Consider the following 57,671-nt stretch of genomic DNA (forward strand, 5'->3'; position numbering starts at 1 on the left):
TCCGCCTCTCCGACATGATCTCCCTGGCGCGACGCTGGTCATGCCTGATGAGCGTCTTGCGGGTCTTTCGGCCAAGGGCGAAGAGCGAAGAGCGAAGAGCGAAGAGCGAAGAGCGAAGAGCGAAGAGGGATCCGATTTGACCGAGGGGATCAAGTCAGCCCTGAGCGGGGCCTTGTCGCCCTGTCTTTCAGGGTTTCCCCGAACCGGGCGGCGCCATAGCGGCGAACCCCGGGGAGCCAGCCACCGACCAAGGCCAGAGCGCCGGCGTCGTTGCTCTTGGGTCTGGACCTGTCCGGCGGTCATGAAGACACGGATCGGCTTCGCCTGTGCTTTCGTCCACGGCATGCTGCTCGTTGGCCACGCCGCCTTCCTCCGGCCGATCGCGCCCCCTTCTCAACCGCCGGCTGGATGACGTGCGATGCGCTTGCAGAGGGGCCGCCCCATCACGATTGGCGCCTGTCCTGGAGCTTCGGAGAGCCAGCCCCTCCCTCATCCGGGCAAAGACCAGCCGCCGCCCCCGCGTCCGATGGTTGTAGAGGCCGCTCGCCGGGCCGCATTCCCTCGGCGCAGCACTAGGATCACCCGGTGGGATTTACGAAGGCTACTCCACACCCGACAAAGGGGATCATCGACAGGCGAACGACCACCGCGCTTGTGAAAGAACGCCCCAAAGGCGGACCAGCCGCGCTTCAGACAGCCAGGAAAGGGCGCGCCATAGCTCTCCTTGCAGATCCTGACCTTAGGACGCGCCGGTGAAAGCAATGCGTCATGGACCGGGGACATCAAACTCTTCCCAACGGCTTTCGTCTGCTTACGCTGCTCACCAACCCAACCGATAGGATCGGGCAGAAACGATGAATCATGGCACCATTTAGGGACAGATGCCTGCGAATGAGCGTCAATCGCGCGAAATTCGGCGTGACGCATGCGCTCCTCGCTCGTTCCCGGCAGTGTGCTATCTCTCTCGAACCTTTTGGATTTGCTGCGACGCCGCATTCAGTTTCGCGACTTGACGTCACGGAATGAGTCATCCAAAAATCCTGACAAGCCTTTGTTTTTCAAAGATATGCGCCTACCGCAACACGGCGTTGCGAAAAGATACCAGCGAAACCGCTTGCGAATCTCATGCTGCAGTGCGATAAGAAACTCACAGGCGCCACGATGCGCCCATGGGTTTCCCAAGGCTCACTCCTCCTCCCCGAGCCTCGGAAAATGGCGGCGACCCCTCCTCCTCCCTGGGGTCGCCGCTTCCATCCCTCCAAGACACTGGTGCCGGTGATCTTTCCTTGGTCCGAGGTATGAATCGGACGTAAGGGGTGTAATGCGATCCGGTGCAGTTCTGGCTTATTGGAACTGCGGAACAGGCATCTTGCTCGAGGGTCGGGACTCACCGATCTTGCTTGCTCGACATGATTCAGGCCTCCTTGAGGAAACCTGAATCATGAACTTTGCTGGATGACATAATCCAGATGGCGCAGCTTCAGCCCTTCATCCCGCAGAGCCATAGCCGCTCTCGCATGGATGACCGCCGCGTTCTCAGCGGCATATTAATTCCGGCTACGACCGCTCCGCCCGCCAGGCCGCGAGAGAAGGCGTTGCAAGGTCGAAAGTTTCACCCGACCGGCAGTAGCCATGTCCGCCCATCCGGCCAAGCGCATCCAGCCCCACCGGGTCGACATGCAGCCGCTCATTCACGAGTGAAGACCGGATATGCAGCGCCACGACCTCGCCCAGCACGATGGCACGCGAGGGCCCGATCTCCAGCGTGATATGGCGGCGGCATTCCAGCGCGGCCGGGGCCTCGGCGATGAACGGACTTTTGACATGCTTGCCCGGAAGCACGGTCAGCCCTGCTGCGGCCACCTCATCCTCTCCCGCGGGAAAGGCGACTGCGGTGGTGTTCATTGTCTCCAGATTGGCGAAATCCACGATGTTCACCGTGAACTCCCCGGTCAGCCGGATATTGCGGGCCGTATCCTTCTGGCTCAGGTCATCATGGTTCTCCACCCCGATAGCCAGGATGGCAGGATCGGCGGAGAGCACGTTGAAGAAACTGAAGGGCGCGGCATTCACCCGGCCCTCCGGATCGACGGTCGTCACCCAGGCGATGGGACGCGGGACCACCGTGCCGATCAGCAGCTTGTAACGGTCCTTCGGAGAAAGCGCGGCAAAGTCGAAGCGCGTGAAAGCGTCCGCAGCGCCAGTTGTGTCGGGCGACATGTCGGGGGTCATACAGTCCATTTCCTACTCCGGGTCTTCGGCATAGCGGCTCAGGATCGCCGCGACATCGGCGACCTCATCGGTATCGACGCGGGCACGATCCTCAACTGCATGCAGATGAGCATCCATGATCGCCATTGCAGTCTCCCGATCCTGCAGCCGCAGGGCATCGATAAGACGAACATGTTCCTCCATGCCGCATTCCGCCGAATGGGGCCTGCCAAAGCGCGCGAGGATCAGTGAAGAGCGGGACACCACGGTATTGACGAACTCAATGAGCAGGCGTGATCCGGTCAGCTCAGCAAGAAGGATGTGAAACTCTCCCGACAGCCGGATGGAGCGGGGGGAGGAGGCGCGAAGCGCGCGCGCCTCCTCCCGCACATGGCTGGTCAGCGCGTCGATCGCATCCTTCGACATGCGCGTGCAAAGGCGGTCGATTACCTCCCGCTCCAGGCAGCGGCGGAGGGCAAAGACCTCCTCTGCTTCCTCATACGTCGGCATGGCGACGGAAGCGCCGCGATTGGGCTTCATCTCCACGATCCCCTCGGCCGCGAGCCGCATGAGTGCATTTCGCGCCGAGGTTCGACTTACCCCGAAGGTCTCTCCGATCTGATCTTCCGGCAGCTTCACACCGGGCTTCAACGCCTGCTCAAGGATAGCCCGCCGCAGGGAGGCGTAGATTGCATCGCTGCGGCTGTGGCTGGTGGACATTTTGAATCCGGTATCTGTTTGTATCCAGACGGTACGGCGCATGAAGTGTCATGTCAATTATGGATACATAAACTTCTTGCTAATGCATGCAATCTGTCAAATCATCGTCGCATACACAAGAAGCGTAGAATCGCTCGGTTCAAACAGGGAGCTCGTCGCGAGATGTCCAGAATAACCCGCCTTCTTCTTGCCAGCGCCGTTCTTGCTGGTCTTGCCCTGCCGGCAGCGGCAGAGAATACCCTCCGTTGGGGGGCAAGCCGCGACATCGGCTCGCTCGACCCCTATTCCTATGGCGACAGCTTCACGCTCGGCGTGCTGAACCACGTCTATGAGGGGCTCGTCCGCTATAACCGCGATCTGAAGATCGAGCCGGCACTCGCCACCTCATGGGAGATCGTCTCGTCCACCACATGGCGTTTCTCCCTTCGGCAAGGCGTGAAGTTCCACGACGGGCAGGATTTCACCGCCGAAGACGTACAGGCCTCGCTGGTCCGCGCCACGGATCCGAAATCGCCCCTCCGCGGAAACATTCCGGCCTACAAGGCGTCCCGCGTGATCGACGATCATACGATCGAGATCGACGTATCGGACAACTACCCGCTCCTGCTGAATGACCTGACGACCATCACGATCTTCGACGCGGGCTGGCTGAAGGAAAATAACGCGGAAGCCCCAACCGATGTCGGCTCGGGGACCGAGGGTTATGCCACCTATCACACCAATGGCACCGGCCCGTTCAAGGTGGAAAGCCGCCAGCCCGACGCCAAGACCGTCTTTGTGAAATACGATGGCTGGTGGGATAAGGTGAGCCACAACCTTGACCGGATTGAATTCGCTCCCATCGCATCGGACGCGACGCGCGTGGCGGCCCTCCTGTCAGGCGATATCGACTTCACCGACAAGGCGCCCGTGCAGGACATTCCCCGGCTGGAAGCCTCGCCTTCCGTCAAGCTGCTGGAAGGCACGGATCTGCGCACGGTGATGATCGGCTTCTCCCAACGGGATGCGCTGCTCTCGGGCGCGCCGAACCCGATGAAGGATGTCCGCGTGCGCGAGGCGATGCAGATCGCCATCGACCTCGACCTGATCCAGAAACGCGTGATGCGGGGCAAGAGCCGCACTGCAGGCGCGCTGGTCGCCCCGCAGATCCCCGGATACGACGCCGCACTCGACACCCCCGCCGCCTATGACCCGGACCGGGCCAAGGCCCTTCTGAAGGAAGCGGGTGCCGAAGGGTTCGAATTCGACTTCAACTGCGCCGACAGCCTCGTGAACGAGGAGCAGATCTGTCAGGCCATCGCCTCCATGTGGTCGCGCGTCGGCCTGAAACCGAAGCTCGATCAGGGGCCGCGCGCCGTGCAGACGCCGAAACGGTCGGCAGGCAAGGTCGATGTCTATACGCTCGGCTGGGCCACGCTTCCCATGCTCGATGCATACAGCATGACGAGCCAGGTTCTGCATACGAAAGAGGGGTCTTTCGGCATATTCAACTGGGGCGGCTGGTCGGACAAGGAGCTTGATCGCGTGACGGAGGCCTCTGCCATCGAACTCGACCAGTCGAAGCGTCTGGCAATGAGCACGGAGGCCCTGGGGATCGCCAGGAAGAACGTGCTGATGATCCCGATCCACCAGCAGCCGCTGACCTGGGCGACCGGGGCCGATGTGGCGGAGCTGCCGCTCTTTGCGGACAACCTGCCGCGCCTCTGGCTGACCCGCAAGTAATCCATCCGCCAGTCACCTCTGCACCTCATACCATCGGCAGGACACGGCCATGCTCGTCTTTCTCGTCAAGCGTCTGGGCAATGCGATCCTCGTGATGCTGGCCGTCGCCTTCTGCGCCTTCATGATCTTCCGCTTCCTCGGCGATCCGGTGGAGATGATGGTCAACGAAAGCGCCACACAGGTCGAGCGGGACGAACTCCGCCAGCGGCTCGGCCTGGAGGATGACGTTCTCACCCAATACGTCCGCTTCGTCGTGAATGCGGCGCAGGGGGAGTTCGGCATGTCCTGGCGCAACCAGCAGGAGGTGATCTCCCTCATCGGCGAACGCTTCCCCGCGACGTTCGAGCTTGTGCTGATGGCCACGATCCTGTCACTGGTCATCGGCATCCCGCTCGGCGTCTTTACCGCCATCGGGCGGGGGCGCTGGTGGGCGGAGGGGTTGCAGTTCACCTCCATCATCGGGGTGTCGCTGCCCTCCTTCATCGTGGGGATCCTGCTGATCCTGATCTTCTCGGTCACCCTCGGCTGGCTGCCGGGTTACGGGCGGGGAGACGTGGTGCAGCTCGGCTGGTGGTCCACCGGGTTTCTCACCCCCTCGGGCCGCGCGGCTCTGGTGCTGCCCGCACTGTCCCTCTCGCTCTTTCAGATCACGCTGGTCATGCGGCTCGTCCGTGCGGAGATGCTGGAGGTTCTGCGCACCGACTTCATCAAGTTCGCGCGCGCCCGCGGCGTGCCGAAGTGGTCGCTGTGGTTCCGCCACGCGCTGAAGAACTGCCTGATGCCCGTCATCACGCTGACCGCCATGCAGATCGGCAACCTCATCGCCTTCGCGCTGGTGACGGAGACGGTGTTCCAGTGGCCCGGCATGGGAATGCTGTTCATGCAGGCCGTGACCTTCGTCGATATCCCGGTGATGGCGGCGTATCTGTGCATCGTCTCCTTCATCTTCGTCGCGCTGAACACGGTGGTGGACATCGCCTATGCCCTGATCGACCCCCGCCTGCGGTCCGCCTGATCTCCTTGCCCGCGCCCTGCCCCGCCAGCCCCCCCGGAGCCTGCCCATGACGGACACCCCTCTCCCGCCACAACGCCGCAGCCGGTTGCAGAAGTTCCGAGACAGCGACCTGTGGTGGAGCTTCTGGCATCACCCTTCCGCAGTGATCGCGGCGGCGCTGCTCCTCCTGCTCATCGCGGCGGCCTTCCTCGCGCCGTGGATCACGCCTCAGAACCCCTACGATCTGGCGGCGCTGGAGCTGTGGAATGCGGAGCTGCCGCCGATCTGGCAGGAGGGTGGACAGTGGCCCTATATCCTCGGCACCGATCTTCAGGGGCGGGACATGCTCTCTGCCATCCTCTATGGCTCCCGCGCCTCCATCGTCATCGGCGCGGCCTCCGTCGCCGTGTCTCTGGCGGTCGGGGCAACGCTCGGGCTGATCGCCGGGTATTACGGCAAATGGGCGGATACGGTGCTGATGCGGGTCGGCGACGTGCTGCTTTCCATGCCGACCATGCTGATCGCCATCCTCGTCTCCGCCGTCGCGCGGCAGATGCTGCCCCCCGGCTGGCGGGAGGCGGGGGCCTCCGGGGTCATCGTACTTGCCATCTCCCTTTCCGCTTGGGTGCAATATGCCCGCACGGTGCGCGCCCAGACCATGGTGGAGCGCGGCAAGGAATATGTGCAGGCCGCCCGCCTGATCCGCGTGCCGCCCCGCCGCATCCTGCTCCGTCACATCCTGCCCAACACCACCACGCCGCTTCTGGTCGCCGCCACGCTGAACTTCGGCCTCGGCATCCTGATCGAGGCGACGTTGTCCTTCCTCGGCGTCGGCATGCCGCCGGAACAGCCCTCGCTGGGCACGCTGATCCGCATCGGCAATCAGTATCTGTTCTCCGGCCTGTGGTGGATCGTGCTCTTCCCGGCCCTGCAGCTGTGCCTGCTCGTGGTCTCCATCAACGTGCTCGGCGACTGGCTGCGCGATGCTCTCAACCCGAAACTGCGGTGACTGACATGACCTCTCTCCTCATCCGTAACGCACGCCCCATGGGCGGCGAAACCGCCGACATTCTGATCCGCGATGGCCGCGTCGCCGCCATCGGCCCCGATCTTCAGGCGGAGGGCGTGCCCGAGGAACAGGCGGGCGGGCGTATCGCCATTCCCGGCCTCGTCGATACCCATACCCATGTCGACAAGGGTCTCATCGGCTATCCCTGGTACGTGAACGAGGTCGGCCCCCGGCTCATCGACAAGATCGACAACGAGCGCCGGGTGAAGCGGGAGCTGGCGCTGGATCCGCATATCCAGTCCATGCGTCACGTCCTGCAATGTCTGGGCTATGGGACGACGCTGGTGCGGACCCATGTCGATATCGACACCGAACAGGGCCTCGCCGCGCTGGAGGGTGTGGTGGAGACGCGCCGCGCGCTTGCCGGGCAGGTGGAGATCGAGATCGTGGCCTTCCCCCAATCGGGCCTGCTGCGGCGGCCAGGGACGGTGGAGCTGATCGACGCCGCGATGTCGGCGGGCGCCGATCTGGTCGGCGGGCTCGACCCCTGCGGCATGGACCGCGATCCGAAGGGCCATCTGGATGCCATCTTCGCCATCGCGGAGAAGCACGGCAAGGGCATCGACATCCACCTGCACGAAGGCGGAGAGATGGGTGCCTTCTCCATGGACCTGATCTTCGAACGGATCCGGGCGCATGACATGCGCGGCAAGGTCGCCGTCAGCCACGCCTTCTGCCTCGGCATGCCGGACTGGAACGCGAGCCAGGCGCTGATCGACCAATGCGCCGAACTGGACGTGCCGATCCTGACCACCGCGCCACCCTCGCGCGAGGTCCCTGCGCTGAAGCGGCTTCTTGCGGCGGGCGTGCGGTTCGGCGCGGGTGTGGACGGCTTTCGCGACACCTGGGGGCCCTATGGCAACGGCGACATGCTCGAACGTGCGATGCTGCTGGGCATGAGGAACAACCTGCGCCGCGACGATGAGGTTGCCATGGCGCTCGATGTCTGCACCACGGGCGGCGCTCTGGCGATGGACCGCGCGGATCACGCGCTCGTTGTCGGCGGGCGGGGTGACGTCGTGCTGGCAGAGGGTGAGAGCCTTGCCGATGCGGTGGTGAGCCATGCGCCGCGGGCGCTCGTCGTCACGGCGGGGCGGGTCGTGGCCCGGAACGGCGCCAGCCTCACGGTCGCACCGTGACCGCGGCCCCGGGACAGGCGCCCTCCACAAACGGGGCGGCAGCGGGGGGCTGGTCCACCCTGCCCCTCGGCGCTCGGCCTGCCGGGCGGTGGGCGCTCGCCGCGCGCTGGATCGTGGCCGACCTGCCTGAAGGGCGACGGCTCATCGAGAACGGCGAAGTGGTGATCGAGAACGACCGCGTCCTCTGGGTCGGTCAGCGTTTCGCGGGCGAGGTTTCTTGTCGCTACGATATGGGAGAGGCACTGGTCGGTCCGGGTTTCGTGGATCTGGATGCGCTCTCCGATCTCGACACGACGATCCTCGGCATGGACAATCAGCCCGCGTGGCGGAAGGGCCGCGTCTGGCCTGCGGATTACGCGGCACGGGCGCGGGAGATGTATTCGCCCGACGAGCTGGCGTTCCAGAAGCGCTATGCCTTTGCGCAGCTCCTGCTGAACGGCATTACCTCCGCCCTTCCGATCGCGTCGCTCTTCTACCGGGAATGGGGCGAGACGGTGGCGGAGTTCGAAGCGGCGGCAGAGGCCGCGGGGGATCTCGGCCTCCGCGTCTGGCTGGGGCCGGCCTATCGTTCGGGTGGCGTCATTCTCGACGGGGCGGGGCGGATGCAACCGGTCTTCGATGAGGCGCGGGGGCTGGCCGGGCTGGCGGAGGCCGCCGCCTTCTCCGAGCGTGTGCATGGGAGCCACGGCGGCCTCGTCTCCGGGATGTTGGCGCCCGACCGGGTGGAGACCTGCACCGAAGCGCTGCTGCGCGAGACCTTCGCCCGGGCAGAGGCGCTGGACATGCCCGTCCGCCTGCACATGGCCCAGGGCGCGATGGAGTTGGAAACCGTCCGCCGCCTGCACGGCATGACCGCGCCCGCCTGGCTGGACGGGATGGGCCTCCTCTCCCCGCGTCTCATCGCGCCCCATGCCACCGTGGCGACGGAGGACGACCTCGCCCGTTATGCCGCGAACGGGGTGACGGTCGCGCATTGCCCGCTGGTTTCGGGGCGGCACGGCTCTCTCCTGCGCTCCTTCTCTGCGCTGAAGGCGCGGGGGGTGCGGGTCGGCATGGGCACAGATACGGCCCCGCCCGACATGGTGCTGAACATGGCCGTCGGCCTGATCGCCAACCGCGTGGCTGAGGGCCGGGGCGACGCCGGATCCGCGGCGGAGTTCTATGACGCCGCGACGCTTGCGGGCGCGGATGCGCTGCGGCGCCCCGATCTCGGCCGTCTCGCGCCGGGGTCCAAGGCGGATATCGCCGTCTTCGACATGGCGGATGCCCTGATCGCACCGCGGATAGACCCGGTACAGACCCTGATCCTCGGGGCCACCGGGCGCGTCACCCGTGCGACGATCGTGGATGGCCGCATCGCCATGCGCGGGGGAGAGGTGGCGGGGCTGGACCTTTCCCGCGCCCGGATGCAGGCGCAGGAGCAGTTCGACCGGCTGGTCGCGCAATATCCCGACCGGACATGGCAGCACCCCCCCGTCACGGAAATCTTCCCGCCCAGCTATCCGCTAGCCGATCCGGGGAACGCAACCGCCGAGATGAGCCGCAAAGCGGCGCGTCCCGCGCGGATGACCGGAACACCCGCCCTTCGTCCCGAAATGCCCACGGAGCAGCCATGACAGCCGCCGCCCTGCAGGTCACCGATCTTACCGTCGAATTCCCCACCCGCCGGGGCAAGCTGACCGCGCTTTCCGATGTCACGCTCGACATCCAGCCGGGGGAGATCCTCGGCGTGGTGGGCGAGTCGGGCGCCGGAAAATCCATGACAGGCATGGCGGTTCTGGGCCTGCTGGAGCCGCCAGGCCGTATCACGGCGGGGGAGATCCGCATCGATGGCCAGCGTACCGACCGGCTGTCGGAGGCGGATATGGCGAAGGTGCGCGGCCGCGTCGTAGGCGCGATATTTCAGGATCCGCTCACCTCGCTGAACCCCCTCTTCAGCGTGGGCCGGCAGCTTGAAGAGACCATCCGCCTGCATTCCGACCTCGACAGAAAGGGTGCCCGCGAGCGCGCCGTGGCGCTGCTGAAACAGGTGGGCATCCCCGGCGCGGAAGAGCGGCTCGACCACTATCCGCACCAGTTCTCGGGCGGCATGCGGCAACGGGTCGTGATCGCGCTCGCACTGGCAGGGGAGCCGCGGCTCGTGATCGCGGATGAGCCGACGACAGCGCTCGATGTTTCCATCCAGGCGCAGATCACCGCGCTCCTGCGCCGGCTCTGCAAGGAAAAGGGCGCGGGCGTCATGCTCGTCACCCATGACATGGGCGTGATCGCGGAGACGGCTGACCGGGTCGCGGTCATGTATGCGGGCCGCGTGGTGGAGATCGGCACGGTGGCAGAGGTTCTGACCCGCCCCCGCCATCCCTATACCCGCGGCCTCATGGGGTCTATCCCGGCCCTCGGCGCACGGGTGGAGCGGCTTCAGCAGATCGACGGCGCCATGCCGCGCCTGAACGCCATCCCGCAGGGCTGCGCGTTCAACCCGCGCTGCCCCGACGCCGGACCGCGTTGCCGAAGGGAACGTCCTCCGCTGCTATCGTCGGCACCGGAAGCCCGGGCGGGGAATACCGGCGCAGACGAGCCTGCCGGTCAGGGTCCGGTCGAACGCCCGCCGATGAACGACGGAGGAAAAGACACGCGTCCGGGCAGCGCCGCCTGCTGGCTCATGACGGGAGATATGGCATGAGAAGCCTCGAAAATGCCGTTGAAGTCGACCAGCTCACCCGGGTGTTCGACGTCTCCGCCCCCTGGCTGAACCGCGTGCTGGAGCGCAAGCCCCGCCGCTGGCTTCGCGCCGTGCAGGATGTGAGCTTCACCGTGGCGAAGGGCCGCTGTCTGGCGCTCGTGGGGGAGTCGGGCTGCGGCAAATCGACAGTGGCCCGCCTCGTCACCGGCCTGTACCAGCCCAGCGAAGGCGCGATCGTCTTTGCCCCGGCGCAGGACGGACGGCCCATGGAGGCGCAGATGATCTTTCAGGATCCGCATGCGAGCCTCAACCCCCGCTGGCGCGTGGGCGACATCATCGCCGAACCGATCCGCGAATTCCGCCTGCGCGCGACGGAAGCGGAAACGGCGGCGCGGGTGGCCGACCTTCTCCGCACCGTGGGCCTTTCGCCGGACGACGCGCGCCGCTTTCCGCATGAGTTCTCGGGCGGCCAGCGGCAGCGGATCTCCATCGCGCGGGCGCTCGCCTCGGAACCGGAGTTCCTCGTCTGCGACGAGCCGACCTCCGCCCTCGATGTAAGCGTTCAGGCCCAGATCCTGAACCTCATGCGGCGCCTGCAGGACGAGCTGGGCCTGACCTACCTGTTCATCAGCCACGACCTCTCCGTCGTGCGGCACATGGCCGACCGGATCGCGGTGATGTATCTGGGCCGCATCGTTGAGGAGGCGGCGACCGAGGATCTGTTCCGCGATCCGCAGCACCCCTACACGCGCCTGCTGCTCCGCACGATCCCCGATGTCCGCAACCCCGACCGGGACCGCGCGCTGATGGGGGGGGGAGCCGCCCTCGCCGCTCGATCCGCCACAAGGCTGCCCGTTCCATCCGCGTTGTGCCGCGGCACGGGATATCTGCGCCACCGATCTGCCCCCTGTCGGGCCCCGTACGGGCGGGGGCCGTCTCGCCTGTCACTTCCCCGGCAAAGGCTGACCGTCAGGCCGTGCGCCAGGGCAGCACGCCGGGCGGCAGCCGCTTTCGGCAGGCATCCAGCAGCAGCGCCAGCAGCAGGACCAGCGCGACCGACAGCACCGCGACGGCGGCGGCGCCCGTCGAATTGCCCTCATACTGGAGCGAGAACACCATGACGCCCAGCGTCTCGTTCCCGCTCGACCACAGCAGGGCGGAAAGGGTGAGTTCGTTCAGCGCGGTCATCATCACCAGCATGCCCCCCGCCGCCGCCGCCGGCAGCAGCAGCGGCGCACTGATCCGCGTCATACGGGCCACCACCCCACCGCCCGCGATCCGTGCCGCCTCGTCCAGCGCGGGCTCCACCGCTTCCGCCGCTGCCACGACGGGGCGCAGCACCAGCGGCAGGAACCGCGCGAGATAGGCGATCAGCAGAAGCGCCCATGTCCCGTAGAGCGAGCCGATCACCGGCAGCGGTTTCAGGAACGTCAGGATCATGGCGAGGGCCACCACCGTGCCCGGCACGACCCAGGGCGCGTCCACCAGCCAGTCCAGCGCCCTGACCACCGGATCGCGCAGCGTGACCTTCAGGAAGGCGAAGGGGATCGCCACCACCGCCACGATCACCGCGGCACTGCCCGACAGCAGCAGCGAATTGGCGAAGGCACGCCGCACGGCCGGATTGGCCAGCGCTTCCGAGACATTGGCGAGGGTCGCGGTCTCCGGCCCGAAAGGTACCCCGATCGCTGGCGACAGCGCTGTCGCCAGCAGCGCCAGCATCGGCAGCACCGCGATGGTCCCGAGCAGCAGCCACAGCCCTGCCGTCAACAGACGCGCGAGGCCCGGCGGCAGCGGAAAGGGCGCCATGACCGAGCCACGGGCGAGCGGCACCGTCCATCGCCTGAGCACCAGCGCCCGCAGCGCCAGAGCCGCCAGCGCCATGACGACAAGGATCAGCGCCAGCACCGCCACCTGCCCCGCGACACCCGGCCCGAATCCGTTCAGCCGCTGATAGATGAGCGTGGTCAGCACCGGGAACCGTCCCGGTATGCCGAGCAGGGCCGGAACGCCGAAGTTACCGATGGCGGCGGCGAAGGCCAGAACCGCCGCCGCCAGAACACTCGGCAGCAGCGGCGGCAGAACGATCCGCGCGATCACCCGCCCCCGCCCCGCGCCCGCGATCCGCGCGGCCTCCACCAGGTCCTGCGGCAGTTGCGCCAGCGCCGCCCGGACGGCAATGAACACGAGCGGCATATGCTCGATCCCCATGACGAGCGCGATGCCACCGCCCGAATAGAGCGGGTTCGGGGTGCCCGGCGCAGGCGCCAATCCCAGCGGGCCAAGGATGGGCGAGCCGCTTCCCATGAGGCCAATCCACGCCAGCGCCGTTGTCTGCGACGGCACGATCAGCGGTGACAGCGCAAGAAAGCTCATCGCCACCCGGCCCCGCAGCGCGAACAGCCCCGTCGCCAATGCCAGCGCAACCCCCAGCACGACAGAGATGACCACCGACGCGGCAGAGACGCCCAGCGTGTTCAGCACCGTAGGAAGCGTCGCCCGCGCCGTCAGCACATCCCGCATCAGGCCGAGCGGCGCGCCGTCCCGCCCCGGCGCGAGCGCTTCCACGAAAAGCCGCATCAGCGGCCAGAGCGACAGCACCCCAACATAGAGCGCTACACCGGCCACAAGGGCATGGCGCGCGAGCGGCCCGGTGGCCGGCGCGCGCAGCGTCTCAACCGCCATAGATCGCCGCGAATTCTTCCTTGTTGGCCTGATCCTCCGCCCGCATCTTGGCCGGATCCGCCTCAAGAATGGTGAGCTGGTCGGCGGAGGGATAGCCCTGCGGCGCGGCAAGGCCGGACAGCACCGGGAAGTAACCCTGCGCGACCGACTGTTCCTGCGCGGTGCCGGAGAGCTGCCAGTCCACGAAGGTCTTGGCGGCCGCGACGGCATCGCTGTCCTTCAGGATCGCGACCGGCTGAGAGATGACGGAGACGCCCTCCTCCGGCCAGACGAAATCGACCGGGGAGCCCTTCTTCTTGGCGTTCATCGCCATGTACTCGACAATGATGCCATAGGCCTTCTCGCCCCGGGCCACCGCCTCGATCACCGTGCCGTTGCCCTGTCCGGCGACGGCGCCTTCCTTGGCCAGCGTCTCATACCAGTCCCAGCCGAAAGCGGGTTGCGCCACCATCGTGCCGACGTGGATCGCCGCAGCACCGGAATAGAGCGGGCTGGGCATAATAAGCCCCTTCGCCACCTCCGGCTGCGTCAGGTCGGCCCAGCTTTTCGGCGGAGTCTGTACCAGCGTGGTGTTGTAGACGATGCCCGTGGTGATGAGCTTCGTGCCGAAATAGGTCATGTCCGGGTCAACGAGAGCGGGCGGTACATTCTTCACCGGCGCATCGGTATAGGCCAGCAGGCGGCCGTCCTCCTTCAGTTGCGACATGGCCACGGCATCGGCGATAAGCAGCACGTCGGCGGGAGAGGAGCCGGCGGCGAATTCGGCGGCGAGCTTCGCCATCAGTTCCGTCGTACCGGAGCGGAAGATCTCCACCGTGATCTCGGGATGGTCGGCGTTGAACGCGGCCACGACCTGAGCCATCTGGTCCTGCGGCTGGGAGGTATAGACGGTGATCGTCGTCTGCGCCGCCGCTACAGCCGGAAGGGCGAGCGCGCAGGCGAAAGCGAGGGGACGAAGGGCGGTCATCGGGTTCTCTTTCTCATCGGAAGACTGCTGCGGGCCATAAGCCCGTCAGGCGAACGACTTCATGACAATTTCGTGCAATTCCAGTGACAATCCGCGCCCCTCCGCCATTCCACCACTTCGGCATTGCCGAGCCGGTCGAAGGGGCGGTCGGAGAGCATCGCATGGATCTCCCGCGCCGTGCCGGAATGGGCGACGATGAGCACCGGGAATGGCCCCACGATTTCCGCCAGCGCGGCGCGGACGCGGGCGCGGAACACCTCCGGTCCCTCGCCCCCCGGCGGGGTCGCCTCACGGATCAGGAGGCTGCGGTCCTGCCCTTCCCAGGCACCCCAGTTGCGCTCCTGCAAGCCTGCCAGCGGGACAAGCGGCGCGCCGGTCACGTCCGCGACGGCACGCGCAGTATCGGCAGCACGGCGCAGCGGCGAATGCCAGACCGCCGCGACCGGCCGCCCGGCAAGCCTCTCCGCCGCGGCGCGGGCCTGCGCCATGCCTTCTTCCGTCAGCGGATCGTCGGTCGAACCGCCGATCACCTTCCGCCGGTTGCTCTCGGTCTGGCCGTGCCGGAGGAACAGAAACGGCTGGCGGAGCAGCGGGATCGCGCAAGCCTGTTCGATGCGGGTATCTGTCATTGTCATCATGTTCCTTCTCACGTCACAAGACGCCGTTCCACCGGCGTCGCCCGCCGGCATCCCGTGCTCCGCGGGCCTGGGCGGAAGGTCCGAAGCGCGCTGGCTGTCATAACGACAGCCCTGCGAGACGGCTCCCCTTGCCCTTCGCATCGGCCGCGGTGCGATATATGCTCCTGCGACGCCCTATGCGCTTTTGCACCAGATGTCTGGTTCGGCTCCCGACCCGCACCGCGACATGTAACGCCCTCCGCTCGGGCAGCATGACCATTCGTCGGGCCGGTGCAGACGGCCACCGCTGCAGCCCCTCCGGTTGCAGGCCCTGCGCTGCAGCGGCCGACAGACCGGGAAACCCCGCGCCGGCTCATGCGCCGACCTGTCCGAGCGCCCATTCCACCTGCCGTCCGGTGAACATCGGTCGTCCCAGAGCAGCGGCAAGTGCCTCCGCCCGATCCGAGGTGCAGAAGGCGGGCATGGCGATACGGGGCCGCACGGCCTCCATGAGCGCGCGAAGACCGGTCAGCGTCGGATGCACGTTCCAGCGGCGGAACAGCGCCTGTCCCTCCGCGACCTGCCGGGCGGCGGGGGCCCCTTCTGCCAGATGGCCGGTGTAGATCACCCGCGCCCTGTTCTCGGCCAGGAACCGGGGCGCGAGTTGCTCTGTCACCCCGCGCTCCGCATTGGGGCCTGCGCCGATCATCACGCCGCGCGCGGGACTGTCCGGCGTCAGCAAGTGCGCCTCCCGGAGAAGGTGGCGGAGCCTGGCCTGACCGCCGGGCGTCAGCCAGCTCTCCGGCTGGTGAAGGAGACGCTCCGCCACCTCACGATGCGCGGGGCAGATTGCAACCGGATGTCCAGCCTCCAGAAAGGCGAGAGCCATCTCCAACCCCCGCCCGCCCGCGGGCGCCGGGAGCAGAAGCGGGCCTGCCTCCGCCATCGCAAGCAACTCCCGACACTGATCGGCCAGCGGCTCTGCCGCCGCACCATAGGAGGCGTCGAACAGCAGCACTTCCGCAGGCGGCGGCAGGGTAAAGGCGAAAAGCAGGCTCTCCTCCGACATGTCGCCGGTATAGACGAGCCCCGACCTGCCGCCGAACCGTTGCCAAACCGCACCCGGGGCATGGCCGGAGGGGCCTGTCTCCACGTCGAGGCCAGCGATCCGCGACGGGATCTCCTCCGCAACCGCCACACTCGGTTCGCGGGCCAGCGCGCGGGTGGGAGCGGTCGCGTAGAGCGTCGGCGCCCCGAGCTGCGGCAGAAGCCCGACCCCGCCGGTATGATCGACATGTCCGTGGCTGAAGATCACCGCATCCACTGCCCCGACCCCGGCCACATCCGGCAAAGCCTCGCCGTCCGGTCCCTTGCCCAGATCGAGCAATACCCGCCCCGTTTCCGTCTCCAGCAGGAAACAGGCCGGACCCTTCACGCCGATCCCGGACAGCGCCGTGAGCCGCACGCCCCCGGGGATCTCCGGGGTCACTCTCGGCATCCCTCGCGGCGTCATGCCCCTACGCCCTCCAGCGCGGCGGCGACGTCCATGCTCTCGCGCGGCAGCACCCATCCTCCGTCGAGCCGCAGGTCCACCGTCGCGCCCGGGGCAACCGGGCGGGGAAGGAGGACATCTATCGTGCCACCATCCTCCGCGCCGACGATCTCGCCCGTGGCGCGCCAGTCGCCGCCGCGAAAGGCCGTGTCATGCACGATCATGCGGAGGTCTCCGCTGCGTTCCACCGCCGTCACGTCACGGCTGCGCAGGCACAGCCAGCCCGGCCCCTGCTCTGCCGCGCCGGGAACGGAGAAGCGGCGTCCGGCGAGCATCACATCACACCGCCCCGAAGCCCTGCCCGTCACCTCCACCGGCACAGTCCGGCCCTTGCCGACGAAACGGGCGACCATCGGCGTGGCGGGACGGAAGCACAGAACCTCAGGGCTGCCGGTCTGGGCAATCCGCCCCCGGTCCATCACCGCGACCTGCGTCGCAACGGCCATCGCCTCATCCTGATCGTGGGTGACGAAGACGAATGTAGTGCGGGAGGCGGCATGGATGCGCCGGAACTCCGCCAGCATCGTCTCCCGCAGATGGGCGTCCAGATTGGCGAGCGGCTCGTCCAGCAGGATCAGCCCCGGCCGCATGGCGAGTGATCGGGCCAGCGCCACCCGCTGCCGCTGCCCGCCCGACAATTCATGCGGACGGCGCGCGCCGAAGCCCTGAAGGCCCACCATCTCCAGCGCCTCGCCGATCCGACGCTGTTCCTCCACCCGTCCCAGCCGCTGCAGCCGGAGGCCGAAGCCGATATTGCCCGCAACCGTCATATGGGGCCAGAGCGCATAGGACTGGAACACCATGCCAAGGCCGCGCGATTCCGGCGGCACGAACCCGCCCGGCCCCGCCATCACCCGGCCACCCAGCCGGATTTCGCCTGCATCCGGCCGCTCAAGGCCCGCGATCAGCCGCAACAAGGTGGTCTTGCCGCAGCCCGAAGGGCCGAGCAGGGCAAAGAACGCGCTCTCCGGCACGTGAAGCGACACATCATCCACCGCGGCGGAGCCGCCGAAGCTGCGGGTGACGGCGCGAAGATCAATCGTTGTCATGCGGTCTCCTGTCAGCGCCGGCACATATAACACCGGCGTGACAGCTCGGTGACAGGGCGCATGCTACGCGCCGGTCAACAGCGCCCTTACCCGCCGGTTCAGCTGCTCCATGTCGAAGGGCTTGGTCAGGATCTGCATCCCCTTCTCCAGATCGCCATGATGCAACACCGCCTGCTCCGCATAGCCGGTGATGAAAAGGATGCGAAGATCCGGCCGCGCCGCGCGCGCCGCATCGGCCACCTGCCGCCCGTTCATGCCGCCCGGCAGGCCGACATCCGTCACCAGCAGGTCTATGTGCCGGTCGGAGTCGAGGATGCGCATGGCTTTCGGCCCATCAGCGGCTTCCAGCACGATGTAGCCCTCGTCCTCCAGACGCTCCATCGTCATCATGCGGATCAGCGGCTCATCATCGACGACGAGGATCGTACCGGTCGTGGAACCCGCCGCGGAACCCGCCGCGACCGGCGGGTTAACGGCCTGCCTGATCTCCATGTCACGCCGCGGCAGATAGACGGTAAAGGTGCTTCCCTGGCCCGGCGCGGTCTCCAGCCGCACGCCTCCGCCGGACTGCCCGGCGAAACCGTAGACCATCGAAAGCCCCAGGCCCGTCCCCTGCCCCATCGGCTTTGTCGTGTAGAACGGCTCGAACACATGGGAGGCGACCTCCTCCGTCATGCCCGTCCCCGTGTCGGAGACGCTGAGCGTCACGTAGTCCCCGGGTTTCAGCCCGTAGCGGGGCGCCTCCTCCGGGTCCAACCGAGCATTGGCGGTGCGCAGGACGAGGCTCCCGCCATGCGGCATGGCATCACGCGCGTTGATGCAGAGGTTGAGCAGCGCGCTTTCCAGTTGTCCCGGATCGGTGAAGGTGGTCCAGAGCGCGCTCTCGGCTTCCATCTTCACGGTGATCTGCGGTCCCATGCTTCGGCCGATGAGATCGAGCATCCCCTCGACCAGCCGGTTCACCTCGAGGGGGCTGGGATCGAGCGTCTGGCGGCGGGAGAACGCCAGCAGGCGCTGGGTCAGCGCCGTGGCCCGCCGCGTCGCCGTCAGCGCGCCGGTGACATAGCGCTCCAGATCCTCCGCCCGCCCCTGCGCCAGCCGCTGCGACAGCATCTCCAGACTGCCCCCGATCCCCGCGAGCAGGTTGTTGAAGTCATGCGCGATGCCGCCGGTCAGCTGGCCCACCGCCTCCATCTTCTGGCTGTGGCGGAGCGTCTCCTCCAGCGCCATGAGTTCGCTGGTCCGCTCCTCCACCCGCTGCTCCAGCGTGGCGTTGAGCCGCGCCAGCGCCGCCTCCGCCCGCCGCTGTTCGGTGATATCGTGAAAGAACACCGCCACCTGTCCCCGGCTCCGCGGCTCCAGCCGCAGCGCCGTCAGCTCAAGGTAGCGGCCCGTTGCGACGAGCTCCTGCTGAAACCTGATCGGCTCCCCGGTCCGCAGAACCGCGCCGTAGCGTTCGACCCAGGCATCCGCCTCATCCCCCACCATCTCACGGAGTTTCTGGCCGACGACATTGGGGATGCCGGCATGACGGGCATAGGCGGCATTGGCGCGGATATGCACATAGTCGCTGTCCGGCCCGTGCGGCCCGTCGAAGAACTGGATGATACAGAACCCTTCGTCGATCGAATCGAACAGCCATTCATAGAAGGCCTCGCTCTCGTTCCGCAGCTTCTGTGCAAGAACGCGGTCGGTGACATCCGCGCCCTCGACAAAGATGCCGGTCACCTGATCCTCGGCGTTGCGGAGCGGCTGATAGACAAAATCGAGGTAGCGTATCTCGCGCGGCTCGTTGGGCGTGACCTGCACATCATAGCGCGCGGCATCGGCGCGGTAGGGTATGCCGGTGCGGAACACCTCATCCAGAATGTGCACAAAGCCCTGCGCCGCCGCCTCAGGCAACCCTTCCGCGACCGTAAGGCCAATCACTTCGCGCCCCCCGATCAGCTTCTGATAGCTGGGATTGGTCAGTTCGAAGCGATGCTCCGGCCCAGACAGAAGCGCCATGAAGGTGGGAGCCTGCTCGAACATCTGGGCAAGCACGGGGTTGAGCGTGGATCTGGTCATTCTCTCACATGTCGGAAGGCATCGGCCCCGGACGGAGAGACCGATAAAACTCATTGCACGATCCCGCGGGGAAAGCGATGGAGACGTGGCGATGCCAGCTTGCCTTCTTCATAGCGCGTTGTCCCCTTGCCTCGTGCGTGGCCGCCTGTCCCCCGCAATCAGATGTCGCGGCGAGTCCTTCGGACAAGGAGCGTCAGCGCCAGATACCGGGGTTTGCGCCTTTCGCAAACTCAGGATGCTCGCCAACATGGAAACATCGGTTCCTTTCCCTGCTCCTCCGCGAGAAGCAGTACCGCGGAAGCGTTAGCACCGATGCGCCCAGCATCGGCATGGACAGAACCTTGGACGCCGCCGGATCGCCCCTGCGCGGTTTGGTTCATCCGCTCCGCGCGGCCCACCCACCGCCGCGTGTTCTCCTGTGGCGCTGCCGCGATGCGGGTCCGATCACGCGGCGGGGCGCTTGCAGGCGGTATCGGTCGCTCTCGACACCATGTTCCGCTCGGTTCCGCCGATCTTTGGCGCTGAAGCGAAGGGGTTTGAGCAGACCGGCCGCCTCTGCCCCGGGGCTCGCATTCTCTCAGATAGCGGCGGGCAGCATTCTCGAGCAGATCTGCCCCACATCCGCCTCGGGGGAGGCGGTCCACGGTGCCCCTGCTGATCATCGCCTTGAGCAGATCTCCACATGCCGCCCTGGGCGTCCGCCTGCGACATCCGGCGGCAATTCGGGGCGTTTGCGGATGCCCGCCCGTCGAATTACCGACCTTGAGGGATTTCCGCCTCTGCGCAGATTTTTTCCAGCCTCACCGGTTTCCGGCCCGCGCCCTCTGGACCTCGCCTTGCCGCGGCGGTTTGAGTGCCTTGCCCTGCGCCCCCTCAGACGCCATTGCTGCTGCAAGTGATGTCGGAAGGAGCGAGACAGATGATCGGAACCTCGGATGCCGGGCGAGAACTCGCGACGCTTTCCTCCGCCAGGGACGGGGTGCCAGCCATCCCGATCGAGGAACGCTTCGCGCGGATCGAGAAGGCCCGCCGCCTCATGCGCGATATGGGCGCTGGCGCACTCGTCGTCGGGGCCGGGGCGAGCCTTGCCTATTTCACTGGAATTCGCTGGACGATGATCGAACGGCTCGTGGCCATGGTCCTCGTCGGGGACAGGCCCCCCGTGATCCTCTGCCCCGCATTCGAGGAAGGCTCGCTGAGTGCTGAAATCGCCATCCCGGCAGAAACACGGTTATGGCAGGAGGAAGAAAGCCCGGCCGCGCTGATCGCTTCCCTGCTCGCCGAAGGCGGCGTGGAGCGCGTGGCCATCGACCCCGCCTTGCCGTTTGGCATGGCCGATGCCATCGCCCGTGCCGCGCCCTCTTCCGATGTGATCTCCGCCGCCCCGGTGATCGATGGATGCCGGATGCACAAGTCACCGACCGAGATCGCCATCCTCCGCGCCGCGATGCAGATGACGCTCGAAGTCCATCGCCGCACCGCGCGCATTTTGCGCCCCGGACTCCGGGCGAGCGAGGTTCGCTCCTTCATCGAAGCCGCCCACCGCGCGATCGGCAGCGACGGAACCACCTTCGCCGCCGTGCAGTTCGGCGCCTCCACCGCCTATCCGCACGGTCTGCCGCAGGATGATGTGCTGGCCGAGGGGGACATGGTGCTCGTCGATACCGGCTGCCTGCTCGAAGGTTATCATTCCGACCTCACCCGCACCTATGTCTTCGGGACGCCAGGAGCGGAGCAGCGCCGCTATTGGGAGATCGAGCAGGAAGCGCAACTGGCCGTCCACGCCGCCGCCGCACCCGGCGTGCCCTGCGGCGCGCTGGACGATGCCGCCCGCATCGTGCTGGAGCGGCACGGCCTCGGCCCGGACTACCGCCTCCCCGGCCTGCCGCACCGGGCGGGTCACGGCATCGGCATGACCATCCACGAGGCGCCCTATCTGGTCCGGGGAAACCGGACGCCGCTCGCGCCGGGCATGTGCCTGTCGGACGAGCCGATGATCGTGGTGCCCGGCCGCTTCGGCATCCGGCTGGAGGATCACTTCCACATCACCGAAACAGGCGCGGACTGGTTCACCACGCCCGCGCCCTCGCTCGACCGGCCCTTCGGCTGAGAGCCGGGACGACGCTGTGACTGCCGCGGGCCGTCCGGGCCGTACCGGGAGGGTCGCCCGGCAGGCGAGCTGACCCTGCCTGTGATGCCTGCCCCGAGACTTGCGCCGTCCCCCGGGGGGAACGTCTGGCATCTGGTGCCGGGCATGGCCCGTCCAGCCCCGCGCGATCCGCGGCTAGCCCGCCGCCATACCCTTGCCCGCCACACCTTCGCCCGCGTCGCGCACGGTCTCGGCGATGCGGAGGAGTTGCGGCCCGAGGGGGTTCGTGCGGCGCCACACCATGCCGATCCGGCGCTTCGGCCGCGGCGCACTCAGCCGTGTGACGGAGACGGCGGCGGAGCGGCTTTCTACCTCCACCGCCATCTGGGGGATGAGTGTCACCCCGATCCCCGCCGCGACCATCTGCACCAGGGTGGAGAGAGAGCTCCCCTCCATCAGCTCGTTCGCCCCCTTGCCCGCCAGCCCGCAGAAGGCCAGCGCCTGATCACGGAAGCAGTGCCCCTCCTCCAGCAAGAGAAGCCGCATCTCGCGCAGCATCTCCGGGTTCGGAGCGGGGCGGCCTGCCTCTTCCGGGTGGCGGACGAGCACGAATTCCTCCTCGAAAAGCTCGTATTCCTCCAGCGACGGCTCCGAAACAGGCAGCGCCACGATGGCCGTGTCCAGCCGACCCTCCGTCAGTTCCTCGATCAGCTTCTGGGTCACCGCCTCCCGCGGGCGCAGATCCAGATCGGGGAAACACTGGGCGAGCCGCTTGATGACGCCGGGTAGCAGATAGGGGGCCGCCGTCGGAATCACCCCGATCCTCAGCCGCCCGGCAAAGGGACTGGTCGCCGCACGGGCCAGATCGTCCAGCTCGTCGACCGCCCGAACGATGTCCCGCGCGCGCTCGGCAAAGGCCCGGCCCAGCAGAGTCAGACGGATTTGCCGCCCGCCCCGTTCGATGAGCGGCGCGCCCAGCATCTCCTCCAGCTCCTTCATCTGCAGCGACAGGGCGGGTTGCGAGATGGCACAGGCCTCTGCCGCGCGTCCGAAATGCCCGTGCCGGGCCAGCGCGTCGAAATAGCGGAGGTGTCGGATCGTGATGCCTATCATCAGATCTACTTATCGTGCCAATTTGAAAATGCAAATTTCCATTATCGAAAACCTCGCCTATAGTGCCGCCGGTATTCAGGAGGCCCCAACGGGCCGCCCGCCAGCGCAGACCAGCGCGCACAGCAAGCGGAGACGGAGCATGGACGGAAACGACATCAAGGGCGCGGGCAAATGCCCGGTCATGCACGGCGCGATCACGTCGGAGGGGGCCAGCGTCACCTCCTGGTGGCCCAACGCGCTGAAGCTGGAGATCCTCGCCCAGCATGACACCAAGACCGATCCGCTCGGTCGCGACTTCAACTACCGCGAGGCGCTGAAGACGCTGGACGTGGAGGCGCTGAAGGCCGATGTCCGCGCCCTGATGACCGAAAGCCAAGACTGGTGGCCGGCGGACTGGGGCAGCTATGTCGGCATGTTCGCCCGCACGGCCTGGCATTCCGCCGGATCCTACCGCGCGACAGACGGTCGTGGCGGCGGCAGCCGGGGCAACCAGCGTTTCGCGCCGCTGAACTCCTGGCCGGACAACGTCAATACCGACAAGGGTCGCCGCCTGCTGTGGCCGATCAAGCAGAAATACGGCAATGCGGTCAGCTGGGCCGACCTCATCATGCTTGCCGGCACCATCGCCTATGAGGTCGCCGGTCTGAAGACCTATGGTTTCGCCTTCGGCCGCGAGGATATCTGGGCGCCCGAGATCGACACCTACTGGGGTGCAGAGAAGGAGTGGCTCGCTTCCTCCGATAATCGCTACGGCGATGTGGAGAATGCGCAGACGCTGGAAAACCCGCTCGCCGCCGTGCAGATGGGCCTGATCTACGTCAACCCGGAAGGCGTGAACGGCAAGCCGGATCCGCTTCGCACCGCCGCCATGATGCGCGAAACCTTCGGCCGCATGGGCATGGACGATGAGGAGACCGTGGCGTTGACCGCGGGCGGCCACACCATCGGCAAGACCCACGGCAACGGCGACGCCTCCCTCCTCTCCGCCGACCCGGAAGCAGCGGATGTGGAATATCAGGGGCTTGGCTGGTTCAACACCAAGACGCGCGGCATCGGCCGCGACACGGTGGTTTCCGGGCTGGAGGGGGCGTGGACGACGAACCCGACCAAATGGGACAACGGCTTCTTCGAGATGCTGTTCAACCATGAATGGACGCTGACCCGCAGCCCCGCCGGCGCCCAGCAGTGGGAACCGATCACCATTGCCGAAGCCGACAAGCCCGTGGATGTGGAGGATCCCTCGATCCGCCATAACCCGATGATGACGGATGCGGACATGGCCCTCAAGGTGGACCCGGTCTACCGCGAGATCTCGCTGCGCTTCATGAACGATTTCGCGGCGTATTCCGATGCCTTCGCCCGCGCGTGGTTCAAGCTTCTGCACCGTGACATGGGGCCGAAGGTCCGCTACTTCGGGCCGGACGCGCCGCAGGAAGACCTGATCTGGCAGGATCCGGTGCCGCAGGGCGCGACCGGCTACGACATCGCCGCCGTGAAGGCGCGGATCGAGGCTTCGGGCCTGTCCACCTCCGATCTGGTGACCACCGCCTGGGACAGCGCGCGCACCTTCCGCCAGTCGGACCGTCGCGGCGGTGCGAACGGCGCGCGGATCCGGCTTGCCCCGCAGAAGGACTGGGCCGGCAACGAACCGGAACGTCTGGCGCGCGTGCTCGTCGTTCTTGAGCCCATCGCGGCGGAAACGGGGGCAAGCCTTGCGGATGTGATCGTGCTCGCGGGGAATGTCGGGGTTGAGCGGGCGGCCAAGGCCGCGGGCTTCGACATCACCGTGCCCTTTGCCGCCGGCCGCGGCGATGCGACCGCGGAGATGACCGATGCCGCGTCCTTCGACGTACTGGAGCCGATCCACGACGGCTACCGCAACTGGGTGAAGCAGGATTACGTCGTTCCGGCCGAAGAACTGCTCCTCGACCGCACGCAGCTCATGGGGCTGACCGCGCCGGAGATGACGGTGCTGATCGGCGGGATGCGGGTAATCGGCACGAACCACGGCGGCGCCAAGCACGGCGTGTTCACCGATCGCGAGGGCGCGCTGACGACCGACTTCTTCGTCAACCTGACCGATATGCGCAACACCTGGGCGCCGACCGGCGAGGGGCTCTATGCCATCCGCGACCGCAAGACCGGCGCCCAGAAATGGACGGCGACACGGGTCGACCTCGTGTTCGGCTCCAACTCCATCCTGCGCGCCTATGCGGAGCTTTACGCCCAGAACGACGCGAAGGAGACTTTCGTGAAGGACTTCGTCGCCGCCTGGGCCAAGGTGATGAACGCCGACCGCTTCGACCTCGCCTGAGGCGGAGGAGACGATACGACCTGGCCCGGCGGTTCCCTCCGCCGGGCCATTTTACATCCGATGCCGGCATGGAACAGGAGCGCCTGAGCCTGCGTTTGACTCACCCATGACCGAGTGCAGGAGGACGCCCCATGACCGGCCCGCAATCGCAAGACCAGAAACCCGAAGACAAGTCCCCCGCCCCCCATGAGCAGCGGAAGGACCAGCCGCTCAAGGAGATCGCCGACGAGCAGGATGATCCCGACCGCAAGGGCGGCCCCGCCCCCGCGCCCGGCGCGACAAAGTAGGACGGCAGACTTCAGGCGCGCATTCGGAAAGCGAAGATACGCTGGCCGGGTCGGTGGACGGTTGCGAATGGCATCGGGCGCTCGGCGGAATTTTGCATCGGACGTCGGGTTATGACACCCGTTCACCAGACGTTGCGCGATCAGGTCATTCGTCGCTCAAGACTTTGCGGGGCCAAGTTGGCGTTTGCGCGCACGCGAACCGGAAAGCTTGCCAGTGCCGCACAACCGGTATGCCAATAGCGGCACCGGGACTGTCGTGTAGCATCTCCAGCGACGCGTATTACCGAGGGGCATCCAGGCGGCAACGGTTTCCACCAGTGTCTAGTCGATAGCATCCGAGACGCAGGGGGGAGCAGCCAACTCCATCGCAACATGACCGGTGGAACCGGCAATCCACCCTGCAACCGGAACCAACACCACACGTCAGGAAAAGCCCCGGATTTTCCGAAGCTTGACCCTCTGCCGCCGATCCTGATCCGAGATCTCCGCGGAATCTTCATGCGCAACTCGCAGGCCAGCCCGGTCGCGGGGGAGATAGAGGTCTGCGGCGATCTCCCATCTCCCTGGCGCCGCCTGACCGGGCATCGTCATGGCTCAATCGACACCGCAGGCTGAGCCTTGGCATCGCGACCCGCAGAGAGGCAGCTCCCTGCGCGACCACCCGCTTCAGCGCTGCAATGCACCTTGCCCGATCAGTTCTAAGGCCGCTACGACTTGGGGGCCGCGTGAATGGGATCGACCCAATAGACGCTCTCCGGCGGTTCCACCGGATCGACATCCGTTATGTTGACCACCACCGCTTCGTTGTCGGAGCGCACCAGCACGCATTGCAGCACCTGGTCGGGGTCGGCGTTGATCTCCTGATGCGGCACATAGGGAGGGACGTAGATGAAGTCGCCCGGCCCCGCCTCCGCAACGAATTCCAGCCGCTCGCCCCAGCGGAGCCGCGCCCGCCCGCTCACCACATAGATCACGCTTTCCAGCGGGCCGTGGTGATGCACGCCGGTCTTGGCGTCCGGCTCGATCGCGACCGTGCCGGCCCAGATTTTCTGCGCGCCGACCCGGGCATGGTTGATCGCGGCCTGCCGGAACATGCCGGGTGTCTGGGCGGTGTTCGGGTCGAGCTGGTCGCCCTTGATGACCCGGACGCCATCGTATTTCCAGCGTGGCGTGTCATCCGGGTGGCCGTGGTCGTCGTCGTGGGAATGATCGTGCGGCATCTTCGGTCTCCTTCTTGGCCGAGAGGCTAGCGCCGCGCCCGCCGCACCGGAAGAGCCAATCTCACCCCTCGCCCTTCCCGGCAAGATCGGCGAGGATCGGGCACTCCGGGCGCGCATCCCCGTGGCAGCACTCCACCAGCGTCCGCAGCGTGTCGCGCATGGCGGCGAGTTCGTCGATCTTGCGCTCGATCTCGCCCAGATGCCCCTCCGCGATGCGCCGCACATCGGCGGAGGCACGTCCCCTGTCGGAATAGAGCGCCAGCAGCGCCCGGCATTCCGCGATGGAAAAGCCGAGCGACCGGGCCCGGCCGAGAAAGCCCAGCCGGTGCAGATCCTGCGCGGAATAACTGCGGTAGCCATTGTCCCTCCGCGCCGGTGTGACGAGGCCGATATCCTCGTAATACCGGATGGTCTTGGCGGGCATGTCCAGCGCCTCGGACACTTCACCGATGTTCATCACCTGCTCCTTATTCCGCGGCGGCGGCCTGCACGGCCACCCTCTCAGCCATGACCGGCCGCACGAAGCGCAGCCGGAGCGCGTTTGTCAGCACGAAGACCGACGACAGCGCCATTGCCCCCGCCGCCAGCATCGGCGACAGCATCATGCCGTTCGCCGGATAAAGCACACCCGCCGCCACCGGGATCAGCAACGCGTTGTAACCGAAGGCCCAGAACAGGTTCTGCCGGATGTTCCGCATCGTGCGGCGGGAGATGTCGAGCGCATTGACCACGCCCCGCAGGCTTCCCGACATCAGCACGACGTCGGCGCTCTCGATCGCGACATCGGTGCCGGTGCCGATCGCCAGCCCGACATCCGCCTGCGCCAGCGCCGGGGCATCGTTGATCCCGTCGCCGACAAAGGCCACCGGGCCGAACCGGGCGCGGAGGGCGTCTATCGCCTCCACCTTGCCCGCGGGGAGCACTTCGGCCACCACCTCGTCGATCCCCGTCTCCCGCGCGATGGCGGCAGCGGTGCCACGATTGTCCCCGGTGATCATGGCGACCCGCAGACCCATGTCGTGCAGCGCGGCGATGGCGGCGGGCGTGTCAGGCTTCAGCGGATCCGACACGGCGATGACCGCCGCCGCCCTGCCGTCCACCGCCATGTAGAGCGGGGTCCGCCCCCGCTTGCCGAGCGCGGCCCCCTGCTCTGCCAGACTGCCCAGCACAACCCCCTCCCGCAGCATCAGCCGGTCTGCGCCGATCAGCACCCGGCGCCCCTCCACGCGGGCGGAAAGGCCATATCCGGTGAGGGACTGGAACTCCTCCGCCCTGGGCAGCGGCCCGGCTCCGAAGGCCCGCCGGATCGCCTCCGCCACGGGATGCTCCGAACTGGCTTCGGCGGCGGCGGCAAGGCGCAGCACCTCCGCCCGGTCGAAACCCTCGGCGGGGATCAGGTCGGTCAGCTCGGGCCGCCCCGCTGTCAGGGTGCCGGTCTTGTCGAGCGCGACGACCTTCACCTCCTGCAGCTTCTGCAGCGCATCGCCCTTGCGGAACAGCACGCCCATTTCCGCCGCGCGGCCGGACCCCACCATGATGGAGGTCGGCGTGGCCAGCCCCATCGCACAGGGGCAGGCGATGATGAGCACCGAAACCCCCGCCACAAGCGCATGGGCAAGGTCCGGCCCCCAGATCAGCCACACCGCCACGGTCAGCAGCGCGATGCCGATCACCGCAGGCACGAAGCGCAGCGTCACCCTGTCCACCAGCCCCTGAATGGGCAGCTTAGCGCCCTGTGCCTGTTCCACCAGACGGATGATCTGGGCGAGCATCGTCTCCGCCCCGACCCGTGTCGCGCGGAACCGCAGGGTGCCGGTGCGGTTCACCGTGCCCGCGACGACCTCCGCGTCCTCTCCCTTCTCCACCGGGACAGGCTCGCCGGTGATCATGCTCTCATCGACGAAGGTGGAGCCGGAGATCACCCTGCCATCCACCGCGATGCGCTCCCCCGGACGGACGGAGACGATATCGCCCGCCACGATGCGGTCGATGGGCAGTTCCACCGTTTCGCCATCACGCTCCACCCGCGCCGTGCGGGGCTGCAGGCCGACCAGCCGACGGATCGCCTCGCCCGTGCGGCCCTTGGCCCGCGCCTCCATCCACCGGCCCACAAGGATCAGCGTCACGATCACCGCCGCTGCCTCGAAGTATACCGCTCGGGCGGAGGCGGGCAGCCAGCCGGGCGCGACCAGAACGAAGGTGGAATATATCCACGCCGCCGAAGCACCAAGTGCCACGAGGCTGTTCATGTCCGGCGCGCCCTTTGCGAGCGCGCGAAACCCCTGCGTGAAGAAGCGCCGCCCCGGCCCCGCCAGCACGAGGGTGGTCAGTACGAACTGGATGATCCAGCTCACCTGCATCCCCAGCGTGTTCATCACCCACATATGCACAGACGGTATGAGGTGGCTGCCCATCTCCAGCACGAAGACCGGCAATGTCAGGGCGGCCGCCAGCAGCACGCGCCGCCGCAGGGATGCCGCTTCCTCCGCCTTGCGATCCACGACCTCCGCCGTCCCCGCGCCCCTGACAGTGGCCGGGTAGCCCGCCCTCGCCGCCGCCGCCGCGATTTCCGCAGGGCTGACGGCGCCCTCCAGAAAATCGACGGTCGCGGTTTCAGCGGCAAGGTTCACGCGCGCATCCGTCACGCCGGGAAGCGCCTTCAGCGCTTTCTCCACCCGCCCGACGCAGGACGCGCAGGACATTCCCTGAACGTCGAATACCGCTTCCCCGACCCGCGCCGGATATCCGGCCTCGGCCAGCGCGGCGATGAGCGGGGCTGGATCCGGGCGCGTCTTGTCCCCGCTGTCCGGAGCGGCGTAATCCACAGTCGCGGTTTCGGCGGCAAGGTTCGCGCGCGCATCCGTCACGCCGGGAAGCGCCTTCAACGCCTTCTCCACCCGCCCGACGCAAGACGCGCAGGACATACCCTCCACGCCGAGCGTGATAGACTGTTGCATGGTCATCTGCCCCTCCTTTGCTGCGGGACAAGGTGACAGATAAAGGTTCCAGAGACTGGAAGGTCAAGCCCCGGACGGAACCTTCTTTCCCACGGGATCACGAGCCTCAGACTTCTTCGAGCAGCGCGGAGTGAGCAAGCATGAGGCCGAGGCTGTGACGCAAGGGCGCGCTCCCCGTCTCCTGGCGGCCGCTCAAGCGGAGAGATGTCGCGCTGCGGGGATAGCGCCGGCTAGGGGCGGGCTGAACGGCCCGGCAGCCGGATTGCACCGTGCGTCAGCGAGCCACTCCCGTACGGAGAGACTTCGTCCGACGTCGCGCCGGCATATCCCGTGGCGGACCTTCCGAAGACCATGCCCCGCGCGCTGTCCGGCACTCGCACCGGATCCCACAATGCACAACCCGCGTGCGACAGACTGCGGTCGAGGTTCTTTGACCCCTCATCCCCTTCGATCAGCGGAACGCCCGCGCGGTATGCACCCTCCGGAAATTTCGCTGGCACAGGCACGCCACAGCTCTCCAAGGGGCAGTTCAGCTCGATGAGCGGCGCCAAAATCCCCGTCCGTGCGATACTTGGGAAGGCAGCTTTTTCAGACGCAATTGAGCCCTCGCCGGGGGGCGTCAGTCGTCCGAATTGCCGCCTTTCGGGCATCCCGCTCTGCATTACTGCTGTGACGCAGGACAACGAACCCTCGGACACCATGATCTGCAATGTCCTCGGGCCGCTGGTTGCCGCCAACCGGATCTGGCGCTCATCCACGCGCGGTGTCGCTGAGCCCTGCGCATCAGCTGTCAAGCGTCGCAAGCCTGCGACTGAACACCCCGCGGATGCGGCAAGCCGTTAGCGACGCGCCGAGCCACACCCGCCGCGCTCATCCCGCGGCAGGTGCTTCCCAGTAGGAGGAGAAATAGTTCAGCCCGCGTTCCACCCGGCCCGCCGCGCGGAAATGTTCCTTGGCCTGCCGAACCACGGATTGCTCCGCCGCGACCCAGAGATATGTTCCGGCCTCGGGCATCGGCACGGCGCGCAGCGCCTCCAGCAGGCCCGCGCCCGGCCTCCGCTCCACCCAGTCGATGGCGACGCCCGGCGGGGCAGCGATCTCGCAGCGGTCGGCGGGATCGGCGAGTTCGATCAGCGCGCGTCCCCGCCGCGTGGCGGGCGACGCTTCGAGGATGCGGCGGATCGCCGGCAGCGCGGTCTCATCCCCCGCGATCAGCAACCGCTCACCCGGCGGAAAATCTCCGCCCCCCGGCCCCATGACCGCCACCCGTTCCCCCGGACGCGCCGCCAGCGCCCAGTCCGATGTGCGCCCGCCCGCATGCAGATAGATGTCGAAGGTGAAGCGCCCCACGCCCTCCGGCCCGGCCTCCAGCGTGACGAAGGTATAGCCCACCCGGTGCAGCGCATCCGGCCCCTCCGGCCAGATAGTCCGCCCACGCTCGTTCAGATACGGCAGGACAAGCGCGCGCCCCTCGCCCGGCAGCAGGAGCGAAAAGTGCATGCCCCCCCGCCCCAGCGCACCCGCGCCCGGAGAAGCCATCTCCACCCGCAGATAATTCGCGCCGATCCGGCGGGTGGAGAGCACCGTCGCATCGTGCAGGCTCGGCGGGCGGGCGGGCATCGCAGGCCCGTCTGCCCATGTAAGCCCGGCCGCGACATCCGGGCTCACATGGTCGAGCAGATACATCGCACTCTCCCGCATGTGATAAAGCTGCACCGCATCCACCGCGTGGATCGCGATCTCCAGCCCCTGCGGCGTCAGCACCAGCGCCGCGCGCGCCAGCGGCGCGGTGATCTCCAGACGCTCCGCCTCGCGCCGGACGGGGAGGTCGAAGGCGAGGAGATGCTCCTCAAGGTGCGGCAGCATCTCTTCGGACAGCGGGCCGTGGTAGCGTCCCGTGGCGGTTTCGGTATGGGTCATGCCAGCCTCTCCTCGGGGCAGTGTGCGGGGATCACCATGGGCGTGCCCGTGATGGGATCGGGATGGACCTCGGCGGCAAGGCCGAAGGCGCGCTCGAGATGCTCTGGCGTCAGCACCGCCTCCGGCGCGCCTTCCGCCACCAGCCCGCCCGGCCCCAGCAGCACCAGGGCATCACAGAACCGCGCGGCAAGGTTCAGGTCGTGCAGGACGGCGACGACCCGCAGGCCCGTGCCCCGGCTCTGCCGCCGCAGCAGCGCCAGCAGGTCGAGCTGATGGGCAAGGTCCAGGAATGTCGTCGGCTCATCCAGCAGAAGGAGCGGCGTCGTCTGCGCCAGGACCAGCGCGATCCAGGCACGCTGCCGCTGGCCGCCCGACAACTCCTCCAAAGGTCGCTCCGCCAGGTCGGCCACGCCGACGGCCTCCATGGCCGCGACACAGGCGCGCTGATCCGTCTCCCGCCAGGGCGCAAGCATTCCGCGCCAAGGCAGCCGGCCCCGCCGCACCAGATCGGCAACCGTAATGCCGCCCGGCGCCACGGGCGACTGCGGCAGCACCGCCATCCGGCGGGCAAGCGCGCGGCTTTCGATCCGCCGCACATCCTCGCCCTCCAGCAGCACGCGGCCCGATTGCGGTGTGATGAGCCGACCCATGGCGCGGAGCAGCGTGGACTTGCCGCACCCGTTCGGGCCGAGGATCGCCGTCATCGGCACGTCGGGAAGCTGCAGATCCAACCCCCGGATCACCACCCGCCCGTCATAGCCGAGCGTCAGCGCCTCTGTCGCCAGTCTCATAGCGCGCCCCCTTTCATCTCACGCATCAGCCGCCACAGCAGATACGGCGCGCCGAGTAGCCCCGTCATGACCCCGGCGGGGAGTTCCACGCCGGGAATGACCGTGCGCGCCAACGTATCGGCCCCGGCCAGGACCACCGCGCCTGCGGCGGCAGCGGCCAGCATCCGCCCCGGAAGGCTCCGCGCCCCGCTCAACCGCTGGCCGAGCGGCGGCGCCATCAGGGCGACGAAGGGCACCGGCCCCGCCACCGCCACCGCGACGGCGGCAAGCAGCACGCCCGTCGCGACCAGCATCCGCCGCGCCGCCGCCACCCGCAGGCCGAGCGCCTGCGCCATCTCCTCGCCGAGTTCGAGCGCGGCAAGCCAGCGCATCTGGCCCAGCAGCAGGAGCGCCAGCACGCCGCCCGGCAGCCAGACCTGCGCCACATGCCCCCAGTCGCGCGCGGCGAGGGAGCCGGTCATCCACCGCTGCGCCTCCGCCGCGGTGTTGCTGGGCAGGCTCGACATCAGGAACATGGCGAGCGCGGACGTCACGAACCCGACCCCAAGACCCACGAGGATCACCGTGAGCGGCGGTGTCGCATGACCCCGCCGATAGCTGAGCACGGCGACCAGCAGTGCCGCCGCCAGACCGCCCGCCGCGGCGAGCAGCGGCATCGGCCACATCAGGCCGAGCGCCGTCCCCGCCACCACCGCCAGTGCCGCGCCCGAGGTAAAGCCGATCACATCGGGCGACGCCAGCGGATTGCGGAACAACGTCTGGAACAACGCCCCCGACAGGCCGAGCGCCGCCCCGGCCCCCAATGCCACCGCAACCCGCGGCCCTCGGAAGGTGGAGAGCATCATCGCGCCCGCCCCCTCGCCGGTGACCGCGCCGTGCCACAGCACGTCCGGACCGACCCAGACCTGACCGAAGGCCAGCCCCGCCAGCCCGGCGAGCAGGAGCAGGACGGGCAGGATCGGCGCCCGCGTGCTCATGCCTCCTCTCCCGGCCGCACGCTCCGCGCGATCCAGAGAAACACCGGCCCGCCGATCAGCGCCGTCATCACGCCCACGCGAACCTCCGACGGCGCCAGCACCAGCCGCCCCAGCGTATCGCTCGCCAGCAGCAGCGCCGCGCCCAGCAGCAGCGACACGGCCAGCTCCGCCCGCAGGCGGTGCCCGACCAGCCGCCGCGCCAAGGGCGGCACCACCAGCCCGAGAAAGGCGATCGGCCCCGCAACCGCCACGGCCGCGCCGGTGGTCAGCGCAACGGCGGCCAGCGCCGTGGCCTGCGTCCAGCCGGGATGCGCGCCAAGGCCCCGCGCCATGGCATCGCCGAGCGACAGCGCCTCGATCCGCGGCGCGATCATCAGCGCGATCACCGCGCCCGCCGCGCCCGCCAGCGCCATTGCGGCCAGCGGGCGGGCATGGGCCTGCGCCAGCGAACCGGCCACCCAGAACCGCATCACGTCGAGCGCATCCTGCCGGATCAGCACCACCCCGGTGACGAGCGACAGCAGCAGCGCGTTCAGCGCGGCGCCGGCCAGCGTCATCCGCATCGGCCCGGCACCGCCATGCAATCCCCCCGCGAGCAGGAACACCGCCGCCGCCGCCAGCGCCGCACCGGGAAAGGTCAGCGCGCTCGCCGTCGCCTGATCCATCCCGCCAAACAGCAGCGTGCCGCCCAGCAGGGCAAAGGCCGCGCCCGCATTGATCCCCAGCAAACCCGGATCGGCCAGCGGGTTGCGGGTCATCGCCTGCAACACGGTGCCGGCCACGCCAAGCGCGCCACCCGCGATCACCGCCGCCGCGATCCGCGGGCCACGGACCAGCGCCAGCGCGACGTGGTCGGCATTGGCCGGATCATAGCCGGCCCGGATCAGGTCGAGAAATACCGACGGCGCGATTGGCCGTGCGCCGACGACCAGCGACAGCGCCGCCGCCAGCAGCAAAAGCCCCGCCGACCAGAGGACACCTCTCACGGGGCAAGCCCCGCCCGTGCCGCCGAAGGCACCACCGTGCCCGGATCCCCGTCCACCGCAAGCACGATCTCCGGCTCGATCTCGCGCAGCGCATAGGGCAGCGACAGCACCGTGCCAAAGGAGAGCGCTCCGGTCAGCACCGTATCGGCGAATATCTCCCGCCCCTCGCGGAAGGCGCGCATCGTCCGGCGCATGGGCAGCGCCGCGATGTCGGGCGCGCGGGCGAAGTCGGAGATCCAGACCAACAGATCGGCGTCGATCGGCGTGAAATCCTCCGAGGAGATCGTGGTGTAGAACCCGTCGATGGCCGAAAGCGCCTGCAGACCGGCAGGCTGGCCGAAGCCGATCTCCCGCAGAAAGCGCGCCCGTGTGTCATCGGCGGTAAAGGCGCCGGTCTGGCCGCTGTCCTGCCAGGCGGCAACGGCGGTCATGCGCTGCCATTCGGGATGACGCGCCCGGATCGCGGCGAAATCCGCCTCCAGCCCCGTCACCAGTTGCCCGGCCTCCGCCTCCCGGCCCGTGGCACGGCCCAGGACTTCCGTCATCGCCTGCCATGATGTGCCGTAGGGGGTTGTCCCCTCCGCCTGCATCAGCACCGGGGCGATCTGCGACAGGAGCGCGTATTCCTCCCCCGACATGCCCGAGCCGATCCCGACGATCAGGTCGGGGCGCAGGCTCGCCACGGTCTCCGCGGAAATCTCTCCGCCGATCACAATGGGAGCCGCATCGCCCAGCCGGTCCTGCGCCCAGGGCCAGACGCCGTAGTTGTAATCGCCATACCACCGCCGGATCGCCACCGGCACGATGCCGAGCGCGAGCAGCGGATCCTGCGTATTTGCGCCGAGCGAGACGACGCGCCGCGCCGGCGCAGGAAGCACGATCTCCCCCATCACGTGGCGAAAGCGCAATCCGCCCTCCCCTGCCGCCCTGAGCACCCGGGGCGCCGCCAGCACGCCCGCCGCGCCCAGCAGCACGCTCCGCCGAGACAACGCGGGGGAGGCGGAGGGCAAGGCTCTGAAAAGCGGCATGGGATCGTCTCCTTGGTTACCAGGTATATTTCAGCGTCGCGGTCACGGTCCGCCCGTCGTTGAAATACTCGGTGCCGTAGTAATCGGTGACAAGGGAATGCCGGTCGAACAGGTTCGACACATTGGCCTGCAGAAGCACATCTTCCGTCAGCCGATAGCTCGCCATCGCGTCAAAGATCGCGTAGCCCCCGACACTGACCGTGTTGGCGTCGTCGCCATAGGTACCGCCCATGTAGCGCATCCCGCCGCCGATCCGCACATCGCCGCGCGTCGCCGTGCCGGGGAAGGTATAGTCGGCCCAGATCGCGCCGATATGCCGCGGCACCCGCGCGGGCCGGTTGCCCAGGTTGCCCTGCACGCCATCCTCGCGGATTTCCGCATCCCAATAGGCATAGGCGAAGGTAAGGTTGAGGTTGTCCAGCACCTCGCCCTTCGCCTCCAGCTCAAGCCCGCGCACGCCGATCTTGCCGATCTGGCGATAGTTCACCGGGTCCACCTGCACACTGACATTGGTCTGGGTCAGGTCGAAGACAGCGGCGGTCAGGAGGGCCTCCGTCCCGGCGGGGCGGTATTTCACGCCGGCCTCATACTGCTTGCCTTCCTTCGGGTCGCTCGCCGGTGCCCAGGGGTCCGGCTCGAAGCTCTCTGAATAATTGGCATAAAAGGACAGGTCGGACGTCGCCTTGTAGGTCACGCCCGCGCGCTTGGTGAAGGCGTTGAAGTCGCGATCCGCCCGGCCTGCTCCCCGGTAATCCGCAGCGCCATAGTCGATATCCACATTGGTCCGGTCGTAGCGCCCGCCGAAGGTCAGGATCCAGCGATCCTCGAAGGTCAGCTCCTGCTGGAGATAGAGCGCATGGGTCGTCTGCTCCGGCCGCCAGTCGATATAGGGGCCGAGCGCCACGCAGCCCCGCCCGCAATAGGATGGATCGAAGATGTCGAGCGGTCCGGCAGTGCCGGTCCTGGCCAGCTCGTCCACCTTGATCCAGCTGTATTCGTAGCCTGCCAGCGTCCGCCCCTGCACAGTGCCGAAGCTCGTGTCGAACTGAAGCTGGTTATCGACGGCGAACTGCTTCGCCTTGCTCCCTACGAAAAAGGCGGTCCGGTCCGCGCCGGGATCGGTGGAGGCACCGTAGACCTGCCGATAGTCCAGATCGAACCACGTATACCGCGCGTTCTGCCGGAAGGTGAGCCCGCCGCCGAAATCGTGGCTCAGCAGATAGCCAAGGCTCTTCTGCCGCGTGTCGAACGTATTGAACTCCGGCTCGCCGAGAAACGTCCTGTGGCCCAGCCGGTCCACCGTCCCCTTCGGGAATCCGGTCCCCGGCCAGCCGTCCCGCCGGTTGTAGTCGCCCAGCACCGTGAGCGAGGTGGCCTCCGTCGGCGCCCATGTCAGCGCCGCACCCAGATAGCGGCGGTCATCGGGGGAGTGGTCGTAGTAGCCCTCCGCCTCCTGCGCCTTGCCGGTCAACCGGTAGCTCAGCGTCCGGTCCGCGGTCGCATCGCCGAAGTCGAACCCCGCTTCGGTATGGTCGTCGCCGAGCGTGGTATAGACCTCCCCGAACCTGTAGGGGCGCGGCATCTTGGTGACGGAGTTGATGACCCCGCCGGGAGAGGACAGCCCGAACAGCGAGGAGTTGGACCCTTTCAGCACCTCCACCCGCTCCAGCCCATAAGGCTCCAGCCGCCCGAAGGTCCAGCCGAAGCCGCGCGTCGGCAGACCGTCGCGGAAGGTGAGGAGCGTGTTCTGATCGAAGCCCCGGATGCGGATGAAATCGTATCGGTCGTCGCTTCCGAACTCGTTGACCTGCACCCCGGCGGTGTAGCTGACGACCTGCTCCAGCGTCTGGGCGCCGCGGCTTTCGATCTCCTTCTGCGTCACGACCGAGACGGAGGCGGAGGTGTCGAGCGCATCGCTCGCCATCTTGTTGGCGCTCACCTGCTGCCGGGGGGCAAAGGTGGCGGCATCGCCGCCCGCCTGACTGTCGATGACGACCGGGCTGAGGCCCACGCTCCCCGGCGCAATCCCTTGCGCGGCCTCCTGAGCCGTCGCGGCTCCCGGCAGCAAGGCCGCCGTGCCGCATAATGCCGCGATGTACCAGCCGCGATATCCGTTCTGCCGATTGGCTGCCATGCCGTCTTCCCCCGCAGGATTGATGTCGGCTGGCGCGCGGGCAGTTCCCCCTTCGCTGGCGATTTGGCGCCTTCCTACAGGGGACGCCCTGCGATGAAAAGCGTCATTGACGGCTTTTCCGGCCCTTACCCCCCGTTACCCTCTGCGCGGGACCGAGTCGCGGATAGGTAAGCGCGCCCGCGTTGCGCGCTCAGGAAACTGCGTTCCCGCCGGGAGAAATGCGCCGCACCCCCGCCTACCGGGCGTCTCGCCGCAAGATCTCGAAAAATTGGGCTACAAAACCCGCGCCGGGAGGCGTAAGCACGTCCTGCTACGGAGGAACCAATTTCAGCAGCGCGCGGCTCGCCCGCGCCAGCCAGACACATCTCATCCGGCTCCGCTTCTGGGCGGCGCCGGAGAGCCAAACGGAAGATGATCCCATGCCCGCCTATCGTTCCCGCACCACCACGCACGGCCGCAACATGGCAGGGGCCCGCGGCCTCTGGCGCGCCACCGGCATGAAGGACGGCGATTTCGGCAAGCCGATCATCGCCGTGGTAAACTCCTTCACCCAGTTCGTGCCCGGCCACGTCCATCTCAAGGATTTGGGTCAGCTCGTCGCCCGGGAGATCGAGGCGGCGGGCGGCGTCGCCAAGGAGTTCAACACCATCGCGGTCGATGACGGCATCGCCATGGGTCATGACGGGATGCTCTACTCGCTCCCCTCGCGCGAGATCATCGCGGACAGCGTGGAATACATGGTCAACGCCCATTGCGCCGATGCGATGGTCTGCATCTCCAACTGCGACAAGATCACTCCCGGCATGCTGAACGCGGCCATGCGGCTCAACATCCCCGCGGTCTTCGTCTCCGGCGGACCGATGGAGGCGGGCAAGGTCGTCCTGCACGGCAAGACCGTGGCGCTTGACCTCGTTGATGCGATGGTCGCCGCCGCCGACGACAAGGTGTCGGACGAGGATGTGAAGGTCATCGAACGCTCCGCCTGCCCGACCTGCGGGTCGTGCTCCGGCATGTTCACCGCGAACTCCATGAACTGTCTGACGGAGGCGCTCGGCCTGTCGCTGCCGGGGAACGGCTCGACGCTCGCCACCCATGCGGACCGCAAGCGCCTCTTCGTGGAGGCGGGCCACCTGATCGTCGATCTGGCCAAGCGCTATTACGAGCAGGACGATGCCTCGATCCTGCCGCGCAATGTCGCCAACAAGCGCGCCTTCGAGAATGCCATGTCGCTCGACATCGCCATGGGCGGCTCGACCAACACGGTGCTGCACATCCTCGCCGCCGCCTATGAGGGCGGGATCGACTTCGACATGGGCGATATCGACCGGCTGTCGCGCCGAGTCCCGTGCCTGTCCAAGGTCGCGCCAGCGAAGAACGACGTGCACATGGAGGACGTTCACCGTGCGGGCGGGATCATGGCGATCCTCGGTCAGCTCGAGGCGGCGGGTCTTCTGCACCGCGACACGCCCACCGTCCACACCCCCACGCTGGGCGAGGCCATCGACCGCTGGGACATCTCCCGCACTCAGTCGGAGACGGTGCGCACCTTCTTCAAGGCCGCGCCCGGCGGCGTGCCGACGCAGGTGGCATTCAGCCAGTCCTCCCGCTGGGACGACCTGGACCTCGACCGGGAGAACGGCGTCATCCGTTCCGCCGAACACCCGTTCTCCAAGGACGGGGGCCTCGCGGTGCTGAAGGGCAACATCGCGCTCGACGGCTGCATCGTGAAGACGGCGGGGGTGGACGAATCCATCCTGAAGTTCACCGGTCCGGCGGTGGTCTTTGAAAGTCAGGACGCGGCCGTGAAGGGCATCCTCGGCGGTGCCGTGAAGGCAGGCGATGTGGTCGTCATCCGCTATGAGGGGCCGAAGGGCGGCCCCGGCATGCAGGAGATGCTCTATCCCACCAGCTACCTGAAATCCCGCGGCCTCGGCAAATCCTGCGCGCTCATCACCGACGGGCGGTTCTCGGGCGGCACCTCGGGCCTTTCCATCGGCCACGCCTCGCCGGAAGCGGCGCAGGGCGGCGCCATCGGCCTCGTCCGGGACGGCGACACGATCGCCATCGACATCCCGAACCGCACCATCGACCTCATGGTGGACGTGCCCGAACTCGACCGTCGGCGGGAGGAGCAGGACCGGCTCGGCTGGAAACCCGCGGAACCGCGCAAGCGCAACGTGACGACCGCGCTGAAAGCCTATGCCGCCTTCGCCTCCTCCGCGGACAAGGGGGCGGTGCGCATCCTCGGCGATCTCGCGGACTGATCCGGCAAACGGTGAGCGCTCCGGGCGGCATCGGCTGCGAAGCCCCGCCCGGAGACAGCCTGCCCAAGCTGCGTCCTCCAGACGGAATGCCGCGACGGCGCAGGAAACATGCCCCGGCAGGGGTGCCGGAGTGGGAGCTGCCCCTTGGTCGGGAGGCAGCTCCGCCTGCCGCAGCGCCCCGGAAGCCCAGACGCCCCTGACACCTCGCGATACCCGCCACGCGAGGCGAAGAGGCGGAACTCCATGCCCGCGTTCGTGGCGATCGGAGTCCCCTGCAATCGCCGGTCCATGGCCAGCGCGTCCGGCCACGCCTCAGCGGGACGGCCGTACTCGAATGTGCCGGGGGGATCGGCAGCCACTCCCGCGGCAAAGGCTCCGAGCGCTTGCGCAGGGCGCCCGCCATGACTCATCGCCCCCTTCCGCGACCGGCTCGAACCGTTTGCGCAGGGCGCCCCTATCCCCATCACGGCGCAATCTTCCGGGCAACCGGCTCCAAGCGCGGGTGCAGAGCGCCCGCTCATCGAGCACGGCTTCCCCGCCATGACGGATGACGCCCCCTCGGCTGTCGCCCTCCCGCGGACGCGGCCGCCGTCATCGTTCCGCCATGTTTCCGCAGCCGCGCTGACATGCGGAGCCGCTAGCAGGAGGCCGGCTCAACCCTTGAAGGAGTTCCCCGGATGCGCCCCTCTACCGCCACGGCAATGGCCGTCGCGCTCACCGCGCTTGCCGCGCCCGCTCTCGCCGAAGAAACCTTTCCCGCCACGCTTGCCGGTCATGCCGTCCTGCCCGCCTTCACGCTGATCGCCCCGCCCGCCGATGCGCCGCGCGACCTCTGGGTCTCGGGCAAGTTCACCGGCCCCGCACGGAACGATCACCCGATGAGCGTCGCGGGCGATGTCGGCAAGGCCTACGGCAGCCATCCGACCGGCCTCTCCCTCCCGTTCCTCGGCCAGCCGGTGCAGGGGATGTCCGGCCTCGCCATGAACCGCGCGCCGGACGGAAGCTGGTTCACGCTCACCGACAACGGCTTCGGCACCAAGGCAAACAGCCCTGACGCCATGCTGTTCTTCCACCGCCTCGCGCCCGATTTCGCCACCGGCAAGGTCGCGCGGCTGGAGACGGTGTTCCTCCGCGATCCCGACCGCAGGGTGCCCTTCCGCATCGCCAACGAGGGCACGGAAAGCCGCTACCTGACCGGCGCGGATTTCGACCCGGAGAGCATTCAGTTCCATGACGGCGCGATCTGGATCGGCGAGGAGTTCGGCCCCTCCCTCCTCCGTGTGGCACCCGATGGCCGCATCCTTTCCGTCCATCGCACAACGCTCGACGGCGCCACGCTCTCCGGGCCGGACAGCCCCGGCGTGACCGTGCCCGCCGAACCCGGCAAAGGCTTCCGCGTCCAACGCTCCGGCGGGTATGAGGGGATGGGCCTGCAACCCGGCACCGGGCTGCTCTGGGCCATGCTCGAAAAGCCCCTGCTGGCAGAGGGCGGCAAGCCGGAGGGCGACTTCCTCCGCGTGATGACCTTCGATACCGCCGCGGGTGACTGGACGGGCGACAGCTACCGCTTCCGCCTCTCCGAAGGCGCGACGGCGATCGGCGACGTCAACTTCATCGACGCCACCCGCGCGCTGGTCATCGAGCGCGACAACGGCGAAGGCGACGCGGCCCGGGCCTGTGCGCCCGGGTCCGACAGCTGGTCCGCCTGCTACCCGCAACCGGCCAAGGTGAAGAACATCGTTCTGGTCGATACCGCCAGCGTGGATGACGCGGGATACATCCGCCGCATCGCCCATGTGAACCTGCTCGACATAGCGGACCCGGAGGGCAAGGCGCTCCCGGCCCACAAACCCGCCGAAGGCCCGTTCACCTTCCCGTTCTTCACAATCGAGAACGTGGCCCGGGTGGACGAGACGCATATCCTCGTCGCGAACGACAACAACCTGCCCTTCTCCGGCGGGCGGCAGATCGGGAGTGCGGCGGATAACGAGTTCATCCTGCTGTCCGTGCCGGAACTGCTGGCGGCACGCTGAACGCCAAAACGCCCCGGATCGCTCCGGGGCGTTGCCTCTCCTGCGCCGCTGGGAGCGTCAGATGAACATCTGCCGCAGCTTCTGGGACGCGAGATCCATCACCGACACCGTCAGCACCACGATGATCAGGATGGCGGAGGCTTGCGGGTAGTAGAAGCCGCGGACCGCCTCGAACAGCACCTGCCCGATCCCCCCTGCCCCGATGATGCCCAGCACTGGGGCGGAGCGGATGTTGGATTCCAGCCGATAGAGCGAGAAGGAGATCCACAGCGGCAGCACCTGCGGGATCACCCCGAACACGATCTGCTGCACGCGGGAGGCGCCGGTGGTGCGGATCGCCTCGACCGGACGGGGGTCGATCGCCTCCACCGCCTCGGAAAAGAGCTTGGCCAGCACGCCCGTGGTATGGACGAAAAGTGCCATGACGCCCGCGAAGGGGCCAAGGCCCACCGCGACCACGAAAAGCACCGCGAAGACGATCTCGTGGATGGCGCGGAACAGATCCATCAACCGGCGGACCGGCTGCAGCACCCACCACGGCGCCATGTTGTGGGCCGAGAGAATGCCGAACGGCACCGACAGGACCACGGCGAGGAACGTCCCCCAAAGCGCGATCTGAATGGTGACGATCATCTCCTCCAGATAAAAGCGCCAGGCGGAAAAGTCGGGGTGCAGGAAGCCCCTCGCATATTCCGCCATGTTGCCCGCATCTGTGAACAGATAGGTCCAGCGGTCCATCTCCGCCGCCTGCCATGACAGGGCGAGCGCGAGCGCGAGCCCTCCCGCAAGAGCGAAGCCGCGCCAACGGGTTGCGCGCGTCTCGGCGGACTCAGCCGGGAGAGAGGGGGTGGCGATGTCGTGCATCTCGTCCTTCCGTAGATTAGGCCCGTCGTCGAGCCATGTTCCTTGCTCGCCTGCCACCGCTCCCCGGCAGAGGGTGCGCTGGCAGGTCATCGCAGAGCGCGCGCCGATGGTGCAGAAGGGCCCCGCAGAACCGGACCGCGCCGCGCTGCCGGCAACCGTATTGTCACAGGGCTGGCAGGCGCCCGGGCCTGCGATTTCCTGCTCCCGCGCTTGGCCCCCGCGCACGGCACATCGCCCGCATGCAAGCTCCACGCTCCCACAGGAGCTGAGAAGCTAGGGAAGAGTTGGCCTCCCCCTGCGCGTGCCCCGCGCCCAATACCCTCGTCTTCGCCACGAGCCGCGCCACAGTCTCGCGCCTGCTCAACCGGTAGTCACTTCGCCGCGGGGGCAAGCCACAACTCCGTCTGCGCGACGACCGATCTGGCCGCGCGCAGGATCGACAGTCGAACCCCGGCCTCGTCTTTCCTGCGGAGCTGCCCGCGAACGAGAACCCCTGCTTCACCGCTCCGGCCGCAAGGGTTTCTTCGCGTCGATCGCGCCGCCCCCGGTTTCCCGCGAGCGGCCGCCGGGGCGATGCGCACCATGTCACGCCCCGGGTCCGGGCAGCCCGCCCGCGTGCCCCGCGTCAGCCGGAGGTGGCCAGCTCCGCCTCGTACTTGGCCTTCCGCGCATTCAGTTCCTCCAGCTTCGCCGCCTTGTCGGCCGCCGAAAGTCCCTGGTCCGCCTCGACCTGCACGATGGATTTCTGAAGCTCCATCACCCGGATCGGCAGCAGCTGCGCATCGGAGGAGGGCCGGAAGGGTGCCCATTTCAGCCCGGCAAGAATCTCGCGCTCCCGCTTGATATCGCCTTTGGACTTGTCGGTGCCGTAGGTCAGAAAGAAGGTCCGCACCTTCTCCTTGGTCTCGGCGTCCATGTCCTTGCGCCAGACGATCGGGTCGGACGGGATCAGCGGGGAGCGCCAGATCTCGCGCAGCTTCGCGAATGCCGCGGGCTGGTTCTGCTCGATGAGCGCGAGGCTTTCCGTGTTGTTGGCCGCTGCATCCACCTGCTTGTTGGCAACCGCCATGGCGTTGCTCTCGTGGTTGGCATTGGTCACATTGCGGAAGCAGGTCTTGGGGTCGATCCCGCGTTGCGCAAAGACAAAGGTCATCGGCACCAGAAAGCCCGAGGTGGAGTTCGGGTCGCCCAGACCGAAGTTCATGGTCTTGTCGCAGGTGAGCAGATCGTCAAGCGTCTGCACCTTGCTGTCGGCGGGAACGACGATCACCGACCAGTAGCCCGGCTCCCCCGTCACGGCGACCGACTGGACGAAGACCTCGCCGTCCGCGCGGTCCACGGCCTCCATGGCGGACTTGTTGCCATACCATGCCATCTGCACCTTGCCGAAGCGCATGCCCTCAATGATCCCGGCATAGTCGGAGGCGAAGAACGGTTTCACTTCCAGCCCGGTCTGTGCCTCCATATCGGCAAGGAAGGGCTCCCACTGCGTGCGCAGGTTCTGCTGGCTCTCCGTGGAAATGATGCCGAAATTGATCGGATCGGCGGCAAGCGCGGGGCCGGTCAGGGCGGCGGTCAGCGTCAGCGCCGCGGCGGCCTGCAGGAAGGCTTTCATGAGGGGTCTCCGTTTCATGCAAGAGTAAGGACCGGGGCGGCCGCCGCGGCGGGCGGCGCCTCCGGCAGAACCAGTTCCTCCGAGGCAGCGCCATAGAGCTCCGCGAGGAAACCGTTGTTGAGCGCGGTCGTCGGCCCGTCATAGACCACGCGGCCATCGCGCATCGCGATGGTTCGCCGACAATAGCGCCGCGCATATTCGACCTGATGGAGCGAGACGAGCACCGTCATCCGCTCGCGCGCGTTCACATCGGCCAGCACGTCCATCACCCGCCGTGCAGAGGCCGGGTCCAGCGCCGATATCGGCTCATCCGCAATCAGGATGCGCGCCTTCTGCACCAGGCAGCGCGCGATCGCCGCCCGCTGCTGCTGTCCGCCCGAAAGCGTTGAGGCGCGCTGCCCCGCCACCTGCCCGATGCCAACGCGGGAAAGCGCGGACAGGCCAGCCGCCTTCTCCTCCGCCGTGAAGATCCCGAGCGTTCCGCGCAACCGTGGCACCCGGCCCAGATGGCCCATGAGCACGTTCATCAGTACAGACATGCGGCCGACGAGATTGAACTGCTGAAACAGCACCGCCACAGACCCGTCCGGGCGCGAGAGCATCCGGCCCTCTTCCTGCCCGGCGCGGCCCAGCACCCGGACCCGACCGGTGTCAGCCCGCTCCAGCCCGGCGATATGGCGAATGAGGGTGGATTTGCCGGAGCCGGAGGCGCCAATCAGGGCGACCATCTCGCCCTCGGCGATCTCGATCGTGACGCCATCCAGCGCCTGCGTGCGCCCGAAGCGTCGTGAAAGTCGGTGGGTGCTGATCGCCGTCATGCTGTCTCCGGGCCGTCGCAGTTTGTCGCGGCGGAAATTGACGGCAAAGCATGTGCGTTTCGTGTCGGAGAGATGTCACTCGCGTGACGATTGCGGCGGTCTGCCCACGATCAGCGCCCTCCCCCCCGGCGCGACCCGTGCCAAAGCGGCCTCGATCCGGGCGAGGAAATGCGTCTCTATATATCGCGCGTGGAAATCGCTCGGCGCCTCCAGCAGCAATTCGTAGTCCCGCCACTCCGCGTGCAGCGGCGCGAACCACGCGCGGTAGCGGCCTGCATCCTCGGCCCGCAGCAGGTCCGCGACCGCGGCCCACACCGGCCCCGCCTGTCCGGCCTCCGGCCCGTCTGGCTGCGGAAAGGGGATGACCTTGACATCTGCCGCCCCGCCCGACGGCGCATCCCCGTCCAGCCGCTGCACGAGATCCGGCCCCACGCGCTCCCAGACCAGGCGGGTATCCTCGAGTATCCGGCGGATTCCCAGCCCGTGCACGGCCACCCTGCCCCGGGCCGCGGCGCGCCGTTCGATCAGCCAGCCCCGGGCGCGGAACGCCGCCATCTCGCGCTTGACCGTCCGGGGATCGACGGACCACAGCTTCGCGATCTCCTCCTGACCGATCGACAGCGTATCGCTCTGCCAGTTGTAACGCGCCGTGATGAGGCAGATGAGGCGGAGCGTCTGCCGCTGCAAGGTCTTGTCCTGCGACAGGGCATAAGTGCCCAGCACGGTCAGCAGGTCATACTTATACGTGGCGCTGCCGCGCCCCACCGCCTTGCGGATCAACATCGTTCTGCCCCTTCGACGGTTGCCCCGCCTTCGCCTTCGGCTTGCTTGCGCCGGATGCCAACGCTGCTCGGCGGAGATGTGGGAACTGCGTCCTTGTGCTCCTCCAGACGGTGACTGCCAACGCTTTTCGCCAGATTAACGCCATTAGCGTTGTCTGCCACGATTCTGTCAAGCAGCCTCTTTCCGAGACGGCGCCCTGATCTGCCCCAGATGCGTTAAAAATCGGTTCCACTGGTATTGAGGGACACCCAGTATGTCACCCCAATTCAGGATAATGTCCCCTCAACTGCTAGCGGATGCCCGGGTTATGTCCCCCCATTGGCAGCTTCCGCTGCCGTTCGGAGGCATTCGCCAGACCCTCCTCGCCCTGCTGGCAGCGAATCGGGGGGCGCTTGCAAAGCCCCAGTGTGGCAAGGGGAAAACGACTTTCCGCTATTTGCTGGGTTACTGTAACTTATATTTTGCGGTTCACGCAAATCCCGCGTAATTCTGATCCTGATGATAATTTACGTTCAAAGAATGGATGCCATCTATGTTCACTCATGAGGATCTGGCCGCCCTTCAGGCGCAGTCGCTGAAGATGCAGGGGCACATTCGCCGCCAGACCTTCTCTCCCGAGCATGAGAAGACACTCCGCCGCTTCTCCAGCTGGGAGGTGTCGGAGCTGATCTTTCGCATCAATCAGTCCACCTTCCGGGGCAGGCTCGCCCAGGACCCCGACCTTCCCGGCGGGGAAGTTGAGGAGGATGGCCGGCAGCGCTGGTTCTCGCTGGCGGAGATCAACGAGCTGCGGCGCAAGATGAAGGTGAACCGCGCCTCGCTGATGCCCCGGCGGCCGGTGCGCAAGCGGGCGATCCGGGTTGCGATCTCCAACTTCAAGGGGGGCGCGGGCAAGTCCACCGTGGCGCTGCATATGGCGCATGCCGCCGCTCTCGATGGCTACCGCGTGCTGGTCATCGACTTCGATCCGCAGGCGACGCTCACCCATTCGATGGGCCTGCATGACGTGAGCGAGGAGCTGACCGTCTGGGGGATCATCGCTCGCGATCTCGTGCATGAGACGGAGCGGATGAACGCCGCGCCGCGTGCCGCTGAAACAGGAACCGCCCTGCCCCAACGCCGCCTGCCCTCTTCGGTGCGCGATCTGGGCATGGGTGATCTCCGCATCGGAGACTTCATCAAGCCGACGGCCTGGCCGACGATCGACATCGTCCCCTCCTGCGCCAATGCCGCCTTCGTGGAGTTCGCGTCCGCCCAGTACCGGCACCTCAATCCCGACTGGTCCTTCTTCGCGGCCGTCTCCCGCTATCTGGATGCGCTGCCCAACGAAGCCTATGACCTCATCATCTTCGACTGCCCGCCGGCGATCGGGTATCAGTCGATGAACGCGGTGTTCGCGGCCGACGTGCTCTATATCCCCTCCGGGCCGGGGTACTGGGAATACGACTCGACAACGTCTTTCATCGGTCAGCTGGCAGAAGCGCTGGCGGATCTGGCGACCGGCTTCGACGGCACCTTCCCTGCGGGGAAGATCGGCCTTCCCAAGGCCTTTCTCGACCTGCGCTTCCTCATGACCCGCTACGAGCCGAACAACGAGCTGCATCGCGCCATGTATCAGGCGTTCCGCAAGGTCTTCGGCGATACCGTCGCGCGGGAGCCGATAGAGATGACGCGGGCGGTGGAGCAATCCGGCCGCTTCCTCTCCTCCGTCTATGAGATAGACTACCGCTCGATGACACGGGAGACGTGGCGCCGGGCGCGGACGTCCTTTGACCGTGCCTATGAGGAGTTCAAGGACTGCTTCCTGAATGCCTGGGACAAGCTGGAGGACGCGGAATGAAGAAGCGCCGCATCTTTGATATCGACCTCCCCGATGAGGAAGCTCCGGGCTTCCCCGCGGGGAAGGAACGCGACCCGAAGCCCGGGGCAGGGGAGGGCGATCGGAGCGACGCGGCGCGCCGCTCGCCGATGGCCGCGGCAATCACCGAGAACGCTGGCGCGCTACGCGAGCGCCGGGTGATCGAAGAGAAGATCCGGGCCGAGAATGATGCGCTGGCGGAGGAGCATGTCCGGCTGAAGAAGCTCGGCTTGATTGTCGACACCATCCCGCTTGATGAGATCGACGCCACGAAGCTGATGCGGGACCGCGCCCGCGGAGATGACCCGGAACTGGAGGAGTTGATTGCCTCTCTGCGCGACATTGGTCTCTCCAACCCCATTCGTGTGGAGCGGCGGGCAGACGGGCGCTACGAGCTCATTCAGGGCCACAGGCGGTGGACGGCGTTCAAACGGCTGCTGGAAGAGACGGGCGACAGCGAGCGCTGGGGGCGGATCCCTGCGGGCATCTCTGCCCAGGGGGAGGAGCTTGAGCGTCTTTATCGGCGCATGGTCGATGAGAACCTTGTCCGGAAGGACATATCCTTTGCCGAGATGGCGATGGTTGCCCTGCATTATGCGGCCGATCCCGGGACGGCGGAGACGGACCCTGACAAGGCAGTCGCGGAGCTGTTTCACTCTGCGGGCTACCAGAAGCGCAGTTATATCCGGCAGTTCATCCGGCTCATGTCGCGCCTTGGCGATGATCTGATCCATGCGCGGCACATCCCGAGGGCGCTGGGGCTGAAGCTCGCCACCGTTCTGGATGAGCGTCCCGAGCTTGTCGCCCAGATACGGAGCAGCCTGGAGAACTGGGACAACCGATCCGTTTCCGACGAGCTGGAGGTGCTGCGCAACATAGCCGGGGAGGGGGTGGACAATGGTGAGGCGCCGGTGAGCAGCCGGACAGCTTCGGCGCAAGGCCCGGCGGGAAGGGCGAAGACCACGTTCCAACTGACCTCACGGCTTGGGGTGGCGAAGTGCATGGCGGCGAACGGCCGGCTGGAGATCAAGCTGCCACGGGACTTTTCCTCGCTCGACCGGCGGAAGCTGCAGGCAGCCGTGGCGCGGATGCTCGATGAGTTGTCATGATCTTCCCCGGGGGGAAGGTGGTTGGGCTTGCTTCCCGCCACCTTTTCACGCCGGAATGCAGGCTGGCATGGAGTACCGATAAGCGCAACTTATCGGTAGTAACGAGGGTAACAACGTAAACCGTGTGTAGTGCGCATAATGGGATAATAATGCGCCTAATGGAGATCATCCAGCGCTGAAAATATACCCGCAGAAACTGGCATGGCAGGCCGAACCGGAGCACCACATGCCTTGAGGCAGGGTGTGTTGTGATGGAGACAGGTGATGGCCGCGTGCTCCAGCATCAGAATGCCGCCCCCGGCGCCTATCACCATCGCGGTCACCACAAACCGGTGACGCGCGCGCTCCGGCGCCAGAACTTCGCGGCGCCTGCCGGGAGACGACGGTTACTGCACTGGTGAAACCGCGATCAGGGCAAAGCCATCGGTTGACCGAGGGATAATCTGGGGATGCCGGGGGCGGAGTTGCCCCGAATCGATCCGGGGAAAGGAACCCGTTTGCGGCGCGCCAACCTTCTCGGGGCGGATCGTTGCTGCGCGCAAGCGCGTGACCGGCCGACGACGGCCAACGGGCGCATCGGATCAGAACCGCATTTCACTTTCCGTCCTTCGTCGCCGCGCGGATCAGGCTACCCCATGCGTTGCATGCCTCCGCTCTCCCGCTGCCCCCGTATCACCACCCAAAGGGCGTCGATCGCGGCGGGCGGTATCCGGCCGACATGCCGGAACAATTCCCGATCATGGTAGAGGGGCATCGAGGACCGAGGCTTGCTGAAAGTCGCAGATCGAGACGCCTCGCTGGCCCCCGCACGTCATTCCGAAGACGTTGCGGTTGAGAGCTGGATCGTCGCCGGTGGCCACGGGTAACGACCGGGAGCCGAGATTCCGGCCGGATCGTCGTCACGACGTCACAAAGCCGGTCTATTCCCGCCGCACGACCGAGCACACGCGCCAGGAGACGATATGACCGAGCTCAGCCAAAGCCAGATGTTCCGCACTTCGAAGCTGGAGGAGGCGGATGGTCCCGGCCTGAACCCCACCCAGAACCGGACGATGGGCGACATCATCGCCGCCCGCTTCTCGCGCCGCAGCTTCATGAAAGGGTCCATGGCGCTTTCGGCCATCGCCGCGACCGTGTCGCCGGTGGCGCTGCTGGCCGCCGATGAGGCCCGCGCCGGCACGACGGGTTCCGCGTTCAACTTTCCCGAGGTCGAGGCCGGCGTCGATGCCGACCACCACGTCGCCGACGGCTACGATGCCGATATCCTGCTCCGCTGGGGTGACAAGGTGTTTGCCGACGCTCCGGACTTCGATCCGACCCGGCAGAGCGAGACGGCGCAGGAGCGTCAGTTCGGCTACAACAACGACTTCGTGGGGTTCATCCCGCTGGACGGAGCTTCCGATCGCGGCCTGCTGGTCGTGAACCACGAATACACCAACGAACACCTCATGTTCCCGGGCGTCGTCACTATCGCCGAGGGCAAGGTGAAGGTTACGCCCGCGACCCAGGAGCGCGTGAATATCGAGATGGCCGCCCATGGCGGCACGATCATCGAGATCCGCAAGCAGGACGGCAAATGGCGCCCGGTGCTGGACGCGCCGCTGAACCGCCGCATCACCGCCAAGACCGAAATGCGCCTGTCGGGCCCGGTGGCAGGGACCGACCGGGTGAAAACCTCCGAAGATGCCAGCGGGACGCGGGTCTTCGGGACGATCAACAACTGCGCCGGCGGCGTGACGCCGTGGGGCACGTACATCATGGCCGAGGAGAACATCCACGGCTACTTCCTGGGGGAATTGCCCGCGGGCCATCCCGAGGCGGAGAACTACAAGCGCCTTGGCGTGCCTGCGGGCGACTATGATTGGGGCAAGTTCCACAAACGCTTCGACATCGCGCAAGAGCCCAATGAGCCGAACCGCTTCGGCTGGGTGGTCGAGGTCGACGTGATGGACCCGAACTCCGTGCCGAAGAAGCGCACGGCGCTTGGCCGCTTCAAGCACGAGGGTGCGGAAAGTGTCGTGGCCGCAGACGGCCGGGTCGTGTTCTACCTCGGTGACGACGAACGCTTCGACTACGTCTACAAGTTCGTGACCGCGGGCCGGTACAACCCGAAGGACCGCGCCGCGAACCTCGACCTTCTGGATGAGGGCACGCTCTACGTTGCGCGCTTCGACGAGGGCGGGGGGATGGAATGGCTGCCGCTGATCCATGGCCAGGGCCCGCTGACGGCAGCGAACGGATTTGCCTCGCAGGCCGATGTGCTGATCGAGACCCGCCGGGCCGCCGACCTTCTGGGCGCGACGCCGATGGACCGGCCGGAGGATATCCAGCCGAACCCGGCGACGGGCCGCGCCTATGTCATGCTCACCAACAACACGCGCCGGAAGGAGGCGAACGCCGCCAACCCGCGCCTGAACAACGCCTTCGGCCATATCGTCGAGATCATCGAGGCGGAAGGCGATTTCACCGCGACGACGGGGCAGTGGGAAATCCTGGTGCAATGCGGGGATCCCTCCGTGGCCGAAGTCGGTGCGACCTTCTCCACCGAGACGACGAAGAACGGCTGGTTCGGCATGCCTGACAACGCCGCGATCGACGCGGACGGGCGGCTCTGGGTCTCTACCGACGGCAACTCCATGAAGGGCACCGGGCGGACGGACGGGCTCTGGGCGGTCGATACCGAAGGGCAGGCGCGCGGCACCTCGCGGCTCTTCTATCGCGTTCCGGTGGGCGCCGAGATGTGCGGCCCGTGCCCGACCGAAGACATGACCACGATGTTCGTGGCCGTGCAGCATCCCGGTGACGGCGGCGACGATTGGGAAGGCCATGGCCGCCCGTCGTACTACGAAGACCTCTCCACCCGCTGGCCCGACTTCCGCGATGACATGCCGGTGCGTCCGGCGGTCGTTGCGATCACCAAGCGCGGCGGCGGCCGGATCGGCTGAGCCGGTTTTCGGGAGATGACGGCGCGGCGGGGGAAGTTCCGCCGCGCTGTGGTTCCGGTGCGGATCGGGTGACTTCCGGTCACTGGCGGGCGAGGAAGGCCGACACGCGTGCAAGGCCGGCTTTCAGGATCTCGGGATTGTTCGCATAGCCGATCCGCACATAGCCTTCCATTCCGAAGGCGGATCCGGGTGTGAACATCACGCCCGTCTCTTCGATCAGCGCGACGCAGAAGTCGCGGGATGGCATCGGCAGATCGTAGCGAATGAACGCGGTTGTGCCCGATCTCGGTCTGACCCAGGACAGTCGCGGCTCTGTCTCGATCCATTCGGCCAGAATGGCGAGATTGCCGCGCGTGATGTGCTGCGACCGGCCAAGCACGCGGTCGCGGTTTTCCAGCGCAAGCGTGGCGAAATGATCGTCGATGACACCCACGCTGATCGTGTCGTAGTCGCGGTGGATCATCACCTCCTCGATCACGGCGCGGGGGGCCGCGATCCACCCGAGCCGAAGTCCGGCAAGGCTGTAGGCCTTGGACATTCCCGCCGTGCTGATGCCTTTCTCGTAGATGTCGGCCATGGAGGCGGTCATCCCCGATCCCTCCTGATCGGTGCCGCGATAGACCTCGTCGCAGAGCACCCAGGCGTCGACAGTGCGGGCGATTGCGGCGATCTCCTCCAGCATCGGGCGCGGGATGAGCGCCCCGGTCGGGTTGTTGGGGTTGGTAAGCGCGATCATCTTCGTGCCGGGCACCACCAGCTGCCGCAGAAGGTCCAGGTCAGGCAGCCAGCCGTTCTCCTCGCGCAGGTGCAGCAGATGTACGTCGGCGCCAATGCTCTCAGGTATCGAATAGTGCTGCTGGTAGGTGGGTACGACGGAAACCACGCGATCGCGGCGGTCGACAAGTGATCGGTGTATGAGCATGTTCGCGCCGATCGTGCCGTGGGTCACGATCACGTTGTCGGGCGCCTGCTTGTCGTAAAGCGCGCTGATCGCCTCGCGCAGCCGCATCGATCCGTCGATGGCGCCATAGGTCATCTTCAAGGGCAACAGCGCGGACAGGTCGGTCGCATTTTGCCCTGTCAGGTCAAGAAGCTCCGCGATCGTCAGGCTCTCGACACAGGTTTCCGCAAGATTGAGATCACATTTCGTCTCCCATTCATTCATCCAGATTTCGACACGGAAAGGTTCGATCTTCATCTGCTTCACCTCGTACGGAAGAATGTCCTGTCGCTGCAGGAGGGGCACCGCCCACAGTGGTCGCCACAGCGATGCCCCGATCCGGGTCGGCGTGCAACCTTTTCAGCCGCGGTTCCGGAGGGTTTCCATGCCTCGTGAGGGATGCATGAAGGGAGGATGCTCCGCATGGCATCGGATGGCGGAACGACAGGCTGCGGATGGCAGAACGACAGGGGGGGCGACGCTTCCCCTTCTTCCGCCCCGAACGCGTTGTATGGCGGCGACCTGCTCGCCGAACACGCGTGCGCCAAGCGTGCAAGGCTTCGCCCGATGGGTCGAAGCAGCCTTTCCCTTCGCCGCCGCGCGCCATTCCAGATCGGCCAGGGGCATTCACACCGGCCGCTGGACCATGATCCGGGTGAAGACCCCGGACATAGGCGTCTCCGGCAACGACGCTACGGCCATCGCGGCATCGACGGCCGTCCGGCTTTGGTTGCGCCCGAGTTTTGATGCTGTGTCTCAGCTTGCGGGAGAAGCCGGGGAACGGGGGCCGGCGGATGGAGATCTGCCCCGCGGCCGTCGCGCGTCGGATGCCCGGCGGTGGGCATCCGAGACCTGTGGGAGATCATGCAGGGGCCAGATATGGCAGCGCGCGCGGGGCCTAGATGCCGTGCAGCCGGGCGGAGATCCGCTGGCGCAGCGCGACGAAGGCCGGATCCTCCCGCCGCCGGGGGCGGGGCAGGGGCACGGCGACCTCCTGCCCGATGCGCCCCGGCCGGGGCTCCATGATGACCACGCGGGAGGCCAGCACCAGCGCCTCCTCAACATCATGAGTGATGAGCACGACGGTGGAGCTTTCCCGTTCCCAGATCGCCAGAAGCTCCTCCTGCAGCCGCGCGCGGGTCAGGCTGTCCAGCGCGCCCAGGGGTTCGTCCAGCAGCAGCACCGGCGGGCGCGGCGCCAGCGCACGCGCGATGGCCGCGCGCTGCGACATGCCGCCGGAGAGTTGATGCGGCAGCGCGGCCTCGAACCCGCGCAGCCCGACGAGCGCGATCAGCTCCGCCACCCGTGCGGTCTTCTCCGCCTCCGGCCCCGGCAGGGAGCGCAGCGCCAGCGCGATGTTGCGCTCCACGCTCAGCCAGGGCAGCAGGCGGTGGTCCTGAAAGACGATACCGCGGTCCAGCCCCGGCCCGGCCAGCGCCGCGCCATCCAGCGTGATATGTCCGGCATCGGGCCGGTCCAGCCCCGCGATCAGCCGCAGAAGCGTGGATTTCCCGCAGCCGGAGGGGCCGACGATGGCCAGGAACTCCCCCGCCGCGACGGTGAGCGACACGTCGCGCAGCGCCTGCACCTCGCGCCCGCCGGCGCGGAAGCTGCGGCTGACGCCGTGCAGGGCGACTTCGCCCGCAGCGGTGCGGGGACGGGGAAGGGTCAGCGTGTCTGCCATGGGACCACCTTGTGCGACAGGGAAACGATGAGCCGGTCGAGCGACACCCCGATCAGCGACAGCGCCAGCACGCCGAGCAGCACCCGGTCCATCCGAGCATATTCCCGCGCGGCGGCCAGATAGGCACCGATCCCGTCGCCCATGCCGTTGATATAGCCGGTGCCGATCAGATATTCCGCCCCGAAGGTGCCGTGCCAGGCGACGTTCATGGAAAGCTCCACCCCCGCGAGGATGGAGGGCAGCGCCGCGGGCAGCACGATGGTGGTGAGACGCGCGCGGGGCGAAAGCTCCAGCGCCCGGCCCAACTCGCGCCAGCCCTGCGGCACGTTCTGGCAGCCGGCCTGCGCCGCCAGCGCCATGGGAAAGAAGGCGCCGAGCGCGATGAGCGTGATCTTCATCGCCTCGCCATTGCCGAGCCAGGCGGAAAGGAGCGGGATCCAGGCAAAGAGCGCGATCTGCCGCAGGCTGGCGATGCTGGGGTCGAAAAGCCCCCGCGCCACCCCCGACGTGCCGAGCGCCACACCCGCCAGCAGCCCCGCCGCCCCGCCGATGGCCCAGCCGGTCAGCGCGCGCGCCAGCGTCGCGGCGGTGGCGCCGGGCAGGCTGCCGTCGGCCATGTCGGCGGCGAAGGTCTCCGCCACCCGGGCGGGGGAGACGAAGAGCCGCGCATTGGTCAGCCCCGCCGCATCCAGCCCCGCCCAGAGCGCGATCAGCGCCGCGGGCAGCAGGAGCGCCTTCCAGAACCGGTGGGAAATCTCGGTGGTCATGGCTCAGCCTTCTGGAACGACCAGCCGGTCGCGCGCCGTTGCAGCCGCCAGACCGCCTGATCCAGCAGCCAGCCGACCAGACCGATGGCGATGATGGTGGCAAAGACCACATCGAGTTGAAACGCCTTGCGTCCCCACATCATCAGGTAGCCGAGCCCCGCTGCGGAGGAGATCATCTCCACCAGGATCAGCGCCTTCCACCCCTTCGACAGCGCCAGCCGCAGCCCGGTCAGCAGATGCGGCAGGATCGCGGGCAGGGTGACGAAGCGCAGCCGGTCCAGCCCGCTGAGGTTCAACGCCGCGGCGACTTCGTCGTATTTCGCAGGGCGCGAGCGCAGCCCCTCCTGCGCGCAGACCATCAGCGGCAGGAAGCAGGTCTTGGCGATGAGGATGATCTTCAGCGCCTCGCCGATGCCGAAGATCAGCATGAAGAACGGCAGCCAGCCCAGCGACGGCACGAGGCAGATGGCCCGCACGGTCGGCGCGACATAGGTGTCGAGCCCCCGCGACAGCCCGAAGGCCAGCCCCGCCAGCAGCCCCAGCCCGCCGCCCATGGCCACTCCGGCCAGAACGCGTTGCAGGCTCACCCCCAGTTCGGCCGCGAGTTCACCGGAAGCGATCAACTCCCGCGTCGTGTCCCAGACCAGCGCCGGGGCGGGCAGGATCTGCTCCGCCAGCCATTCCTGATCCACCGCGAACTGCCACAGCAGCAGCAGCGCCAGTGGCGGCAAGAGGCCGAGCGCCGCCCAACCCACCCGGCGCAGCGCCCCCGTCAGCGCGGGGGAGGCGACGACGGTGCTGGGAAGCGCCGGGGTGACGTGCTTGAAGCCGATGTCGGTCATGGCTGGTCCCTCTCTCTTGGTGCGGCGCGGGCCTTATGGGGTCAGCCGACCGCCTTGCCCGCGGCATCGCGCGGGGTCCAGACGGTGCCATAGCCGAGCGCGTCGATCGTCCGGGTGAGCGGCCGGTCGTCGATCCATTCGGCCACGTCGAAGGGCCGCCGCACCAGCCGGGTTTCCAGCGTGAACTTCAGCCCCTCCTCGATGTTCGAGCGGTAGAAGCCGTCGAGCAGCGGCGTGTGCCGGTCGGCCAGCGTGTCGCCCGCGTAATCCTCCACATAGCTGTCGCGGGGCGTGCCGGTCAGGGCGAAGATGTCGAAGACCTTGTCACGGTTCTCCTCCTGACTGCCCCAATGCGCGGCCTGCACGAAGGCGCGCAGCACCCGTTCCACGATCTCCGGCTGTTCGGCGGCGAATTTCTCATGCACGGTCAGCGATCCGAAGGTGGAGCCCGGCGCGGGCGTGCCCTTGGTGGTGTAGAGCACCTTCGTCAGGCCCTGCTTCACCGTGTGCAGCGTGCTGTTGCCTTGTCCGACGATCACGTCAACGTCGCCGGTCTGAATGGCGGAGATCTGGTCGGCGCCCTGAATGTCGTAGAGCACCACATCCTGATTGGTCAGCCCGACGCTTTCCAGAATGCGGTTCAGCGACAGCTCGAAGATCGTGCCGCGCTGAAAGGCGACCTTGCGGCCCTTGAGCTCGGCCAGCGAATTGATCCCCGCCTCCGGCCGCGCGACCAGATAGGTGGGGGAGATGCCGGAGCCTGCCAGCACCTTCGTCGGCACGCCCGCGCCGCGGCCCACCAGATTGGGCAGCCCGCCGTAGGAGGCGAAGTCGAGCTGGCGGTTGGCCAGTGCCTCGTTGATCGCGGGGCCGGTGCCGCGCGGGAACTGCCATTCGATGGCGATCTTGTCGGCCTCGAACTCCTTTTCCAGAAGTTCCAGCCCGCGCAGCAGGCCGATGGTGGCGTTGCCATAGGGCTTGCCGGAGGCATTGCCGGGCCCGGCGAGGCGGATCACCTCCACTTTCGTCCCGGCGAGGGAGAGGGAGGGGGCGGCCAGCGCGCCGAGGGCGGCGGCGGCGGCAAGGAAGGTGCGGCGGGAGACGGTCATGGCTTTTCGTCTTTCGGTTCGGGTCCGGCGATCGCCGGAGGGAAGGGGAAAGGGCGTTGCGGCCCAAGGGAAGGGGTGGCCAATGTTGAAGCGACCCGGATCGAGGTAGCCCGGGTCGAGGGGCCAGGTGATCCGGGGAGCCGGGGTTCGGAAAACCGGTGACGGCGGGTGCTCCCCTTCGCGCCGGAGGGAGGAGGGGCGCAGGTATATGGCCGCAGGCGCGACGATACGCGGTCCGCGCGGTCGGCGGGGCCTTCAGCGCAGGCGCTGCATCACCTCCGGCGGGGGGGCGATGCGGCCGCCCTCTGCCCAGCCGACCGCGCGCCGGTAGCTGCCGAAGAGGTCGCGCCGCTCCAGCTCCGCCTCCGTCACGCCGGTGGCATGGTCGGCGTCGGGGTCGACGTAGAGTGCATCCTCCGGGCACCACACTTCGCACATGAAGCAGGTCTGGCAGTCGTCCTTGCGGGCGATCACCGGGATGCTGCCCTTCACCGCGTCGAAGACATTGGTCGGGCAGGCGGTGACGCAGATGTTGCAGCCGGTGCAGCGGGTGGCGGAGATGAGCTCGATCATGCCGCCAGAACCTCATGCGCGGGCGAGGCGGCGGGCGCGGTCGTCGTCCAGACTTCATCCAGCCCGCCGGAGAGGATGTGGTGGCGCTGCGCCTCGTCCTGGCCGGGGAAATCCTCGCGCTTGTGCATGCCCCGGCTCTCCGTGCGGGCCAGTGCGGAGCGATACATCCACCGGGC

Annotated in this window: 43 protein-coding genes and 2 pseudogenes (1 of these 45 running past the window's edge); 16 read left to right on the plus strand and 29 right to left on the minus strand. The window is 67.3% G+C overall.

Annotated elements, in window-relative coordinates; translation table 11 throughout:
- Positions 1-1,469: 1,469 nt before the first annotated feature.
- Positions 1,470-1,550: pseudogene (locus tag CN97_RS21105) on the plus strand (IS5/IS1182 family transposase); the annotation flags it as partial.
- Positions 1,551-1,557: 7 nt separating this feature from the next.
- Here the strand turns inward: CN97_RS21105 and CN97_RS08015 are convergent.
- Both CN97_RS08015 and CN97_RS08020 read right to left on the minus strand, forming a co-directional pair.
- Positions 1,558-2,241: a flavin reductase family protein gene (locus tag CN97_RS08015; RefSeq protein WP_248700073.1), complete on the minus strand. Its 684-nt coding sequence runs from the start codon at positions 2,239-2,241 to the stop codon at positions 1,558-1,560.
- A 3-nt stretch (positions 2,242-2,244) separates the two neighbouring features.
- The gene (locus tag CN97_RS08020; RefSeq protein ID WP_084684049.1) at positions 2,245-2,931 is read right to left on the minus strand and encodes a GntR family transcriptional regulator; all 687 of its coding nucleotides are present in this window, start codon (positions 2,929-2,931) and stop codon (positions 2,245-2,247) included.
- Between the two features lie 162 nt (positions 2,932-3,093).
- On the opposite strand from CN97_RS08020, the gene CN97_RS08025 reads away from it, so the two are divergent.
- From CN97_RS08025 to CN97_RS20195, 7 genes and pseudogenes are all read left to right on the plus strand, one after another.
- Positions 3,094-4,653: an ABC transporter substrate-binding protein gene (locus CN97_RS08025; RefSeq protein WP_035709662.1), complete on the plus strand. Its 1,560-nt coding sequence runs from the start codon at positions 3,094-3,096 to the stop codon at positions 4,651-4,653.
- Between the two features lie 49 nt (positions 4,654-4,702).
- The gene (locus CN97_RS08030) at positions 4,703-5,668 is read left to right on the plus strand and encodes an ABC transporter permease (protein WP_035709664.1); all 966 of its coding nucleotides are present in this window, start codon (positions 4,703-4,705) and stop codon (positions 5,666-5,668) included.
- 46 nt (positions 5,669-5,714) lie between these two features.
- A complete protein-coding gene (locus CN97_RS08035; RefSeq protein ID WP_035709667.1) occupies positions 5,715-6,656 on the plus strand; it encodes an ABC transporter permease in 942 nt (313 codons plus the stop codon).
- A 5-nt stretch (positions 6,657-6,661) separates the two neighbouring features.
- Positions 6,662-7,855 carry an amidohydrolase family protein gene (locus tag CN97_RS08040; RefSeq protein ID WP_035710062.1) on the plus strand — a complete coding sequence of 398 codons (1,194 nt, stop codon included), beginning with the start codon at positions 6,662-6,664 and terminating at the stop codon, positions 7,853-7,855.
- Positions 7,852-9,471, plus strand: a complete 1,620-nt coding sequence (locus CN97_RS08045; RefSeq protein WP_084684050.1) for an amidohydrolase family protein — start codon at positions 7,852-7,854, stop codon at positions 9,469-9,471. Before CN97_RS08040 ends, CN97_RS08045 begins: the two co-directional genes overlap by 4 nt.
- Positions 9,468-10,538: an ABC transporter ATP-binding protein gene (locus CN97_RS08050; RefSeq protein ID WP_084684051.1), complete on the plus strand. Its 1,071-nt coding sequence runs from the start codon at positions 9,468-9,470 to the stop codon at positions 10,536-10,538. Before CN97_RS08045 ends, CN97_RS08050 begins: the two co-directional genes overlap by 4 nt.
- Positions 10,535-11,504 (plus strand): annotated as a pseudogene (locus CN97_RS20195) (ABC transporter ATP-binding protein). The gene CN97_RS08050 and the pseudogene CN97_RS20195 overlap by 4 nt, the downstream one beginning before the upstream one ends.
- Positions 11,505-11,507: 3 nt before the next feature.
- Here the strand turns inward: CN97_RS20195 and CN97_RS08055 are convergent.
- The 6 genes from CN97_RS08055 to CN97_RS08080 form a co-directional block, all read right to left on the minus strand.
- Positions 11,508-13,223 carry an ABC transporter permease gene (locus CN97_RS08055; protein ID WP_035709668.1) on the minus strand — a complete coding sequence of 572 codons (1,716 nt, stop codon included), beginning with the start codon at positions 13,221-13,223 and terminating at the stop codon, positions 11,508-11,510.
- Entirely contained in the window at positions 13,213-14,190 is a 978-nt protein-coding gene (locus tag CN97_RS08060; protein ID WP_035709670.1) for an ABC transporter substrate-binding protein, read from the minus strand. Before CN97_RS08060 ends, CN97_RS08055 begins: the two co-directional genes overlap by 11 nt.
- 59 nt (positions 14,191-14,249) lie before the next feature.
- Positions 14,250-14,819 carry a histidine phosphatase family protein gene (locus CN97_RS08065; RefSeq protein ID WP_165496716.1) on the minus strand — a complete coding sequence of 190 codons (570 nt, stop codon included), beginning with the start codon at positions 14,817-14,819 and terminating at the stop codon, positions 14,250-14,252.
- Positions 14,820-15,180: 361 nt separating this feature from the next.
- Positions 15,181-16,296 (minus strand): MBL fold metallo-hydrolase, encoded by a 1,116-nt coding sequence (locus CN97_RS08070; protein WP_169743190.1) that lies wholly within the window; start codon positions 16,294-16,296, stop codon positions 15,181-15,183.
- A 20-nt stretch (positions 16,297-16,316) separates the two neighbouring features.
- Positions 16,317-17,408 (minus strand): ABC transporter ATP-binding protein, encoded by a 1,092-nt coding sequence (locus tag CN97_RS08075; RefSeq protein WP_035709672.1) that lies wholly within the window; start codon positions 17,406-17,408, stop codon positions 16,317-16,319.
- A 63-nt stretch (positions 17,409-17,471) separates the two neighbouring features.
- The gene (locus tag CN97_RS08080; protein WP_211253656.1) at positions 17,472-19,475 is read right to left on the minus strand and encodes a PAS domain-containing sensor histidine kinase; all 2,004 of its coding nucleotides are present in this window, start codon (positions 19,473-19,475) and stop codon (positions 17,472-17,474) included.
- 919 nt (positions 19,476-20,394) lie between these two features.
- Between CN97_RS08080 and CN97_RS08085 the strand changes: the two genes are divergently transcribed.
- Positions 20,395-21,585, plus strand: coding sequence for a M24 family metallopeptidase (locus CN97_RS08085; protein ID WP_088217098.1), 1,191 nt, complete (start codon positions 20,395-20,397; stop codon positions 21,583-21,585).
- Positions 21,586-21,759: 174 nt separating this feature from the next.
- On the opposite strand, the gene CN97_RS08090 is transcribed toward CN97_RS08085, so the two are convergent.
- On the minus strand, positions 21,760-22,677 hold the full coding sequence (locus CN97_RS08090; protein ID WP_035709675.1) for a LysR substrate-binding domain-containing protein: 918 nt from the start codon (positions 22,675-22,677) through the stop codon (positions 21,760-21,762).
- A gap of 139 nt (positions 22,678-22,816) precedes the next feature.
- On the opposite strand from CN97_RS08090, the gene katG reads away from it, so the two are divergent.
- The gene (gene katG / locus CN97_RS08095) at positions 22,817-24,991 is read left to right on the plus strand and encodes a catalase/peroxidase HPI (protein ID WP_035709677.1); all 2,175 of its coding nucleotides are present in this window, start codon (positions 22,817-22,819) and stop codon (positions 24,989-24,991) included.
- A gap of 131 nt (positions 24,992-25,122) precedes the next feature.
- Positions 25,123-25,278 (plus strand): hypothetical protein, encoded by a 156-nt coding sequence (locus CN97_RS20600; RefSeq protein WP_156969580.1) that lies wholly within the window; start codon positions 25,123-25,125, stop codon positions 25,276-25,278.
- Positions 25,279-25,985: 707 nt separating this feature from the next.
- Here CN97_RS20600 and CN97_RS08100 read toward each other — a convergent pair.
- The 9 genes from CN97_RS08100 to CN97_RS08140 form a co-directional block, all read right to left on the minus strand.
- A complete protein-coding gene (locus tag CN97_RS08100) occupies positions 25,986-26,498 on the minus strand; it encodes a cupin domain-containing protein (protein WP_035709678.1) in 513 nt (170 codons plus the stop codon).
- A gap of 61 nt (positions 26,499-26,559) precedes the next feature.
- Positions 26,560-26,955 carry a Cu(I)-responsive transcriptional regulator gene (gene cueR, locus CN97_RS08105; RefSeq protein ID WP_035709679.1) on the minus strand — a complete coding sequence of 132 codons (396 nt, stop codon included), beginning with the start codon at positions 26,953-26,955 and terminating at the stop codon, positions 26,560-26,562.
- A 10-nt stretch (positions 26,956-26,965) separates the two neighbouring features.
- Positions 26,966-29,461, minus strand: coding sequence for a heavy metal translocating P-type ATPase (locus CN97_RS08110; RefSeq protein WP_035709680.1), 2,496 nt, complete (start codon positions 29,459-29,461; stop codon positions 26,966-26,968).
- Positions 29,462-30,325: 864 nt separating this feature from the next.
- Positions 30,326-31,375, minus strand: coding sequence for a siderophore-interacting protein (locus CN97_RS08115; RefSeq protein ID WP_035709684.1), 1,050 nt, complete (start codon positions 31,373-31,375; stop codon positions 30,326-30,328).
- A complete protein-coding gene (locus CN97_RS08120; protein ID WP_035709686.1) occupies positions 31,372-32,166 on the minus strand; it encodes an ABC transporter ATP-binding protein in 795 nt (264 codons plus the stop codon). The genes CN97_RS08115 and CN97_RS08120 overlap by 4 nt, the downstream gene beginning before the upstream one ends.
- Positions 32,163-33,143, minus strand: coding sequence for an iron ABC transporter permease (locus tag CN97_RS08125; RefSeq protein ID WP_051911071.1), 981 nt, complete (start codon positions 33,141-33,143; stop codon positions 32,163-32,165). Before CN97_RS08125 ends, CN97_RS08120 begins: the two co-directional genes overlap by 4 nt.
- Entirely contained in the window at positions 33,140-34,129 is a 990-nt protein-coding gene (locus tag CN97_RS08130; RefSeq protein ID WP_035709689.1) for a FecCD family ABC transporter permease, read from the minus strand. The genes CN97_RS08125 and CN97_RS08130 overlap by 4 nt, the downstream gene beginning before the upstream one ends.
- Positions 34,126-35,157, minus strand: a complete 1,032-nt coding sequence (locus tag CN97_RS08135; RefSeq protein ID WP_051911073.1) for an ABC transporter substrate-binding protein — start codon at positions 35,155-35,157, stop codon at positions 34,126-34,128. Before CN97_RS08135 ends, CN97_RS08130 begins: the two co-directional genes overlap by 4 nt.
- A 16-nt stretch (positions 35,158-35,173) precedes the next feature.
- The gene (locus tag CN97_RS08140) at positions 35,174-37,291 is read right to left on the minus strand and encodes a TonB-dependent siderophore receptor (protein WP_035709691.1); all 2,118 of its coding nucleotides are present in this window, start codon (positions 37,289-37,291) and stop codon (positions 35,174-35,176) included.
- Positions 37,292-37,710: 419 nt separating this feature from the next.
- Between CN97_RS08140 and ilvD the strand changes: the two genes are divergently transcribed.
- Together ilvD and CN97_RS08150 are read left to right on the plus strand one after the other, a co-directional pair.
- Positions 37,711-39,555 (plus strand): dihydroxy-acid dehydratase, encoded by a 1,845-nt coding sequence (ilvD, locus tag CN97_RS08145; RefSeq protein WP_035710084.1) that lies wholly within the window; start codon positions 37,711-37,713, stop codon positions 39,553-39,555.
- 677 nt (positions 39,556-40,232) lie between these two features.
- Positions 40,233-41,588: an esterase-like activity of phytase family protein gene (locus tag CN97_RS08150; RefSeq protein ID WP_035709694.1), complete on the plus strand. Its 1,356-nt coding sequence runs from the start codon at positions 40,233-40,235 to the stop codon at positions 41,586-41,588.
- 57 nt (positions 41,589-41,645) lie between these two features.
- On the opposite strand, the gene phnE is transcribed toward CN97_RS08150, so the two are convergent.
- From phnE to CN97_RS08170, 4 genes are all read right to left on the minus strand, one after another.
- Complete coding sequence (gene phnE / locus CN97_RS08155; protein ID WP_035709696.1) at positions 41,646-42,452, minus strand: phosphonate ABC transporter, permease protein PhnE; 807 nt, start codon at positions 42,450-42,452, stop codon at positions 41,646-41,648.
- A 625-nt stretch (positions 42,453-43,077) separates the two neighbouring features.
- A complete protein-coding gene (gene phnD, locus CN97_RS08160) occupies positions 43,078-44,067 on the minus strand; it encodes a phosphonate ABC transporter substrate-binding protein (RefSeq protein ID WP_035709698.1) in 990 nt (329 codons plus the stop codon).
- A 14-nt stretch (positions 44,068-44,081) separates the two neighbouring features.
- Entirely contained in the window at positions 44,082-44,885 is an 804-nt protein-coding gene (locus CN97_RS08165) for a phosphonate ABC transporter ATP-binding protein (RefSeq protein WP_035709703.1), read from the minus strand.
- Positions 44,886-44,960: 75 nt separating this feature from the next.
- Complete coding sequence (locus CN97_RS08170) at positions 44,961-45,668, minus strand: DnaA N-terminal domain-containing protein (RefSeq protein WP_035709704.1); 708 nt, start codon at positions 45,666-45,668, stop codon at positions 44,961-44,963.
- 532 nt (positions 45,669-46,200) lie between these two features.
- On the opposite strand from CN97_RS08170, the gene CN97_RS08175 reads away from it, so the two are divergent.
- The 3 genes from CN97_RS08175 (at position 46,201) to CN97_RS08185 (ending at position 51,580) form a co-directional block, all read left to right on the plus strand.
- Complete coding sequence (locus tag CN97_RS08175) at positions 46,201-47,508, plus strand: AAA family ATPase (RefSeq protein ID WP_035709705.1); 1,308 nt, start codon at positions 46,201-46,203, stop codon at positions 47,506-47,508.
- Entirely contained in the window at positions 47,505-48,635 is a 1,131-nt protein-coding gene (locus tag CN97_RS08180; RefSeq protein ID WP_035709708.1) for a ParB/RepB/Spo0J family partition protein, read from the plus strand. Before CN97_RS08175 ends, CN97_RS08180 begins: the two co-directional genes overlap by 4 nt.
- 962 nt (positions 48,636-49,597) lie before the next feature.
- Positions 49,598-51,580, plus strand: coding sequence for a PhoX family protein (locus CN97_RS08185; protein WP_035709710.1), 1,983 nt, complete (start codon positions 49,598-49,600; stop codon positions 51,578-51,580).
- Between the two features lie 79 nt (positions 51,581-51,659).
- On the opposite strand, the gene CN97_RS08190 is transcribed toward CN97_RS08185, so the two are convergent.
- From CN97_RS08190 to CN97_RS08220, 7 genes are all read right to left on the minus strand, one after another.
- Positions 51,660-52,778, minus strand: coding sequence for an aminotransferase (locus CN97_RS08190; RefSeq protein WP_035709712.1), 1,119 nt, complete (start codon positions 52,776-52,778; stop codon positions 51,660-51,662).
- Between the two features lie 640 nt (positions 52,779-53,418).
- Positions 53,419-54,204, minus strand: a complete 786-nt coding sequence (locus CN97_RS08195; RefSeq protein WP_051911074.1) for an ABC transporter ATP-binding protein — start codon at positions 54,202-54,204, stop codon at positions 53,419-53,421.
- Positions 54,189-54,971 (minus strand): ABC transporter permease, encoded by a 783-nt coding sequence (locus tag CN97_RS08200; protein WP_035709715.1) that lies wholly within the window; start codon positions 54,969-54,971, stop codon positions 54,189-54,191. Before CN97_RS08200 ends, CN97_RS08195 begins: the two co-directional genes overlap by 16 nt.
- The gene (locus tag CN97_RS08205; protein ID WP_051911075.1) at positions 54,968-55,813 is read right to left on the minus strand and encodes an ABC transporter permease; all 846 of its coding nucleotides are present in this window, start codon (positions 55,811-55,813) and stop codon (positions 54,968-54,970) included. Before CN97_RS08205 ends, CN97_RS08200 begins: the two co-directional genes overlap by 4 nt.
- A gap of 41 nt (positions 55,814-55,854) precedes the next feature.
- The gene (locus tag CN97_RS08210; RefSeq protein ID WP_035709717.1) at positions 55,855-56,922 is read right to left on the minus strand and encodes an ABC transporter substrate-binding protein; all 1,068 of its coding nucleotides are present in this window, start codon (positions 56,920-56,922) and stop codon (positions 55,855-55,857) included.
- A gap of 255 nt (positions 56,923-57,177) precedes the next feature.
- Complete coding sequence (locus CN97_RS08215) at positions 57,178-57,495, minus strand: 4Fe-4S dicluster domain-containing protein (protein ID WP_051911076.1); 318 nt, start codon at positions 57,493-57,495, stop codon at positions 57,178-57,180.
- Positions 57,492-57,671, minus strand: partial view of an FAD-dependent oxidoreductase gene (locus CN97_RS08220; RefSeq protein ID WP_211253657.1) — the final stretch only. Its footprint extends 1,422 nt past the window's final position; only the last 180 of its 1,602 coding nucleotides appear in the window; its start codon lies off the right edge, out of view; the stop codon is at positions 57,492-57,494. The genes CN97_RS08215 and CN97_RS08220 overlap by 4 nt, the downstream gene beginning before the upstream one ends.

It is taken from the genome of Haematobacter massiliensis, from assembly GCF_000740795.1.
GTDB classification, from domain to species: Bacteria; Pseudomonadota; Alphaproteobacteria; order Rhodobacterales; family Rhodobacteraceae; genus Haematobacter; species Haematobacter massiliensis.

Bases quoted from the DNA above. Each gene is read 5' to 3' on its own strand.
- CN97_RS08015 (WP_248700073.1), bottom strand. From the start codon at position 2,241: ATGGACTGTATGACCCCCGACATGTCGCCCGACACAACTGGCGCTGCG.
- CN97_RS08020 (WP_084684049.1), bottom strand. From the start codon at position 2,931: ATGTCCACCAGCCACAGCCGCAGCGATGCAATCTACGCCTCCCTGCGG.
- CN97_RS08025 (WP_035709662.1), top strand. From the start codon at position 3,094: ATGTCCAGAATAACCCGCCTTCTTCTTGCCAGCGCCGTTCTTGCTGGT.
- CN97_RS08030 (WP_035709664.1), top strand. From the start codon at position 4,703: ATGCTCGTCTTTCTCGTCAAGCGTCTGGGCAATGCGATCCTCGTGATG.
- CN97_RS08035 (WP_035709667.1), top strand. From the start codon at position 5,715: ATGACGGACACCCCTCTCCCGCCACAACGCCGCAGCCGGTTGCAGAAG.
- CN97_RS08040 (WP_035710062.1), top strand. From the start codon at position 6,662: ATGACCTCTCTCCTCATCCGTAACGCACGCCCCATGGGCGGCGAAACC.
- CN97_RS08050 (WP_084684051.1), top strand. From the start codon at position 9,468: ATGACAGCCGCCGCCCTGCAGGTCACCGATCTTACCGTCGAATTCCCC.
- CN97_RS08055 (WP_035709668.1), bottom strand. From the start codon at position 13,223: ATGGCGGTTGAGACGCTGCGCGCGCCGGCCACCGGGCCGCTCGCGCGC.
- CN97_RS08060 (WP_035709670.1), bottom strand. From the start codon at position 14,190: ATGACCGCCCTTCGTCCCCTCGCTTTCGCCTGCGCGCTCGCCCTTCCG.
- CN97_RS08065 (WP_165496716.1), bottom strand. From the start codon at position 14,819: ATGACAGATACCCGCATCGAACAGGCTTGCGCGATCCCGCTGCTCCGC.
- CN97_RS08075 (WP_035709672.1), bottom strand. From the start codon at position 17,408: ATGACAACGATTGATCTTCGCGCCGTCACCCGCAGCTTCGGCGGCTCC.
- CN97_RS08080 (WP_211253656.1), bottom strand. From the start codon at position 19,475: ATGACCAGATCCACGCTCAACCCCGTGCTTGCCCAGATGTTCGAGCAG.
- CN97_RS08085 (WP_088217098.1), top strand. From the start codon at position 20,395: ATGATCGGAACCTCGGATGCCGGGCGAGAACTCGCGACGCTTTCCTCC.
- CN97_RS08090 (WP_035709675.1), bottom strand. From the start codon at position 22,677: ATGATAGGCATCACGATCCGACACCTCCGCTATTTCGACGCGCTGGCC.
- katG (WP_035709677.1), top strand. From the start codon at position 22,817: ATGGACGGAAACGACATCAAGGGCGCGGGCAAATGCCCGGTCATGCAC.
- CN97_RS20600 (WP_156969580.1), top strand. From the start codon at position 25,123: ATGACCGGCCCGCAATCGCAAGACCAGAAACCCGAAGACAAGTCCCCC.
- CN97_RS08100 (WP_035709678.1), bottom strand. From the start codon at position 26,498: ATGCCGCACGATCATTCCCACGACGACGACCACGGCCACCCGGATGAC.
- cueR (WP_035709679.1), bottom strand. From the start codon at position 26,955: ATGAACATCGGTGAAGTGTCCGAGGCGCTGGACATGCCCGCCAAGACC.
- CN97_RS08110 (WP_035709680.1), bottom strand. From the start codon at position 29,461: ATGACCATGCAACAGTCTATCACGCTCGGCGTGGAGGGTATGTCCTGC.
- CN97_RS08115 (WP_035709684.1), bottom strand. From the start codon at position 31,375: ATGACCCATACCGAAACCGCCACGGGACGCTACCACGGCCCGCTGTCC.
- CN97_RS08120 (WP_035709686.1), bottom strand. From the start codon at position 32,166: ATGAGACTGGCGACAGAGGCGCTGACGCTCGGCTATGACGGGCGGGTG.
- CN97_RS08125 (WP_051911071.1), bottom strand. From the start codon at position 33,143: ATGAGCACGCGGGCGCCGATCCTGCCCGTCCTGCTCCTGCTCGCCGGG.
- CN97_RS08135 (WP_051911073.1), bottom strand. From the start codon at position 35,157: ATGCCGCTTTTCAGAGCCTTGCCCTCCGCCTCCCCCGCGTTGTCTCGG.
- CN97_RS08140 (WP_035709691.1), bottom strand. From the start codon at position 37,291: ATGGCAGCCAATCGGCAGAACGGATATCGCGGCTGGTACATCGCGGCA.
- ilvD (WP_035710084.1), top strand. From the start codon at position 37,711: ATGCCCGCCTATCGTTCCCGCACCACCACGCACGGCCGCAACATGGCA.
- CN97_RS08150 (WP_035709694.1), top strand. From the start codon at position 40,233: ATGCGCCCCTCTACCGCCACGGCAATGGCCGTCGCGCTCACCGCGCTT.
- phnE (WP_035709696.1), bottom strand. From the start codon at position 42,452: ATGCACGACATCGCCACCCCCTCTCTCCCGGCTGAGTCCGCCGAGACG.
- phnD (WP_035709698.1), bottom strand. From the start codon at position 44,067: ATGAAAGCCTTCCTGCAGGCCGCCGCGGCGCTGACGCTGACCGCCGCC.
- CN97_RS08165 (WP_035709703.1), bottom strand. From the start codon at position 44,885: ATGACGGCGATCAGCACCCACCGACTTTCACGACGCTTCGGGCGCACG.
- CN97_RS08170 (WP_035709704.1), bottom strand. From the start codon at position 45,668: ATGTTGATCCGCAAGGCGGTGGGGCGCGGCAGCGCCACGTATAAGTAT.
- CN97_RS08175 (WP_035709705.1), top strand. From the start codon at position 46,201: ATGTTCACTCATGAGGATCTGGCCGCCCTTCAGGCGCAGTCGCTGAAG.
- CN97_RS08180 (WP_035709708.1), top strand. From the start codon at position 47,505: ATGAAGAAGCGCCGCATCTTTGATATCGACCTCCCCGATGAGGAAGCT.
- CN97_RS08185 (WP_035709710.1), top strand. From the start codon at position 49,598: ATGACCGAGCTCAGCCAAAGCCAGATGTTCCGCACTTCGAAGCTGGAG.
- CN97_RS08190 (WP_035709712.1), bottom strand. From the start codon at position 52,778: ATGAAGATCGAACCTTTCCGTGTCGAAATCTGGATGAATGAATGGGAG.
- CN97_RS08195 (WP_051911074.1), bottom strand. From the start codon at position 54,204: ATGGCAGACACGCTGACCCTTCCCCGTCCCCGCACCGCTGCGGGCGAA.
- CN97_RS08200 (WP_035709715.1), bottom strand. From the start codon at position 54,971: ATGACCACCGAGATTTCCCACCGGTTCTGGAAGGCGCTCCTGCTGCCC.
- CN97_RS08205 (WP_051911075.1), bottom strand. From the start codon at position 55,813: ATGACCGACATCGGCTTCAAGCACGTCACCCCGGCGCTTCCCAGCACC.
- CN97_RS08210 (WP_035709717.1), bottom strand. From the start codon at position 56,922: ATGACCGTCTCCCGCCGCACCTTCCTTGCCGCCGCCGCCGCCCTCGGC.
- CN97_RS08215 (WP_051911076.1), bottom strand. From the start codon at position 57,495: ATGATCGAGCTCATCTCCGCCACCCGCTGCACCGGCTGCAACATCTGC.